Origin of the sequence: Lichenifustis flavocetrariae, assembly GCF_026130545.1 — a bacterium.
Taxonomy (GTDB): domain Bacteria; phylum Pseudomonadota; class Alphaproteobacteria; order Rhizobiales; family Beijerinckiaceae; genus Lichenihabitans; species Lichenihabitans flavocetrariae.
The window spans coordinates 1-55,411 of sequence record NZ_JAMOIM010000027.1; the positions used below are offsets into that span (position 1 = coordinate 1).

A 55,411-nucleotide genomic window follows, 5' to 3' on the forward strand; every position below is an offset into this window, starting at 1 on the left:
TGCACATCACCACGTCTCACCATCACTGGCCTGCTTTTACTCCGCCCCGCTGGCCTGGAATTGCACCGCCGTTGACAGAACGTGATGCTGCAGCTCGCGCAGGACGGAATGATCATGGTGGTGGTGACCCACGAAATGGCTTTCGCGGCCGATGTCGCCGACCACGTGGTCTACATGGACCACGGCCGCATCGTCGAGGATGGTCCGCCCGACGCCATCATGCGCCGTCCCCAGCATCCGCGCACGCAGGCTTTCCTGAAGCGCATGCTCCGGGCGGGCTGAGGCCCGTCTCGTAGACCGCAGGCGCGGCTAGCGTGCCGACGAGCAGGAAGGCCCGCGTTCCATCCGAGAAGACTGTCTTTCAGGGTGTGTAAGGTCGGCACGATCGTCAGCCACATGCTGAAGGCGACGCCCGTGTAGGACATGAAGAACAGCCCGGGGGCACCCTGGAATGGCACCGCGTCGCCGCCACCGCGGCCCGCGCACAAAATGCTGGAGGGCACGGGCCCCTCCTCGCGGCAAGATTGTGCAGCAAGTCACGAGATGAGTGAGCCGATATCCAATCAGAACCACTCGAATGCACGAAGCCGAACGTCCGGTTTGGAGGACGCGGGCAAAGTGGCTGAAAGGCTTGCTTGGGCGCGTTCATGCCGGCCGTTCTACGGCTCAAGATGGTCGCAGGTGAAAAAGCGGCGGATTCGTGCTTAGGTCATGATCTGTCTTACCGCTTTGAGCGGATAGCCAGCCGCCACCGTCCGATCAACGGTTACATTTTACCTTGAAGTCGATACGGTACGAGGATCTGGCAGCGAACAGTCCCCTGTAAGGAGCACGCCATGGCTTCGGTGGAACCAGAAGAGGACATAGGCCGACTTTACGACAGTGTCGGTTTGAACAATCTTGATCCGCTCTTCCTGCGATTGGGAGAATTCAATCCAGACCTTCCTCTTGGCGCAACGCCCCACGACCCGGCGACATTCATCGCGGCGGGACGTGATTGGTGGCAGCGACATGGGCCGTCGGTACGCTCCTACGTCTGTTGCAATGGCGCGCTTCGCAAGGTCACCTCAAAGGGCGGTTCGAGCTTCGCCGAGGCCGCGTTCGGCGTGCTTGCCGGACATTTCGGCGGCCCCATCGCCACCTATGCGTCGGTTATCTTCGTCAAAGAGGCTGTAGGTGATGCGCTGGACGAGGCGGTGATACGGAAATTCAAATCGTGGTGCGGCGACGCCTGGCAGGAGCCTACAAAGGTCGAAGACTAGTCAGTCTTCGTCGGCATCCCTATCGAGGCATCGTGATGGTTTGTGCGGGACACTCCCCTTGTTGCGGTACGTCCGTCGGCCGGGACGGGACTGCGCCCGAGAACTGGCCGTTTTCCTCGTGGATGAACATGCACGAACCCCAACAACAGGCTGCCTCGCTGGGACAGGAGGAAGTTTCGAACTGGGTCGGCCTCAGCCGATTTATGGAGCAGCACCTCCATGGCACCGATGATATGGCGCGGCTGACCCTATATGGCTGTATCTCTGCCGGATTGAAGATGAAGCTGCAGCTCGGATCACATGCCGCGATAGGGCGGGATGGAAAGGGTTATGCCATCGCCGTCGATCCCGGTACGACGATTCAGCTCAACTATGTCTTGACGCGCCTTTGCGCTCACCCGGACGCGCTTGCAAAGTTTCGCAGCAAACCGGGATCGCTTGCGAGGTTCCGCGGCAAGCTGGGCCCAAGGCTCACCGGCAGTCTGTCATTGCCGCGCCTGATGAACGGCCGGGTCGAGCTTCTCTTCGGCGGCAGTCCCGAAGCTCCGAGCCTGCCTCCAGATCCGAAGCTCAGACATCACCTGGGTGGCATCGTCCTTTTCACACTGCAATTCATGTTCCTGCACGAGCTTGCCCACGTCACGAGCGGCCATGTCGAGCGCAGCGCGCAACTGAGGCGAGAGAGCCATGCCCTTCCGCGCGCGCAGCGCGAGGTCTTTCTGCGAGAGCATTTGGAACCGCTCGAACATCTGGCCGACTCTATATCGATGCTGCACCTCGGCGCGCTCATCAACGTCTATGCCGCCGGCGCGAGACGCCAGCCAGACCCGACAATCCGCGGCGATGTTCTTGACTGGTTGAGGTTGGCCGGCTTCGGGCTCGGGGCTCTGTTTCTGCTGCTTGAAACCTTCGACGGCGAGGGTGGCTATCACCCTACGGCCGACACCCGCGCCATATTCCTGCGCGCCTACGCGACGACACCCAAGACCATGCCCCCGGGCTTCGAACACGTTTCATTTGATGAGGGCACTGATGCCCTTGAGCTCGGCTATCGCGATGCTATCGCTGCGTGGGATGCGCTCGGCTGGCAACGAAATAAAGCCACATGGTCGACCATGCTCGGTGAACAATTGCTGGCGAAGGTGGAAAGAGCGCAGGCACAGGTTACACCGCCACCTTGTGCCGTCTTTCCGTCTCCGCCTCTCACTAGGGCGCGACCGTAGAGTAACCGCAGAAACGGAGCGAAAGGCGCGTGCGACGACTCCCGCCGCGAAATCGGAGGGAAAGAGTTCGGGCTTGCGGGTCGATGCGCTCTGACCGGGTAGCCCCCTCTCCTGGCAGCCCACTGGATCATCGCCGTGACCGGCGCGCAGGAGCGATCGCGGCGTTGATCCGGGTTGGACGCGACGATCGCCCGCGGGAAGCGGTGACGCAGGACAGCTCCGGCGCGACGATTCCAGGCGCGGCTTTCTGCGGGCCGACCTGCCGTGACGCACAGCCATGCGGCGTTGTGCCCGATGGATTCGTCGCCGCGCGGGCGTAAGCGGCGCTACCTCACGGCCGCAAGGGCGAAGTCGATCAGGCTGCGGATATGGGTCGCCACGGCCGCCCGCGCCCTGGCGGGGTCGCCGGCGATGAGCGCGTCCACGATAGCCAAGTGCTCGCGCGAGTCGGGTTTCAGCCGCTCCTTGAGCCGGTCGATCTCGAACAGCCGCGTGGTCGCGCGCAACTGCTTCAGGATGCGCGCCATCACCTCGTTGCCGGAGCCGTCGATGAACATGCCGTGCAGGTTGTCGTCGGAGCGCCAATGCGCGTCGGTGTGATAGGCGGTCGCTTCCAGCATCTGCAGTGTTTCCTGGCGCACGGCGGCGAGGCGAGCGCCGGGGATGCGGTCGACCGCAAGCGCGGCCGCCTCGGGTTCCAGCACCTCACGCACCTTCAGGCTCTTGAGGTATTCGCCGAGGTCGACCCGACGCACCAGATAGGAACGGCCCCCCGTCTTCTCCACCATGCCCTCGCCCTCGAGGCGCTGCAGCGCCTCGCGCAGCGGGGTGCGCGACACCCCGATGGCCTCGGCCAGGCGTGCCTCCACGATCACCTCGCCGCCGCGCAGCCGCTTGTGGCGGATCATGTCCGACAGGGCCTCATGGGCGAGGTTGCCCAGGTTCATCGGGCCGGATTTCGTATCCGCCGAACTCATTCGGCACCACTAAGAACGAAAGGGGGAGCAAACATCGGGCTTCCTTAGGGGCCAGCGGCCGGCCGGAGCAAGCGCGCATCACGCGGAGCCGCCACTGCGAACTGCCGGCGCAATCTCAACTTGCCAAACCGTATTCTCATTGTATACCGTTAGCATGCCGAATTATACGAGGGGTTGTTCGATGATCCGTTTCGCCCGCCTGCTGTTGCCCGCGCTTGCCGTCTCGTGCCTGGGGAGCGTGGCCTGGGCCGCCGACTGCACCTCACCGGTCGCGGCGACCGACCTCATCAAGCCGGGCACGCTGGTGATGTCGACCAACCCGACCCTGCCGCCGCTGCAATATGTCGACAAGTCGGGCCAGCTCGTCGGCATGCGGATCGCGCTCGGCCAGGAGATCGCCAAGCGACTCTGCCTCGCGCCCGAGTTCGTGAAGATCGAGTTCGACGCCATGATCCCCGGCCTCAAGGGCGGCCGGTGGGACATGATCGATACCGGTATCTTCTTCACGCCCGAGCGCGCCAAGCTGATGCAGATGATCCCCTACGAGATGCAGGCGATCAGCATCTCGGTGCCGCCGGACTCCAAGGCGCCGGTGACCAAGCTCGAGGATCTCGAGGGCAAGACGGTCGGGGTCGAGATCGGCGGCTTCGAGGAGAACAAGGCCAAGTCGATCGACGCCGAGCTCAAGGCCAAGGGCGGCAAGGGCATGACCATCCGCACCTTCGACAGCTTCGCCCTGGCCTATCAGGCCTTACGCGCCGGCCAGGTGGACGCGGTGGTGTCGATCGACGGCGTCGCCAAGGAATATGCCGATCGCGGCAGCTTCAAGCGCGCCATTTCGGGCCTCTATCCGACGCCGGTCGCGCTCGCCTTCAAGAGCAAGCCGTTGGCCGACGCCGTGCTGAAGGTCCTCGATGCCATGCAGAAGGACGGCAGCTATAAGGCGCTGTTCGATCAATACGGCGTCGTGGCTCCGGCCGGTGCCCTGACGGTGCAGGGTCCGGCCACCTGAGCGACACGTCGATAACGACACGGCGCGACGGCGAATGAAGATCTGGGACTGGGCGGGGTTTTTCGAGTACCTCGTGAACCCCTACATCCTTGCCGGCGCCTGGGCCACGCTGTGGCTGACGGCCGTCTCCATGGTCTGCGGCCTGGCGCTCGGCTTCGTGCTGGCCCTGATGCGCCGCGCGCCGCGGCGCCTCGTGGCCGCGCCCGCCGGGTTTTACGTCTGGCTGTTCCGCGGCACGCCGCTGCTGGTGCAACTGATCGTCATCTACACCGGACTGCCGCAGCTCGGGATCAAGTTCGGCGTCATCCAGTCGGCGCTGATCGGGCTGTCGTTGAACGAGGCGGCGTATCTCGCGGAGATCATCCGCGCCGGCATCGACGCCGTACCGCCCGGCCAAGTGCGGGCCGCACGCGCGCTCGGCATGCGGGAGCGGCAGATCATGCGCTACATCGTGCTGCCGCAGGCGCTGCGCATCGTCATCCCGCCGCTCGGCAATTCGGTGAACGGCCTGCTCAAGACCACCTCGATTACCTCCGTGATTTCCATGGAGGAACTTCTGCGGCGCACCCAGGTGCTGATCCAGGAGCAGTTCGAGGTGCTGGAACTGTTTTCCGTGGCGGCACTCTACTACCTCGCCATGACCACCCTCTGGCAGCTCGTCCAGCACCGGCTGGAACGCTATGCCGGCCGCAGCGATGCCCCGCCCACGGCGGCGGGCGCCTGACCTTAGCCTCGACAAGGGCGCGCGAACGCCCGGGACCACACGCATGAGCAAGACCTTCCGCGGCACCTACACGGTGATGATCACCCCCAACGACGCCGAGGGGCGCCTCGACCTCAAGGCGCTCGCGGCCTTTGTGGACTGGCAGATCCGCGAGGGCATCCACGGCCTTATCCCGCTCGGCTCGACCGGCGAGTTCCTGTCGCTCTCCGAGGACGAGCGAGTGGCGGTCACCGAGACGGTGATCCGCACGGCGGCGGGCCGCGTGCCGGTGCTGATCGGCACGGGCGCCGAGGACACCCGCGAGGCGGTGCGGCTCAGCCGTCAGGCGGAGCGCCTCGGCGCCGACGGCGTCATGGTGATCCCGCCCTTCTATTCGACGCCGACCGACGACGAGCTCGTGCATCATTACGACGCGATCGCCCGTGCGATCGGCCTGCCCATCATGGTGTACAACAATCCGGCGACGGCCAACGTCGACCTCAGGCCCGCGCTGGTCGCCCGCCTCGCCGCGATCGACAACTGCCGCTACATCAAGGAATCGACGCTCGAGGTGACGCGCGTCCGCGACATCCTGCGCCTGTGCGGCGACCGCATGACGGTGTTCGGCGGTATCCTCGGCTTCGAGTCGTTCGTCGAGGGCGCGGAAGGCTGGGTGGCGGTGGCGTCGAACGTGGCGCCGGGGCCGCTGTCGCGGCTCTTCACGCTCGTGGCCGACGCCGACGAGGTGCGTGAGGCGCATGCGCTCTACCTCGAATGGTTGCCCGTGATCGAGGCCGTCGGCGGCCACCGCTACGTGGCGGCGACCAAGGCCTTGTTGACGCATATGGGCCTCCCCGTCGGCCCGCCGCGACCGCCGCGCCTGCCCTTGCCGGCCGACGAGGACGCCGCAATGGCGGCACTGGTCGAGCGGCTCCGCCTCGCCTTTCATGCCGGCTAGACCCGGCGCCTCCTGGCGGCTGACGCTCGATGGCGTTTCGCTTCCGGCCGTGCCGGGCGAGAGCGTCGCGGCGGCCCTCCTGGCTGCGGGGATCCTGGCGCAGGGCACCGGGAAGGACGGCAGCGCGCGCGGGTTCTTCTGCGGCATGGGTGTGTGCCACGACTGCCTCGTGATGGTCGACGGCCGCGCCGGGCAGCGCGCCTGCCTGACCAAGGCGCGGGATGGCATGCGGCTCAACCGGCAACCGTCGAGGCCCGACATCGCCGCCGACGCGCTCGCGCCCTTGGCCGAACCGCCCCAGGCCATCGCCGATACCTTTGTCGACATTCTCGTGGTGGGCGCGGGACCGGCGGGCCTTGCGGCCGCCGAGAGTGCCCGCACGGCTGGCGCGACGGTGCTGCTGTTGGACGAGCGCCCGGCGCCGGGCGGGCAATATTACAAGCAGCCTGCCACCGCGACCACCACACCAGACCTTCAAGCGCGCGAGGGCGCCGACCTGATCACACGCGTGCGGGCCGGCGGCATCGACATGCTGTCGGATGGCTTCGTGTGGGGGGCCGAACGCGACACGGGCGGAAACCTCGTGGTGGGCTGCCTTGTCGCCGGCGCGGCGCGGCGCATCCGTCCGCGCCGGCTGATCGTCGCCACCGGCGCCTACGAGCCCGCACCCTTGTTCCGCGGCTGGACGCTGCCCGGCGTGGTGACCACCGGCGCACTGCAGACCCTCTTGCGCAGCGACGGCCTGGTGCCGGGCACGCGCATCGCGGTCGCGGGCAACGGGCCCTTGAACCTGCAGGTGGCGGTCGAACTGCTGCGCCATGGTGTGAAACCCATCGCGGTGGTCGAGGCCGCGCCCCCGCCCTGGACGCGGTCGAGGGAGGCGGCGGCGCTGCTGGCTTCCGGCCCCCGGCTCGCCGCGACCGGGCTGCGTCACCTCGCGGCGCTGCGCCAAGCCGGCGTTCCGGTGCTGTGGAACAGCCGCGTCGTCGCGGCTGCGGAGGAAGGCGGCGGCATCCGCATCGTCGTGACCGAGGCGGGCCATGCAACGCCGCACAACTTCCACGTCGGTCTCGTGGCCGTCGGTGAGGGGTTCCGTCCGGCACACGAATTGCCGCGCCTGCTCGGGTGTCGCTACGCTCCCGACCGGCATGGCGGGCTGGCGATCGAGCACGACCCTTACGGCGCCACCTCGCGGCCCGATATCCTAGTGGTCGGCGAGGCCGGACGCTTCGGCGGCGCCGTGATGGCGCGGACGCAAGGGCTGCTGGCGGGCCGGGCCGCGGCGCGGCAGCTCGGCCGGTCCGTGCCGGCCGACGACGGCCCCGCACTGAAGCGCCTCGTCCGCGCGGCGACGTTCCAGCGCCACCTCTGGGCCGTGTTCGCCGCCGATGCGCCGGGATTGTCGCGTGCGACGGCCGAAACGATCCTCTGCCGATGCGAGGCCCTGACGCGGGACGCCCTTGAGCAGGCGGTGGTGACGCATGGGGTGACGGATGTCGCCACGTTGAAGCGCCTGACCCGCGCCGGCATGGGCCGCTGCCAGGCCCGCTACTGTGGCGAGGCCCTGCAGCGACTCGTCGGAACCGAGCCGGACGAGCGCGCCGGCTTCGCGCCGCAGATGCCATTGCGCCCGGTCCCGCTCGCCGCGCTGGCACTGGAGAAACCCGAATGGGGCGGCCACAAGCGCAGCCTGCTGGCAGATTGGGCACCGAGCGGGGCGCCTGCCGAGCCACACGGTGCCCTCCGGGCCGATGTGGTCGTGATCGGGGCCGGCATCGCCGGCTTGTCGACGGCCCTGTATCTTGCCCGTACCGGCATCGACGTGCTCGTGCTCGACCGCGCGGAGCCGAACAGCCTCGCGTCGGGCGGCAATGCCGGCAGTCTGCACGGGCAATTGCTGTCCTTCGATCATGGCGCGCGCGCCGAGGCCGGCGGCGGCCCGGCGGCCCGGACGCTACCGCTGCAGCGCGACTCCATCGCGCTGTGGACGGCGCTGGAGCGCGAACTCGGCGCCGACTTCGAGATCAAGCGAACCGGCGGCCTGATGGTGGCCGAAACGGAGCGCGACCTCGCGTTCCTCGACGCCAAGACCAGGGTGGAGCGTGCCCAGGGCATCGTCTGCGACGTCATCACGGCCGGGGACCTGCGCCGGCTCGAGCCCGCGCTCGCGCAGGATTTCATCGGCGCCGCTTATTGCCCGAACGAGGGCAAGATCAACCCCCTCGTTGCCACCCAGGGGATCCTCACGGCGGCCCTGCGGGCCGGCGCCCGGGTCGAGCGACGGGCGGCCGTGACTGGCATCGCCCGCGCGGCCGCGGGCTTCCACATCGCGACGTCGCGCGGCACCGTCACGGGAGGCCGCGTCGTCAACGCCGCCGGCGCCTTCGCATCTACGGTCGGCCGCATGCTCGGCCTCGCGGTGCCGGTGCATGGCGCGCCACTGCAGATGGTCGTGACGGAACCGGCCGCACCGACGCTGACCTGCCTCGTGGCCCACGCCGACCGGCACCTCACCTTGAAGCAGGCAGGCAACGGGTCGTTTCTCATCGGCGGCGGCTGGACCGCAGGGCTCGACTCCGTGCACGGGCATCCGCGTCCGCTGATGGCGAGCCTCGAAGGCAACCTCTGGGTGGCCCAGCGCGTCCTGCCGGCACTCAACAAGCTGCACGTGATCAGGTCCTGGGCCGCCATGAACATCAACATCGACGGCGCGCCGATCCTCGGCGAGGATCCGCGCCTGCCCGGCCTGTTTCATGCCGTGACGTCGAACGGCTATACGCTCGGTCCGCTCGTCGGTCGCATCACGGCCGATCTCGTGGCCCGTGGCGCGACCGACCGCGACGTGTCGGGCTTCTCCATCGCGCGCTTCGAAGGCAGGCCGGCCGCATGATCGACATCCGCAACCTCACCAAGCGCTACGGTTCCACCGCGGTACTGAAGGATTGCTCGACCCACGTGGCCAAGGGCGAGGTCGTGGTGGTGTGCGGCCCCTCGGGCTCGGGCAAGTCGACGCTGATCAAATGCGTCAACGCGTTGGAGCCCTTCGAGGCCGGCACGATCATGGTCGACGGCATCTCGGTCGGGGATCCCGCAACCGACCTGCCATCCCTGCGCGCCCGGGTCGGCATGGTGTTCCAGAACTTCGAGCTGTTTCCGCATCTCAAAATCATCGAGAACCTGACGCTCGCGCCAGAGAAAGTGCTGGGCCGCAGCCCGGACTTCGCCCGCCGCAAGGGCCTGGACCTGCTGGATCGCGTCGGCCTTGCGGCTCATGCCAGGAAATATCCCGGCCAGCTGTCCGGTGGCCAGCAGCAGCGCGTCGCCATCGCGCGCGCGCTCGCCATGGACCCGCTCGCCATGCTGTTCGACGAGCCGACCTCGGCGCTCGACCCCGAGATGATCTCCGAGGTGCTCGACGTCATGACGGCGCTGGCCCGCGACGGCATGACCATGATGTGCGTGACCCACGAGATGGGCTTCGCGCGCCGCGTCGCCCATAGGGTCATCTTCATCGACGGCGGCACCATCGCCGAGGACCGCCCCGCGGCCGAATTCTTCGGCGACACGGCCTCGCCGCGCGCGAAGAGTTTTCTCAGCCGGATCCTGCAGCACTGAAACCTGCGCCATCACGGCCGCAGGACAAACCTCCTTGCTGCACCCGCCGCGTCCGCATTTGCGGAGAGATAAAAGATGCTGGCCGGATGGAATGGGCGCTCTCCAGAACGTCTGGATTCGGACCGCCCTCGAATCGCGCCAGGCAAAACTGGACCCTTGATCGTATTGGCATCGGGTGCCCCAAGAAATTATTTTGGCGTTGCTTTCCCTATGCTTGACCGAGGGACACTTCAACGGTTCATCCGGGCCTGAAGGGTACCGGCCCAAGGCTCGTTCGGTCGAAGATCTGATGATCCAGGATGGTGGTCCGGCTCAATGCAGGCCCGCCGTCGTCCCAGGACGCAACAAGGTCGATCGCTGCTCGTCCCATAGTTTGCCGGGGATGTCGTACGGTGGTGAGCGGGGGCTCAAACATTTCGGAAAACGCGATGTCATCGAAGCCGACAACCGAGATGTCGTCCGGCACCTTGAGGCCCGCCGCTTTGAAGCCGTGGATGGCCCCCATGGCCGTCTGGTCATTCGCCGCGAACACGGCCGTGGGCCGCTCCGACCAAGTCAGAATGGCCGACGCAGCGTCCTGGCCGGACGTGGCCGAAAATGCTCCTTCCACCACGCCGAGGATCGTCATTCCTGCCACGGCAGCACCCTTTTCGAAGCCTCGCGCTCGCTCTCCCGAGGGGATATTCCCGGACGGTCCCCCGATGTGCGCGACGCGACGATGTCCGGCCGCCGCGATAAGGGCAGCCACCTCCTCGGCCGCGCGCACATTGTCGATACCCACGACCGGAATGGCAACGTCGGCAATCCGCTCGCTGACCGCGACCACAAGGAAGCACAGCAGGTTGGCGCGCGCAGTGCTGTCGAACGCAAACGGTAACTTTCCATCGAGGAGGATCAGGGCTTCCGCGGTCCGCGGATGCAATTGGGCCGCATAGCTGTCAGCCGAACTATCGCCTGCACCGGTGTCGCCGATCAGAATAGCGCGGCCATGGCGTCGCGCCGATTCTTCCATACCCTTGAGCAGCTCCGAGAAAAACGGGTTGCCAATATCGGGGAGCAGCACGCGTGTCCGACGGCGACAGCATGATTCCGATCGACGTTCTCTACCCACGACGATCGCAACCGCAATGGAACTCACCGTCGCTGGTTTCTATGATCAAGTCCCGGTTCGGGGGCGACACATCATGGACGCGACCCCGGTCACTCGAAAGAACGCCAAGGAATTCTACTATCCGGATTTCCCGTTCTGAATACGAAGCCGTGCTTCAAGGAAATGAGTTGATGCACTCTGCCTAGCATGATTGCAGAGTGCGTCAGTGCTCGTGCAGTGGTCGTGCGTCTGAATGGCCTGGAGTTGCGCGAGACAGGCCGGTACCATTTGGACGAGTTCTCCACCATCTCGGTTTCGAAGCTGGCCAGATCGGTGCCGTGCGTGGCGAAATCTTGGGAGGGCGCAGAGCGTCGCGTCACGCATCACGGCCGGCATGCCCATGACCGGTGCCATGTCCTGCCATGGTGCAAATATGCGCGAACAAAAAGGGCTCGGGCGCCGCATAGGTGTGAACCGGTACCCAGCGTCGCACACCCTGGATACGCATAGCGTAATTAAATAACCGTGATGTTTTAATCTAAGCTGGTCTCGATTGTCACCGATATGGACTCCATTCATTGCAGCATATCCGGTCACCTATTGATACTATAGCTTTGGTTAGGCCAATGGTCCCACTTTGGCGATGATTTACACTTGTGTACGATCGACAAATGCCAAACCCATTTTTCGTGGACACTACCGAGGCGTTATGTCGGCCAACTCGCGCAGCGGTCGGCAACTGTCGCCGAGGATCAGAGACGGCTGGAAGACGACATGGCGGGGCCCGTCGCGGCGTGTTTGCGTAATCCGGTCGTTCAGTAGGCGAAGAGCCTCATTGACCATTTCGGTCACAGGATGCTCGGTACGGGTCAGTCGGGGCCGCAGGGCACCAATGCCGGGGATCGTGTCGGTCGAAGCGATGGAGATGTCGTCCGGGCAGCGGAGTCCAAGATCGGCCAGTGCTCGCATGACTCCGAGCGCCATGATGCCGCTCGCTGCATAAAGCGCGGTTGGTCTATCGGGGCTGTCGATCATCTCGCGGGCGACCGAATAAGCCACGTCCTCTCGGAACTCGCCTGAGCGTACGTGCTCGGTCTTCGGCACAAGCCCACGGGCTGCCATCGCGTCCCGCAATCCGTCAAGCCGGCCGCGGCCCGTTGTGAGGTGCAGCGGTCCCGTGATCGTACCGATCCGTCGATGGCCAAGGTCGAGCAGATAGTCGGTCACCTGACGGCCGGCCGCGACATTGTCGATCGTCACACTGTCCGATCGACCGCCATCGGCGTTGCGACCGAAGTGGACCAGCGGGATCGTGCGCCCCTCCTCGTCACGAAACTCGCCGCGCGGACGCGCATCCACCGGCACGAGCAGGATGCCGTCGCAGGACAGGGTTCGTATGCGGGTCAGGATGCGACGCTCGTTTTCGGGCTTCTCGTCGCTGTTGAAGACCACGAGCGCATAACCCCAGGCTCCCGCCGCAGCCTCCGCGGCATAGACCACGCGCGAGAAGAACGGATTGGCGAGGTCCGACACGACGAGCGCGATGAGTTGGGTACGGCCCCTTCTCAGGTTGCGCGCCGCGGACAGCGGCGCGTAATCCAACCGGGCGATCGCGGCCGTCACCCGCGCGCGCAACTCGGGGCTGACGAACGTGGTCTCGTTGACAACCGCCGAGACGGTCGCCGTCGACACCCCGGCTGCCTTCGCGACATCTCTAATAGTGGCCACACGACCTCTCGGCAAACCGTTACGACATGTAAGCTGTAACAATGCTCACCGATTGTCCAGTAAGGGCCCGAACCCCCTTGCGCAGTTCGCCGGATTCCGAAAGGATGCTGGCAAAACGGTTAGATCGCGTTCGTCGCGCGGCTTGGGGGGATCAGATGGTACGAACAGGTTTCATTTCGCTTGCGGTTGGCGTCGTACTGGCTGGGCCCCCGGCTCATGCAGCAGATCAGCCGCTTCTCGGCATCGTCTCGATTTCGGCCAACGAGGCCAACAATGCCCGCTACATTGCGGGCGCGACGGCGGCCGCGAAGGAAGATGGCTGGACCGTGTCAGTGATCGACGCCGCGGGCAGTGCTGATCAAGCCAATTCTGCCATTCAGAATTTTGCGGGCCGCGGTGCCGGCGCCATCGTCGACATGGTGTTCCCCTGGTCTTCAATCGGAGCGGGTTTGGCGGCCGCGAAGGATGCCGGCGTGCCGGTTGTCACCTGGGGCGGAGGCCTCGGCGGCTCGGTCGCAGCGACCAACGGCTCAGGTGCACCTGTCGCCCAGCCCGTCATCGACAGAATGGTGGCCGATCTCGGTGGCAAGGGCGATCTCCTGGCTCTCACCTATCGCACGGGCGAGGTTTGCCGTAATCGCGAAACGTTGCTCGATCAGGTGCTCGCCAAGAACACCGGCATCAAGTCGACCAAGAACGAGGTCCGCATCCCCGGCTACTTCGAGGATGGCGCGCAATATGCCAATGCCTGGCTCGCCTCCCACCCGGCGGGTGACGGCAAGCAAGCCATCTGGGGCTGTTGGGATGATCCTGCCATCGGCGCCATCGGAGCGCTGCGCCAGCAGAGCCGCGACGACATCGGGGTCTATGGCGTCAACGGCAATGCCCAGGCGATCGAGAACATCAAGAACGGCCACATGACTGCGACGGCTTGGGAGGATAGCTACAAGGAGGGATACCAGATGGTGAAGCTCCTCAAGGAGATCAAAGCCGCCGGAGCGGGCTGGACCGCCAAGGCGGTCGAAGTGCCGGCCGTCCTGGTCACCAAGGACAATGTCGACGCGTTCCTCAAGGAGCATCCCGACGCCGCTGGACAACAGTAAGACCAGGATGCTCAGGCCGGAACGGGACAGTCTCGTCGCGGCGCCGAGCGCAAAGCCTTTCGTCACAGCGGAGGACATCGCCAAGAGTTACGGCGGCGTCCAGGCGCTGAAGGGCGTGTCGCTGTCGATCAAGCCCGGTGAGGTGCACGGCCTTGTCGGCGCCAACGGTGCGGGCAAATCGACGCTGATCCGGGTGCTCGCCGGGCTGGCGCAGCCGGACGGCGGCCGCCTTTTCATCGACGGCCGACCAATCGCCATCGCGACACCCCACCGTGCGACTGAGCTCGGAATGAATTTCATCCACCAGGAACTCGCCTTTGTACCGGGCATGAACGTCATCCAGAACGTCATGCTCGGACTGCCGAAGGTGAGCCGGGCCGGGCTGATCAACTGGGGCGCCATCGCGCGCGAGGTCGCCCCCGTGGCGGCGCGAGTCGGCATCACGGCGCCACTGTTCGCGAGTGTAAAGGGCCTGTCCACGGCCGAAAAATGGCTCATTAATATCTGCCGCGCTCTCGTCCGCAAGGCGCGCCTCATTGTCATGGATGAGCCCACGGCGTCGCTCTCGGCGGCCGAGGGCGAGAAACTGTTCCGCATCATCGAGGATCTCTCCGCTTCCGGTGTAGCGGTGCTCTACGTGTCGCATCGCCTCGACGAGGTGCTGCGGCTCTGCCATCGTGTGACGGCGTTTCGCGACGGCCGCTCGGTGGCCGAGATCGCCCGCGCCGATTTGTCCCGAGCCGCGCTGGTTCAGGCGATCGTGGGTCGCGCCGTCGGGAGGATCGCCAAGCCCGCGATTGCGCCGCCTGCCGGAGACATCGTGCTCAACGTCCGTGGACTGGCCCGGCTTCCGCGCGTCCGCGGCGTCAGCTTCGACCTGCAACGGGGCGAGGTGCTCGGCATCGGCGGGCTCGTCGGCGCCGGTCGGACCGAGCTCGTGCGACTGATCTACGGGGCCGATCGGACGGATGCCGGGAGCATGGTGCTCGATGGCCGTCCCTTCCTGCCCCGTTCACCGGCAGCCGCCGTCAAGGCAGGCCTGGGGCTCGTGCCGGAGGAGCGTCGGACCGAGGGTCTTCTGCTGACCAAGAGCGTCGCCTTCAACCTGCAGCTTGCGAACCTGAGCCGCATCGTCCACGGCCCCACCCTGCCGCTCATCGACAGGCGCCGCCGCCGCTCGCTCGCGCAATCCGTCATCCGCGACCTCGCGATCAAGACGCCTGGGGTCGATACGCCGGTCGGGCGACTCAGCGGCGGCAACCAGCAAAAGGTCGTCATAGGGCGCTGGCTTCTGCGTGGCCCAAAGGTGCTCATCCTCGACGAACCGACGCGTGGCGTCGACATCGGGGCGCGCGGCGAAATTCACCGTCTGATCCGCGATCTGGCGGCCCGGGGGATGGCCGTCATCGCGATTTCCTCGGAACCCGACGAACTGCCCGACCTTTGCGACCGTGTCCTCGTCATGGCGGAAGGGCGCATCGTGCGTGAACTTGTCGGCCCGGACCTCACCCGCAACGCCATCATCGAGGCGAGCTACGCCGAACCGGCCCTCGAAGGAGCCTCCGCATGAGCCCCCTCGCCGCCCCGCGCCGACGCCTGTCGCCTCGCACCAAGGCCGGGCTCGGGCTATTCGCCCGCTACGCCACAATCTTCGGCCTGATCGCCATGATCGCCGCATTCGCGATGCTGTCACCGCGTACCTTCCCGACGGTCAATAACTTCACCAATGTGCTGAACCAGGCCTCGCTCGCCATGATCATCGCAGCCGGCCTGACGCTCGCCGTGGTGGTTGGCGAACTCGATCTGTCGGTCGGCTTTGCGGCAAGCCTCCATGGCATCCTGGTCACGGGGCTGATCGTCTCGAACAAGCTGCCGATTCCCGTGGCGATCTTGATCGTGCTCGCGGCCGGGGCGCTGATCGGGCTCGTCAACGGGCTGATCGTCACAAAAGTGCGGGTCAATTCGGTGATTGCAACGCTCGGCGTCGGCACCATACTGACTGGCCTCGCCTTCGCCTATTCGGCCGGCGTGCCGATCGTGGCGGGGGTGCCCGAGGCGTTTCTACAGCTGTCGCTCGGCCGCTGGCTCTACCACATCCCGAACAACATTGTGGTGATGGCAGGCATCGTGGGTGGGCTCTGGGTCCTGGTCGAGCGAACTGCGCTCGGGCAGGAGATCCAGGCTGTGGGCGGCAATCCCGCGGCGGCGCGGCTGGCCGGCATCGACGTCGATCGCATCAAGATCCTCGGATTCGTCATTTCCGGCACCTGCGCGGCGCTGACCGGCATCCTGCTCGCGTCGCGCCTCGGCAGCGGCACTGCGAGCGCCGCCGACAGCTATCTCCTCACCGCCTTCGCGGCCGTCTTCCTCGGTTCGGCCACGCTTCGCGACGGCGAGTTCCACGTCCTCGGCACTCTGATCGGCGCGCTCATCATCGCCTTCGGCTTCAACGGCCTGAACATTTTCGGCGCGCCGACCTTCTCGCAATATGTGTTGCAGGGCGCCATCCTCATCGTCGCGGTCGGCCTGTCGAGCCTCGGCCGCTCCATCGCGGAAAGCTGACCATGACCGACACACCCCCTGCCCTCTGGGATGTCCACGTGATCGAGTTCGCCCGCTCGCGCCAGCAGCGCATGGCGGGGCTCATCCATGGGGCGCCACCCGACGAAGTGCACGACCTGCCCTTCTCCTTCGTGCTGGCCCGCAGCACCGACAAGGTCTTGCTCTGCGACACCGGCTTCATGCGCGAAGGCTCAGGCGAAGCCATGAGCATCAAATTCGACGTACCCTTCTGGATATCGCCTCTGCGCATGCTGGCCGAGATGGGGGTCACCGCCGATGACGTGACCGACATCGTGCTGAGTCACGCCCATTTCGATCACATGGGCTCGATCGGCAGATTTCCGAAGGCGCGCCTGCATATCCAGAAGCGCGAGATCCTGAGCTGGCACGAGGCCATCGCACTGCCCCGCGAGTTCGGCTTCCTGACCGAGATCATCAACCCGGATGATCTCCGCAACGCCTTCGACGCGGCTGTCGAGCATCGGCTCAATCTGGTCGACGGCGATGTCGATGATCTGCTGCCCGGGCTTCACGTGCGGCTCGGCGAGGGCCACACCATGGGCCAACAGTTCATCATCATCGAGACCGCACGCGGCCGCCTGGTGATCTCGGGCGACTGCGTCTACTCGCACCGCAACATCTGCGGCCACAATCATAGCGGCGTCTATGTCCCGCTCACCAACGCGATCGGCGCCGCCTGGGACCAGCTCAAGACCATCGACCGCATCAACAAAGCCATCAAGGGAGACCTCGACCGTCTGGTCATCCTGCACGATGCCGAGCGCTGGAAAGGCTGGCCGGTCGTGAAGGAGATTGATGGATTCCGCATCGTAAAGGCTGCCTGACAAACCGCTCATCCGGATTGCGAGAGCTCACGACACTCTTGCGCGATCAACCGACACTCGTCGTGGAAGGCGACCAACGGCGGCTCGTTTCCTTCGAGCTTTCATATTGCGCTTCGAAGATCGAGGCCGCCAAAGTGGCTCGAACGTGCAGCGTGTCGGTTCCCGTGTTGCGGAAGCCGTGTGTCGCCCCAGCCGGGATCAGGACGGACTGGTTTGCGGTGACGGCCGAGTGCTCGCCGTTCAGCCACACCTCTGCGCTGCCTGAGATGACTTCGAGGACCTCCTCGGCGGCATGGATGTGGGTCGGCGCTCCGAGGCCAGGGTCGCAGAACTGATCGAAGATACAGAGTTGGCGTCCGCCGAGCAGATAGGACATCCGCATCTGCGTCATGACGCCCTCGCGCCATTGTTCGAGCGGCCGCTCGGCGTGGTTCAGGACCTCCATACACAATCGCCTTTCTTTGGTTCGCGGCGGAAGCAGCCGTCGATGGTCAGCGTCCGGCTGGGCCGGGAAGCTTTGTCAGGCCACACGTGGCAAGTACATGTCGCGCACTCGCTCATCGCCCCGCAGCATCTCGGCCGGACCCGAGCAATGAACGCGGCCATGATCGAAAGCATAGATGAAATCCGCGATCTCGAACGAGAGGTCGACGTTCTGTTCGACCAGGATGATCGAGACTCCGCGTTCCGCGAGTTGGATCACGATTTCGAAGATCTGGTGGATGATCAGTGGAGCGAGCCCAAGGGAGGGCTCGTCGAGAAGCAGGAGCTCGGGGTTGCCCATGAGCGCCCGCCCGATGGCGAGCATCTGCTGCTGTCCGCCCGAGAGCCGGCTCGCTGACTGGGTGCGGCGCTCGCCGAGAACCGGAAAGAGTGTGTAGACCTCGCTGAACAGTTCGGCCCGGCTCTTGCCGCGCCCCGGAAGAAAGCCGGCGATCAGGTTTTCCTCAATCGACAGGTGCTGGAACACCCGCCGACCTTCCGGACAGTGGCCAAGCCCCCGGCGCGCCATCTGGAAGGGTTTCGTGCCCTCGACCTGCTCGCCCTTGAAGGCGATGCGGCCGTCGGTCGGCCGACACAAACCACTGAGCGTGCGCAACAAGGTCGTCTTGCCAGCGCCGTTCGGGCCGATGATGCAGACGACCTCACCCGCGAACAGCTCAAGGCTGACCCCATGCAAGACCTTCACCCGCCCGTACCCTGATGCGATTGCGTCGACCGCGAGCAGCGGCTTCGATGGTCCCCATCGCCCCGGGTTGTCCAAGATAGGCCTCCTGCACCTGTCGATTGCCCCGGATTGCCTCGGGCGTCCCGTGGGCCAGGACGGCCCCTCGGGCCATGACATAGATTTCATCCGAAACCGACATGATCAGCTTCATGTCGTGCTCGATCAGCACGATCGCGAGATCGGGCGACCGGAGCGCCTGGATGTGGGCTTTCAGTTCGTCGGTTTCGCCGTGATTGAGGCCGGCCGCGGGCTCGTCGAGCAGGATCGCACGCGGACGGGCCACGATGGCGCGCGCCAATTCGACGAGCTTCTGCTGGCCATAGGCCAGGCTGCCGGCGTGCCGTTCGCCCAGATGGGCAATCCCGAGCCTTTGCAGCACCGTCTCGCAGTCCGATCGTGCTTCCGCTTCGCTGCTGCCCGGTGACAAGCCAAAGGCCTGCATGATCAGGCGCGGCAGCGAGCGGGGCACCAACGCGACCTCGAGGTTTTGCAGCACGGTCAGGCCGTCGAAAAGACGGATGTTCTGGTAGGTGCGGCTTAGCCCCGCGCGCGCGATCTTGTATTTCGGCAGATCCTGGAGTGCGACATCGTCGAGCAGAATGCGCCCGCTCGTGGTTCGGAACGAACCCGCCGCCATGTTGACGAGCGTCGACTTGCCGGCGCCGTTCGGGCCAATCACCGCGGTGATCACGCCGGGCCTGATCGTCAGCGAGACGTCGTCGATGGCCGTGTTGGCGCCGAAGCGTTTGGTGACATGGTCGAAGACCAGCATGATCAGGCCCTCGTCATTCGGCGAACAAGCCAACTCGGCCCGTATTCGCGACGGATGAGGCCCATGGGCCGGGCCAAGATGATCAGCACCAACGCGATCCCGTAGAGCAATTGGCGGTAGTCCGCATAGGCGCGCAGCAGTTCGGGCATCACCACGAGCAATGCCGCGCCGAGGATGACGCCGAACGGGTTGCCGAGCCCGCCCACGACGACGACCAGGACAATCGAGAGCGACTCCCAGAAGGTGAAGCTCTCCGGGCTGACGAACTGCTGCATGGAAGCGAACACCACGCCGCCGATGCCGCCGATCGTGGCGCTGGTCGCGAAGGCGACGAGCTTCACCCCTGTCGTGTCGATGCCGCAGCCCCGCGCCGCGTCCTGGTCCTCGCGCACGGCCGCAAGCGCGATACCGAGGGAGCTTTCCTGAAGACGCCACACGAAAAGAAAGGTGAGCACCACGAGGACGACCAGGAGGTAGAGATAGTCGAGCGGGGTCGACAGGTGCCAGCCGAAAATGACGGCCTCGTCGATGCGTGCGATCCCCTGCGGCCCGTTGGTCAGCCCGTCGAGGTTGTTCATCAGCACCCGGATGATCTCGCCGAAGCCGAGCGTGACGATGGCCAGGTAATCGCCGCGGAGCCGCAGCACCGGGATGCCGAGCAGCACCCCCGCCAGCGCCGCGAGGCCCGCCCCGATCAGCAGGACGAGAAGGAACGGGAGGTGCAGATCGAACTGCGGCGAGGCCAGCAGCGCATAGGTGTAGGCACCAATGGCGTAGAACGCGACATAGCCGAGATCGAGCAGGCCCGCATAGCCAACCACGATGTTGAGCCCCAGGCCGAGCATCGCGTAGAGCAACACGAGATCGAGAATCCGCAGCGGATAGGCGGGTAGGAATTGACCGAATACGATCACCGCGATCGGCATCAAGGCCATCGGGATCACGGCGCGGAGCTCCGGACGGCGCGTCATCGGGGTGATGGCGGCGTCAGAAGTCACGCTTGTAGACCATGGTTTCCTCGCTGACATGCTCGCCGAGCAGGCCGGCGGGGCGGAACAGCAGGATGATCACCAGAACCGAGAAGGCGAAGATGTCGCGATATTCCGTGCCGATCAGCCCATGCGTGAGGGCCGGCATCCAGGCGGTCGCGAAGGTCTCGATGAAGCCGAGCAGCAGGCCGCCCAGCACGGCGCCCGGGATCGAGCCGATGCCGCCCAGGATCGCGGCCGTGAAGGCCTTCATGCCGATGATGAAGCCCATCGAGAAGGTCGCGACCCCGTAGTAGGAGGCGTAGAGGATACCGGCCACGGCACCGAGCCCCGGACCGACGAAGAAGATGAGGGCGATCGGCAGGTTCGGGTTGATGCCGACGAGCGACGCCGTCTCGGCGCTCTCGGCCACGGCGCGGATCTTCACACCCAGGCTTGTGCGGCTGACCAGCAACTCCAGCCCGACCATCAACACCAGGGCGACCGCCAGGATTGTGATCTGCTTGTAGGTCACGACCGCGCCTGCGATCTGGAAAACGCCGCGCGGCAGGAAGGACGGATAGATGAGTGGGCGGCGACCGCCCACCAGCATCACGACGTTCTGGATCACCACCGCCATGCCCAGGGCCGACAGCATCGGTGCGAGCCGGGACGTTCCCCGCAACGGCCGGTAGGCCACGGTTTCGACCGCGACCCCGAGAAAGCCGATCGCCAGAAAGGTCGCGAACCCGGCCGCGAGAGCGACCCCAGGATGGCCCGCCACGCCTCCCAGCAAGCTCGCGGCGAAGACCGCCACGAACGCGCCTGCGGTGAACATCTCGCTGTGGGCGAAATTGATCAGTCGGAGGACTCCGTAGACCATCGTGTAGCCGAGAGCGATCAGCGCGTAGATGGCGCCGACCGTCAGGGCATTGATGGCCTGCTGAAGGAGAAGCGTGGCCATGGACTGCGGACTACTTCAGCAGCTCGAATTTGCCGTTCTTCACCGTGTAAAGGAAGATGAACGGCTTTGTCAGTTCACCGTTGGGCTGGAATGAGACGTGGCCCACGATGCTGTCGAAGTCGCTCTTGGCGATGGCCGGCACGATGGTGGCGCGTGTGATCGACGCGCCTGCGGCCTTCATCCCGTTGATGACGACCTGGGCTTCCATGTAGCCATAGGCCGAATAAGGACCCGGGTCCTCCTTGAAGGCGGCCTTGTAGGTCTTGGCGAACTCCTGCAGTTGCGGAGAGGAATCGTAGGGCGGTGCCTGGAACGAGACGATGGCGCCCTCGGCGTTCTCGGGTCCGGCGCCCTGGATGAAGTCGGGTGTGAAGGCGGAGTCGGCCCCGAACACCTTTGCGGTGATGCCGAATTCCCGCGCCTGTTTCACGAACAGTCCGATCGCCGGCATGATGCCACCGAAGTAGATGACGTCCGGGTTCTCATTCTTGATGGTGGTGAGCAGCGCGCTGAAGTCGACGTCGGTCTGTGCGACGCCGCTGAAGGACGTGACCGTGCCGCCGCCCTTCTTGAAGACATCCTGGAACACTTCCGCAACGCCTTGTCCGAACGCCTGCTTGTCATGCACGATGGCGGCCTTCTTGGCGCCGAGCGTCTTCAAAGCATATTCGGCCGGTGCCGCGCCCTGAGAAAGATCGTTCGCGATCGGCCGAAACAGGTTGGGATAACCGGCTTTCGTGACCTTCGGGTTCGACGAATTCGTCACCTGGGGCATGCCGCAGCGATGATAGACATCGGACGATGGAATGGTCACGCCGCTGTTGAAATTGGCAATCACGGCCAACATCGAGGTGTTGTCGCATTGCTTCTGTGCCACGAGCGTCCCCTGTTTGGGATCGCCGCCGTCGTCTTCGCGCTGGAAGACGAGTTTCTGTCCTCCGACCCCACCTGCGTCATTGGCCTGGCGGATCGCCAGTTCCATCCCGTTCATCCAGGTCGTGCCGAACAGCGACTCCGAGTTTGTGAGCGGCCCGGCGCTGCCGATGACGATGTCGGCGCGGGCCGCGCTCGACAACCCCACGAGAAGCGCCGCCGTAGAAATCAAAGTCACTGTACGCATCTTGATTGTCCTCTCCAACGAAACAGGGTGAGCGCCTCGGCCGAGCTTGGCGGGTTCAGGCGATATCCTTCAGGGGTTTTTCGGCAGCAGCGGCCAACGACGCCGAGAGGTTGCGCGACACGCGTGCGATGTGGCGGCGTAGCACGTCGACGCCACGCTCGACGTCGCGCAGCCGAGCATAGGCAAGCATCGCGTGGTGATCTGAAAGTTCGCTCTCGACGTCCCGCATGACGAAGAGCTGCAGGTTGACGTAACGAGCCGCGTTGTCATGGACGGAACGCAGCAGCTTCAGCGCGACGCGATTGCCGCTTGGGAGGTAGAGCGCCTCGTGGAACCGCCAGTTCAGGTCGCCCCAATTGTCGACGGCGCCGGTCCGGGACGCCTCGTCGATCAGTGCTTCGGCCCTGTCGAGATCGGCATCTGTGGCGCGTGGGATCGCGGCCTCGAACAGCCAGGTCTCGAGTTGCATCCGGATCCCGAACAGATCTTCGAGCTCGCGCGGCGAGAGCGACGAGACCACCGTCCCTTTGTGCAGCTCAGAGGTAACCAGCCCCTCGGCTTCGAGATGCCGGATCGCCTCTCGCAGCGGAATGCGCGACACACCCAACTCTGAGGCCAACCGCTCCTGGCGAAGCATCGTCCCCTCGGCGAGTTGGCCATTGAGGATGCGACGCCGCAATTCAGTGGTGATCTGCTCGGTCAATGATGTTCGCCCGGGCTTCAGGGGGACGTCCTTCTTCATATTGGATACGATATCGAAGCAAACACGGCGATCAACTCCTTAATTTGCGCTGATCCCCAAAATATCGCCTAAAAAATAGGCTTTTAATTGAGATCGTACGGTTCTAGCCTGAAACTGTATCCAATTTACGGAGCGAGTCTTGAGCCAGTCGTCAGGTGTGCTGCCGGTCGATGCAACTACAGGAGCACCTGCCGACGGCCGGGGCGACGTTCTGGTGGTGCAGCCCGGGACCGCTGAAAGCTATTGGCAGCCAGTGCCGGCGAACGGCCACATCGAGGTGATCTTCGCTCCGCATCGCGTGGCCATGGATCATCCGATCGGGCTCGGCACCCAGACGGTGGCGGTGGGCGGCCATGTTCGGGAACATGCGCACGACCGGAACGAAGAAGTGGTGTTGATGATCAGCGGCAAGGGCCGCGCCGTAATTGACGGCGAGAGCCATCCCATGGTGCCGGGCTCCGCCTTCTTCATCGGCAAGAATCGCCGACACACTTTCATCAATGAGGGCGACACGGAGATCACCTGGATGTGGTTGATCGTTCCGAACGGCCTCGAAGACTTCTTCCGCCTGATCGGCCGCCCGCGTCAGGACGGCGAGCCCGATCCGGAGCCATTCGCCCGTCCGGCCAACGTTCTCGAAATCGAGCGGCAGACCGTTTTCGCAGTCGTGCCACCCGATCAGCGCCAACCCTGAGTGCCCGACATGCGTCTCAAGAACAAGACCGCCGTGATCACGGGCGCGGCAGCCGGCATTGGCAAGGCCACGGCCGAACTTTTCGTCCGCGAAGGCGCCAAAGTTGTGATCGCGGATCGCGACGCCGATGCGGCCGCTGCCGTGGCGCGGCAACTCGGCGACGCCGCCTCCGCGTTCGTGGTGGACGTCAGCAACGGACCGCAGGTCAGACGCCTGATGGATGACACAGTGGCGCGGCTCGGCCGTCTCGACGTGCTCGTGAACAACGCCGGCTACGGGATCCGCGGCAATGTCGTGACCACCGCGGAGGAGGACTGGGACGCCCTGATGGACGTGAACCTCAAGGGCGTCTTCCTGTGCTCGAAATACGCGGTTCCGCACATGATTGCGCAGGGCGGCGGGGCGATCGTCAACACCTCGTCCACGATCGCCAGTGTCGGCATCCCCGACCGTGTCGCCTATGTCGCGTCGAAGGGCGGTGTCGCGGCGCTCACGCGAGCCATGGCGCTCGATCACGCGGGAGACAACATCCGGGTCAACAGCGTGGCGCCCGGCGTGATCTGGTCCAGCTACTACGAGAAGATGGTGGAGACCCACGAGGATCCCGAGACCTTCCTGGCCAAGCTCAAGGCCAGGGCGCCGACCAATCGGTGGGGCGAACCTCACGAGATCGCAACGGCGATTCTGTTCCTCGCCTCTGACGAGGCCTCCTTCGCAACCGGCAGTTCGATGACGATCGACGGCGGCTACACGGCCTGGTGACGGATGACCGCAGGAACGCCCATCGGCATCATCGGCCACGGTGCGATCGGACGCGATCTCGCAGAGCGTCTGTTGGGAAGCGGGTACCACGTGACGGTTTTGCTGCGCGCGGGGTCGACGTCGCTTGAGGCTGTACCGGCTTCGGTCGGGACCGTGCACACCATTGATGCGTTGATCGGCACGCGCCCCGCTCTCGTGGTCGAGGCGGCCGGCCAGTCCGCGCTTCAAACCCTCGCCCCCGCTCTGCTGTCGGCCGGCATCGACGTTGTGGCGGCGTCCACGGGCGCGCTCGGCGATCCCGTCGTGTTCGACCGGCTGGCGACAGCGGCCCGGGAGGGCGGCAGTCGCCTCGTTATCCCGGCCGGCGCCCTCGGCGGGCTCGATTATCTCGCGGCGCTTCGCGGCACTGCCGAGGCCAGCGTGCGCTACACCTCGCGCAAGCCGCCTGCAGCCTGGCGGGCCGAACTCGTAGCGGCCGGTCATGACCCGGCGGCTCTCAGCGGGGAGATCGTGCTCTTCGAGGGCACAGCCGCGGATGCGGCGCGGCTCTACCCGCGCAATCTCAACGCCGGCCTCACCGTGGCGCTGGCCGCAGCCCCCACCCCCGTCACGGTTCGGGTCATCGCCGATCCCGCGGTCGCGCTCAACACCCACGAGATCGAGGCCGAGAGCGATCTCGGGACGGCTTCGATGCGCTTCGCCAACCGCCCGTCACCGGCCAATCCAAAGACCTCGGCCCTGACCGCCGCGAGCCTTGCGGCGGCGGTGCGTCGCCTCCTCGAGCCGGTCGTCCTGTGAGCGCCACGCCGCACAGCGTGGTGATCGGGGCCGGCATCATCGGCCTGAGTTGCGCCCGCGCCCTGCTGCGCGAAGGCCATGCGGTCACGGTGATTGACAGGGATCCGGCGGGCGACAAGGCCTCGTTCGGCAATGCCGGGGGGCTCGGCATCACCGAGATCCTGCCGGCGTCCTCGCCGGGCCTGATCTGGCAAATCCCGAAATGGCTTGCCGACCCGCTCGGCCCGCTGTCGCTCCGCCCGGCCCATCTGCCGAGCCTCATGCCATGGCTCGTCCGCTTTCTACGCACCGGTACGAAAGCCGAGGTCGCGAGAATTGCCTCGGTCATGGCCGGTCTGCTCGCTCCCGTCTACGACGACATGCTGCCATTGCTCGCCGAACTCGGGCTGTCCCGGGATCTGCACCGCGTCGGTGCGCTCTGGATTTACGACACCGAGGCGGGCTTCGAGCGCGATGCCCCGGCCCATGCCCTGCGACGTCGGCACGGCATCGAGGTGGAAACGATCAGCGCCGCGGAGGCCCGCCGGCTGGAGCCGGCACTCGCGCCCACGAGCGCCCGAGCCGTCGTCACGCCGCAATGGTCCCACCTGTCCGATCCCAAGCGCATTGTCGACCGGCTGCGCGAAGCCCTCATGGCCGGAGGCGTCGTGATGCGTATGCTCGACGCGACGGCGATCGACGGCCAGGCGGTCGTCACAGCCCAGGGCGAGCGCATCGCCTTCGACCATTTGATCGTGGCGACGGGCGCCTGGTCGGGCCGGATCGCGCGCCTGATCGGCGATCCCGTTCTGATCGAGAGCGAGCGGGGCTACAATGCCACGCTCCCTTCACCGGGCGTCACCTTGTCGCGCGAGGTCATCTTCGCGCAGCGCCAATTCGTGGCGACCCCGCTTGAGATCGGCCTTCGTATCGGCGGTGCGGCGGAGTTCGCGGGGCTCGATGCCAAGCCCGACTACCGGCGAAGCGATGCCCTGGTGACACTCGCCCGCCGTTATCTGCCCGGTCTCGACACCCGTGGCGCAGTCCGCTGGATGGGAAACCGCCCGACGACACCCGACAGCCTGCCCGTCATCGGTCGCTCGCCGCGCCGTCGTGACGTCGTCTACGCATTCGGGCACGGCCATGTGGGACTGACCCTCGGCCCGACCACAGGTCGCCTTGTGGCTGACATCGTCACCGGACGGACCGCGCCCGTCGACCTTTCTCCGTTTTCCATCGCACGGTTCGCCTGATCATGCCGCTTCCCACCTCTCCCCACACCTTCCTTTGCGTCGATGCCCACACCTGCGGCAACCCGGTCCGCGTGGTGGCCGGTGGCGCGCCGCTGATCGCCGCACGCGACATGGCGGAACGACGGCAGATCTTCCTGGCCCAGCACGACTGGGTCCGCCATGCCCTGATGTTCGAGCCGCGCGGCCACGACGTGATGTCCGGTTCGATCCTGTATCCGCCGTCGCGCCCCGACTGCGACCTTGGCGTGCTTTTCATCGAGGTCAGCGGCTGCCTCCCCATGTGCGGCCACGGCACCATCGGGACCGTGACGGTCGCGCTCGAAGAGGGTTTCGTGACCCCGAAGATCGAGGGGCGTCTCGCGCTGGAGGTGCCGGCCGGTCGTGTCGAGGTGACGTATGAACGCAACGGCCGTTTCGTCGACGAGGTACGGCTCTACAACATTCCGAGCTACCTTCACGCGACCGAGGTCCCGGTCACGGTTCCTGGATTCGGCGAACTTGTGGTCGATGTCTCCTATGGCGGGAATTTCTACGCCATCGTCGAGCCGCAGAAGAATTGGGCCGGGCTCGACAGCATGAGCCCCGACGAAATCCTGAAGTGGAGCCCGCTGGTGCGCACCGCTGTCCAGGAGGCGGTCGCCCCGGTTCATCCGGAGGACAGCCGCATCGCCGGCGTCAGCCACGTCATGTGGGCCGACAAGCCCAAGCATCGCGAGGCCCACGCCCGCAATGCCGTGTTCTATGGCGCCAAGGGGATCGACCGTTCGCCCTGCGGCACGGGATCGTCGTCTCGGATGGCGCAGCGCGTCGCCAAGGGCCAGCTCGCGGTCGGCGAGGACTTCGTGCACGAGAGCATCATCGGCACGCTGTTCCATTGCCGGGTGGAGGGTGCGGCGACGGTCGCGGGCCGTCCCGCCATTCTGCCGAGCATCGGCGGCTGGGCCCGGGTCATTGGGCACAATAGTATCCTGGTCGATCCACGCGATCCGCTCGCCTTTGGCTTCCAGCTTGCCTGAGCCGGCCGCCATGCCGGACCGTGCGGCGCTCGTTCCGCCGAACCTACGCCCAGGTGCGGAGCTGGTGGCGGAGGGTCGGGCCATGGCGCGCGATTGGCAGGTGGGCCGGACGCCTTTTATCGACCGGGCCGGGGTCGGCTGCGAGGCGGACTACAAGCGGGAAGCAGCGCTCGCAGGCCGCATCATGCAGCACGCCCATATCGGGTTCCGCAGCGTCGATCGCACGATCGGCGCTATCGCCGAGGTGTTCGACACCTGCGAGGCGCGGGGCGTCACCGTCGACCGCTTCGGCATCACGCTCGATTGGTCGATGGGCTACCCCGCCGCTGACCGCAAACAGCGCTCCCGGGGCACCGGCATCGTGCTCGGCGGACCGGAAGATTTCGCGCGGATCACGGGCGCAGCACCTTCGGCCGCCCATTTCGGCGACTTCATGCTGGGTCTTCCCGGCGCCCTCGACAACACGAAACATGCGATCGCGGCCGGCGCCACCGCGATCGGCAATCTCGGGCAGTATTTCACCTTCCGGCTGCCGGACTGGGACGACGATGTGGCCACCACCGAAGCGACCGTGCGGGCGCTCGGCCTCATCGCGGCGCAGCCCGTCGAGATCCTGGTCCATTCCAATCTCGACGACGGCTTCGCGGGGCTGTTCGCCGACATGAGTGCCACGCTCGGCATGGTGCTGATCGAGAAGCACATCGTCGAGACGCTCGTCGGCGCCCGAACAAGTCACTGCTTCGGCCATCACTTCACGGCGCCCGCCCTGCGGCTCGCCTTCCATCGGGCCCTCGCCAAGATCACGGACGGGCCGGGCACCATGATCTTCGGCAACACGGTGAGCTACCGCTCGACGGCGGGCGGCAATTTCGCAAGCCTCGCAAGCTACCTCCAGGCCGATATCTGGGCCTTGCGGCGTCACAACACGGGTCACGCCATCAACCCGGTTCCGGTCTCGGAAAACGAGCGCATTCCCGACATCGACGAGATCATCGAGGCGCAGACCTTCGCGGCCCGCCTGGTCGAACATGCGTCGGACTCGTTCGGCCTGATCGGGTTCGACAACGTCGATCGGACCGCCGATATCCTGATCGAGGGCGGTCGCGGCTTCGCCGCACGGGTGTTGGATGGTCTCCGCGAAGCCGGGGTCGACACGGCCGATCCGGCCGCTCTCTTGATCGCGCTGCGCCGGACCGGTCCCAGGCGCCTCGAAGCGCTCTACGGTCCCGGCGTTCAGGATCCCGAAGCCTGGGGAGGCCGTCGCGCCACCATACCGGCCGAATGGGTCGAAGATCTGCGCCGCTCGGCCGCGTCCTGGGTGAGCCGGACGCCTCTGCCGGTCCGTGAACGGCTGCGCACCAGCGGCCTGCGGGTCTGCGTCGGCGCGAGCGACGTTCATGAGCACGGCAAGATGTTGATCGATCAAGTCGTGGCCGATCTTGGCCTTCAAGCGATCGATGGCGGAACCTCGGTCGATCCCGCCGAACTCGCCGGCCGCGCCATTCGGGGAGGTGCCGATGTCGTGGCGGTCAGCACCTATAACGGCATCGCCCTGCGCTACGCCCGCGAGGTGCGGGACGCGCTCGCCGCAACCGGCACGGCCCTGCCGCTCTGCATCGGCGGCCGCCTGAATCAGGTGCCGGACGACAGCAATACAGGGCTCCCGGTCGATGTCACGAGCGACATTGCGGGGCTCGGCGTCACGCCCTGCGTGACACCCGAAGCGCTGATTGCCCTTCTCGACGGGCTCGCCGAGCGGCGGGACCCCGCTCGCCCGGTCCATTCCCCCGATTCTCGAACGCACTCCTGAGAGGCTTCCATGCGCTTTTCCCGAATGATCACCGTTGTGGGCGCCCATGCCTGCGGCGAGTTGAACGAGGTGATTACCGGTGGCGTCCGAGACGTGCCGGGCAAGACCATGTTCGAGAAGATGCAATATGTGGAGAAGCACGCAGACTATCTGCGCCAGTTCCTCCTCAACGAGCCGCGCGGCAAGGTCAACCAGTGCGTCAACCTGGTGCTGCCGCCGACCGACCCCAGAGCCGACGCAGGCTTCGTGATCATCGAGGCCGACTATTACGTGCCGATGTCGGGCACCAACACCATCTGCACCGTCACGGCGCTGCTGGAGACCGGCATGATCCCCATGCAGGAGCCCATCACCAAGCTAACCCTTGAAGCGCCCGCCGGCCTCGTGCCCGTCACGGCCGAATGCCGGGACGGCAAATGCGTCAGCGTGACCTTCGACAACGTGCCGGCCTTTGTCTTCACGCTCGACCACGAGGTCGACGTACCGGGTCTGGGACGCATCAAGGTCGATGTCGCCTACGGTGGCATGATCTACTGCCTGGTTGATGCGGAAAGCCTCGGCTTCGCCATCGACAATTCCGAGGCCGCCAAGCTCGTGGAGGTGGGAGAGCGCATCAAACGCGCGGCGGCGGTGCAGATCCCTTGCGTGCATCCGGACAACCCGGAGATCCACACGATCAACCAGACACTCTTCGCAAGCCCCTTACAGACCACGCCGGACGGCAAGCGGTCGCGCAATACCGTGATCGTCTCGCCCGGCCGTCACGATCGATCGCCCTGCGGCACCGGTACGTCCGCCCGTTTGGCCGTGCTCCATGCACGGGGGCAGCTGGCCGAGGGCGAGACCTTCGTGCACGAGAGCCTGATCGGCACGGAATTCATCGGCCGGATCCGCGGTACGACGGAAGTCGGCGGCAAGCCCGCGATCCTGCCCACCATCACGGGCAAAGGCTGGATCACCGCCTTCCACCAATATGTCCTCGACCCGAGCGACCCGTTCCCGCTCGGCTTCCGGGTCGGCGATACTTGGCCGGCCTCGGCCTGACGCGAGGACCCTCGCGATGACCATCGTCAAGGCGGCAGACGGCTGCGAACTCTTCTACGAGCGGACGGGCTCCGGCCCGCCAGTCGTGCTGATCCCAGGGCTCGGCGGCGACGGCCGCTTCTGGGCCGGGGTCGTGGCCCGTCTCGCCGGCCGGTTCGACTTGATCGTCGTCGATCATCGTGGCGCCGGGCGAAGCGCGCGGCCGCCGGGGCCCTACAGCATCGGCGGCATCGCGCGGGACGTTCTGGCGGTGCTCGACGCCGAGGGCATCCATTCGGCGCATCTGGTCGGGCACTCGACGGGCGGCGCCATCGTGCAGACCCTGGCCCTCGACGCGCCCGCGCGCAGCCGCTCGCTCGTGATCAGCGGCAGTTGGGATCGCTCCGACGCGCGCTTCAGGGCTGCCTTCGAAGCCCGGGCCGCGCTGCTCGACGCAGGCCTGATCGCTCCCTATCAGCAGCTCACCCATGTGTTCGGTTACGATCCCGCGTGGCTCGACGCCCATGAGGTCGAACTCCAGAAGGCCGTCGACAATGCCGGGGTAGCGCTCGCGCCTCTCGCGGTGACGGCGGCACGCGTCCGCATGCTGCTCGATTTCGACCGTTCGCAGGAACTCCACCGCATCACGCAACCGACGTTGATCATCGGCGCTCGCGACGATGCCCTCGTACCCATTCACCACGCGCACAGGCTGACGGCCTTGATCTCTCATGCTGCGTTCAGCGAGTTTCAGGGCGCTCACTTCCATCCGCGCACCGACCCCGTACCCTTTGCCGATCGCGTCGCGGCTTTCCTTGATGAGACGGGACGCTAGCGGTGGTCAGGAATCGCCGCCCGCCCGAGGCGCATCCCGAAGAGAGTGAAAGGACACGATCATGATCGTTGAGGAACGCGATTATGCGGTCAAACCCGGCAAGCTCGCGACCTTCGTGGAGACCTACCGGGACCACGGCCTGCAGCTGCAGCTCGAGTACCTCGGCACCTTTCACGGCTATTTCACTAGCGAGATCGGCGAGCTCAATCACGTCGTCGCCTGGTGGTCGTTCGACAGCCTCGACGATCGACAGGCCAGGCGTGCCCGGATGCTGGCCGATCCGCGCTGGCAGGCCTACCTCGCCATGGTGGGCGATCTGCTGCAAGTGCAGTCGACCCGCATTCTGTCGCCTGTTTCTTTTTCTCCCTTGCGGTGAGGCCATCCGATGCTGATCGAACGAACCGCCATTGTCGGAGGTGGTATCATCGGCCGTTCCTGGGCCATCGTTTTCGCCCGTGCCGGCCTACCCGTCGTGATCTACGACCAACTGCCTGAAACAAGGGCGTCGATGCGCGAGCGGCTGGCCGAGGCACTCGCGCAATCGGCCGCGCTCGTCGGCGACGCAGCGGCGCAAACTGCCGTTCTGGATCGCATCAGCGTGGCCGACAACCTCGCCCAGGCCGTGGCGGATGCCGATTTCGTCCACGAATGCATCGATGAAAAACTGGACAGCAAGGTTGCCATCTTTCGCGAGCTCGATCGACTGGCGAAACCTTCCTCCATCCTGGCCACCACCACGTCGAGTTTCCCGGTCTCGACCTTCGCGGCAGAGCTTCCGAGCCGCAACCGCTGCATCGTGGTCCACCCTGCCACGCCGCCGCACCTTCTGCCGGTGACCGAGATCTGCCCCGCACCCTTCACCGATCAAGCGGTGACCGACGCCGCGTTTGTGTTCATGGAGCGGTGCGGCCAAGTGCCCGTTCTGATCCGCTTCGAGCAATCGAGTTTCGTGCTCAACCGGCTACAGGCCGCTCTCGTTGTCGAAATGCTGCGCTGCCTGAACAGCGGCATCATTTCCCCCGGCGACATCGACAAGATCATCAGCCAGGGGTTCGGCCTGCGCTGGGCCTTCCTCGGGCCGTTCGAGGGCGTCGACCTGAATGCCGCCGGCGGGATCCGGGAATATCTCGAGCGCTTCGGCTTCATCTTCGACGACATGGCCCGGCAGAACGGGCATCTGGGTGCGGTGGTGACCCCGGAGGCGATCGCTATGCTTGACGCCTATGCGCGCGCGCAGCTTCCTCTCGACTCGATCGGCGACCGCACAGCTTGGCGGGACCGCGCAATCACATCCCTTCGCGCGCTCAAGAACGCCAACGCCTGACGTCACCCCACTTCCGGATCGGAACAGCGCGAGGTCGGCGTCCCGTTGCCGACAATGAACGGCATCGTGTCGGCGCCGCGCTTCTACTTCACACATACGGTCGACCTGCCGAACCTGGCGAACAAGCTGGTCAAGGTGGCCTACCCGCGCAAGCTGACGGTCGTGTTGAGCCACGACGAGGCGGCCCGGCAATCCCAGGCCACGACGACCTGCCTCAAGCATCAGGCTGCGCTGTCGGTCGCCTACGGAGCCGGCCTGCGTGTCTGGCCCTCGGCGACCGGCGCGGGACAGCACAGTAAGGTTCGACCGCACGCCGAACGCTGTCGGGGCAGCGCGACAATCATGAATCCCAACCTCAGGCTGCGACTGCAGGACCAGCAATCAACCCTTGACTGCCCCTGCGGTCAAGGCTCGCCCAATAAAGCGGTAAGCGAAGAGGCTGAGCACCAGCGGGGGAAGTACGCTCACCACCATCACGGCCGCTGCGACGCCCCAGCGAATGCCGCCGCCGCTTGCCGAGAAGAAAAACGAGGCGCCAACCGTAATCGGCACGGCCCGTTCGGTGGTGAGCATCAGCCCGAACAGGTACTCGTTCCAGCCATAGATGAACGACAGGACCAGCGTCGAGGCGATCGCGGGCGCGGTGAGGGGTAGCACGACGTTCAGCATCATCGCCGCCGTGCTGGCGCCATCCATGCGGGCCGCCTCCTCGACCGCGAGCGGCAGGTCGGCGAGCGCATCGACGAGGAGCACCAGCACGAGGGGGAGGTTCACGAGGCACAGGATGAGAGCAAGTCCGATCCGCGTATCGAGCAGGTGCACGCCCTGGTAGACGAGGTAGATCGGGATCGCGAAGATGATAAGCGGGATCGCGCGCAAGTTCGTGACGATGGGCGGCAGCCACCGTGCTCCAATGCCTGACCGCGCCACCGCGCAGGCGGCCGGGAAGGCGAGCATGAGCGCCAAGGCGGCGCCGAGCCCGGCCGCCACGATGCTGTTGAACAAGTAGTGCAGGATGTCGAAGCGGTCTGACGCCGCCTGAACCTGGACGTAGTTGTCGAGGGTGGGTGCCGCGATCGTGAGCGTCGGGTTCTCGTTGATCTCGGCCTCCCCCTTCAGCGATGTCACCACCGTCGCGAGAAGGGGGAAGTTGAACGTGAAAGCGGCGAGTGCGAACACCGCGACCCGTAGCGACATCCAGCCGTGGCGCGGCTTCACCGTCGCGCTCCTGCTAGGCGAAGCAGGCCGGTGAGGGCAGCAAACGACAGCGCGAGCAGGATCAATGACGCCGCGACCGCGACGCCGATGTCGTTGTGGCGGAAGAAGGCCTCGTAGATGAAGATGCTGATCGTCGTGGTACTACCGCCGGCGCCCGTACCGGTCAGCACTTAGATGTTGTCGAAGGCCCGGAAGCCGTCGATGAAGCGGAAGAAGAACGTGATCGCGAGGGTCGGCGCCATCCAGGGGAGGTCGATCAGGAGGAGGCGCCTCACCGGCCCAGCGCCGTCGAGCGCCGCGGCCTCGCGGATCTCTCCCGGGATCGCCGCATAGGCGGAGTAGAGGATCAGCAGCGCGAATGGCGTCCACTGGAGCACCTCGATCGTCGACAGCGTCCATAAAGCCGTGCTCGGGCTGAGGAAAGCGGGGCTGTCGCCGAACCAGGCGGCCCAGATGTTCGGCACGACGCCGACGAACTCCTGGAGGAGCAGCCGGTACATCAGGCCTACCAGGGCCGGCGCCATCATCATGGGCAGCATGAGGATGGCCATGAGCGATGGGATCACGGCGAAGAGAGGCGCCAGAAAGATCGCTAGGACCAATCCGATGATCAACTGCGCCGCCGCTGTGAGCAGCGCGAAGCGGAGCGAAGCGGAGCGAAGCGGAGCGAAAGCCCCATGGCCTGCCAGAAGTTGGGATCCCTGAGCACGACCGCGAAGTTGCCGAACCCCTGGATCTGCGGGTGCCGGATGTTCTCGAAGGTCACGCGCGACAGGGCGTAGACCACGTCGATCGCGAACGGCAGCCCCAACATGGCGAGCAGAAACAGCGTCAGAGGCGAGATCAGCACAAGACCGTTGCGGCGCGACAGGACGCCGTGCGGGGGGTGGTCGGTGCCATGCACGTCGACGATCAGATCCGCGCGACGGCGTCAGCCGGGGCACCGCGGGAGCGACCAACCCCGAGTCGGCCTTCCCTGGTTTCCGCGTGATGAATCCTGCTCACGGCTTAAGCAGCTTCGTCATCGCATCGTCGGCCTGCTTCAATGCGCCATCGAGCGTTTCTGTGCCGCCCCGGTAGCCCGTGAAGGCCTTGGCCTGCACCTCGTAGACCTGCAGCGCATTGGCCGATGTGCCGCCGTTCATCACAAACCCGTACTGGCCCGCGAAGCGGCCGAGCTTGGCAAGGTCGGGGCGGCTCGGGATCTTGGCCAGGACCGCGCCCGACAAAGCGGGCGAGCCGCCGGCCTGGGCGTAGTCCGTCATCGCTTGAATGAGGACTTGGCGCTCCGAAGCGTCACGACGGAATGCCACTTCCGCATCAGCTTCGTTCTCACGCCTGATCCGCGCATGGCGTCCGGTCAGGCGATCCCATATTCCGAGAAAGCCTTTCCGAAACCGTGTTACCGTCTGCTGCGCCTCGGCAGTGGCGGGAGCCGTTTGCATCTGCCGCAAGTTGCTGCGTTGCCGACGCTGATCGTCGCGCAGTCTAGCCCGCTTCTGCTGCAAGGGCTGCATCCGCACCTGATGCTCGTCTTCCGCTTCGACAAACTGCCGGCCGAGCATGCCTTTGAGCAACGCCGCGCTCTTAGCATTGGTCTCGGTGACGCTGGGGAGATCGTCAGGATCCCCGAGGCGGGCCTCGACGACCTTGGTCTTCAGCCCTGTCCATTTTGCGACGGCAAAGACCTCCCCCTTGATGTCGACGGCCACGAAGCCACGCCGATCGCCTTTGGCTAAGCAGACATCGGGGGGTTGACCCACGGATGGCGGGCTGGTTTTTTCCGTCTCGATTCGCGGCGGTCAAGCATGGCGGGCAAATCTCCTCTTTCGACAATGCCGGAAGAGCAAATGGAGTTGGCGGCCCTGGCCGGTTCGCGTGATCGTGGCGAGGCGGACCGAGCCCGCGCCGTTATGCTGACTGTCTCGGGCTGGACAAGCGGACGGATTGCCGAACCCTATGGCGTGCGGGAAGACACGGCTCGGCTCTGGCGCAGCGATTTCATGGAAGGCAGGGTCGACGCCCTGAAGGCCACCGTCGCCCCCGGCCTCGCGCCGGTGAAAAGCGAAGCGGCGTTACGCGTGGCCATGCCGCTGCTGGCCGCGCCCTTCGCCGGCCGGCCCAACTGGACCATTCCTCGCCTGCGCGCTGAGATCGAGGCCCGTGAGGGGGTGAGCATCAGCCGTTCACAACTGTCCAAGGCGCTGCGAAAAAAAACTTCCGCTGGCGGCGCCCCCGGCACACGCTGAAGGGGCGCCAAGTCGCCGCCGAGGTCGAGCGGATCGGTCTGCGCCTGCATCTTCTCAAACAGCGGGCCGCGGCCGGCGACATCGTTGTGCTCTTCGGCGACGAGAGCGAGGCACTGACGCATCCCTATCCACTCGCGCCTGGGCCCAGTCGGGAGCGGACCTGCGCGTTCCCGCGCCTGGGCAAGCCAGGAAGGTCGCCATACTCGGCTCGTTCGATCACAAGACCCGCCAGCTCATCGCCCACACCAAGAAGACCAAGCGCAGCAGCGACGTCGTAGCTCATCTCGAACAGTCGGGCCGGCCCTATGGCCCATGGCCCGGGCAGGCCGCCAAGAAGGTGGCGCTGGTCGAGGACAACGACCCCATCCACACCAGCAAACTCTCGCAGGCAGCACTCGCTGCCCGCGCTCACTGACTCACCGTCGAGTGGCTGCCAAAATACGCGCCCGAGTTGAACGACATCGAAGCCGTCTGGCGCGATCTCAAAGCCCATCACCTCGCCCACCAGACCTTCGCCGACAACGACGCCCTCGACAAAGCAATCCATAAAGCCGTCGAAGCCCTCAATGAAGAGCGAAAACCCGTTTCGTCGGGCAAACTACAAATCTCTGCTTAGAAGGATCGCATCGAGGTCCGCTCGACGTGGCCGCTGTCGGAGAGGCGCTTCGGTATGGCTTCGGTGAAGAACTCCGTCGTGCGGCGAACACGTGCCGGGACGAAGCGGCGGTTCGGCCAGACGAGGTTCACGTCCCTGGCGCCGCGCACGAACCCGTCGAGGACAGTGACGACGTCCGGACCCGAGAGTCCCCCGACAAGCGACCCCTTGGTGAAGAAGCCGATGCCGACGCCGGCCAGGACCGCCGCCCGGATCGTTTCGATGCTGTTGGACGAAAGGTTGCCCCGAACGGACACGCTGAAGGGACCATCGGGCCCGACGAAGGGCCAGTTTGCCGCTTCGCGCAGTCCGCCGTAGATCAGGCAGTTGTGTTTAACGAGGTCGGCGGGCGTTTGCGGCACACCGCGGTCCCGGAAATAGCTGAGGGAGCCGACGCACACCAAGGGCGTGGCCGCCACGCGTCGGACCACGGCATCGGGTTCGTCGATGGCACCGACCCGGATTGCTAAGTCCACGCGATCGTCAACCATATCACGGACGATGTCCGACAGCACCAGATCCACGGCGAGTTCGGGATAAAGTGTCAAAAGCTCCGGGATGAGCGGCAGCACGTGCAGGCGACCGAACGTCGACGGCACGCTGATCCTGACCGGCCCGGACACCCGGAGCGCGCTGTTCGTCATCTCATTGTCCGCGTCGTCCAACTCTTCGATCATTAGCTTGGTTCGCTCGAAGTAGCGTTGGCCGTGGTCGGTGAGCGTCACGTTGCGCGTGCTCCGGTTGAACAACGCCACGCCGAGGCGCTTTTCGAGCGCCGCGATGGCTTTGCTGACGGCCGGCTGCGCCAACCCGGTGCGACGAGCCGCCGCCGAAAATCCCCCGGCTTCCGCAACGGCGATGAAGGCGTTCAGTTCGTGGAAGCGGTCCATAGCTATTCTCCCGGAGAATAAATCCTATGGCATTCTCGCCCATTATCCAGGTCCCGAAGGTCCCCACCTCTGTATGAGGCACACAGAGACGCACCATGAAGATCGATTTGAAGGGCAAGAGGGCCGTCGTCACGGGCTCCACGGCCGGCATCGGCCGGGCGATCGCCGAGGGGCTTGCGCGCGCGGGTGCGGCGGTCGTCATCAACGGCCGCGGCGAGGAGCGGGTCAGCGCCACGCTGCGGAACATTCGTGCGCTTTTCCCCGCTGCCGACATCACCGGCTTTTCCGCCGATCTGGCGACCGCGGAGGGTGCCGACGACTTCGCTGCTCGTGCGGGGGATGCCGACATCCTGATCAACAACGTGGGCACGGCCAAGCCGAAGGCCTTCCTCGAATTGGCCGACAGCGACTGGCAGGACCTGTTCGAGCTGAATGTGATGAGCGGCGTGAGGATGACCCGCCATCACCTGCCGTCGATGACGAAGCGTGGTTGGGGATGCGTGGTGTTCATCAGCAGCGAGTCGGCGCCGGCGGTCCCCCAGGAGATGATCGACTACGGCATGACGAAGACCGCGCAGCTCGCGATTTCGAGGGGCGTCGCGGAGTCGGTCGCCGGCACGGGCGTGACCGTGAGTGCCGTCCTGCCCGGCCCGACGAACTCCAAGATCCTGTCGAACTGGATGAAGGCCACGGCCGCTGCCGAGGGCATCACGCAGGACGAGGCCGAGCAGAACTTCCTGAACACGATGCGGCCGACCTCGCTCCTCAAGCGGTTCACGACGACGGACGAGATCGCGAACATGGTCGTCTACCTCTGCTCGGAGCAAGCCTCCGGCACGACCGGGGCCGCCCTGCGCGTCGACGGCGGCGTGCTCAGGCAGATCGCGTAACCCGTTCAAATTGAACGTCAAAAATGGAGAGTTGACATGACCACAATACAGAGCGAGCAGACGCGTCCGGCGTTGCCGTCCCACGATCTCACCGGGAAACGGGTGGTCGTGGTGGGCGGCAAGACGGGGATCGGCCTTGGCATCGCTCAGGCCGCCCATGCGGCGGGAGCCAGCGTAACGGTTGCCAGCCGGCGTTCGGCCTCGGTAGCGGACCACCCGGAATTGGCACCCTTCGAGCAGATCAGCCTCGACATCGACGACGAGGAGGCCGTTCGAGCCGCCTTCGACGCCATGGGCGCTCTGGATCACCTCGTCGTCGCCGCGGGGTCGACCGACGGCTCCTGGGGTGCCTTCATGGACGACGACATGCGCGGCGTGCGCAGCTACACCACCAACAAGTACCTCGGCTCCTGGGCGTGCGCGCGCTATGCCGGCCCGCGACTTCCCCCACACGGGTCGATCACCCTCCTCACGGGCGGCATCGCGGCGCGTCCGAAGCTCGGCATGACCTCCGTGACTTCGGCCTTCGCCGCGGTGGAGGCGCTGGGGCGCTCGCTCGCGCTGGAACTCGGCCCAATCCGGGTGAACACCATCCGGCCCGGCTTCATCGATACCGATTTCTGGACCTTCCTCTCCGAGGCGGACGCCGCCGCCGTCCGCGAGAAGGTGCGAGCGAAGTTCCCGGCGCGCCGCCTCGGCCAGGCCGCCGATGTCGGGCACGCCGCCGTGTTCCTGATGACCAATCCCTATGTCACCGGCACCGTGCTCGACGTCACCGGCGGCGAGCAGCTCGTCGACTGGGCGTTCTGAGCGGCGCCCGCCGCCTCGCGTTTCGTTTCCTCTGAAGATTTGGACGGTCCTCATGGCACATCGCATTCGCATCCATCGAACCGGCGGTCCCGAGGTCCTGCAATATGAAGACTACGACGTGGGCGAGCCGGGTCACGGTCAGGTCCGGCTTGCCCAGGAGGCGGCGGGCGTCAACTTCGTCGACACCCAATTCCGCGACGGCATCTATGAAGCGACGCTTCCGCTGACGCTGGGCGTCGAAGGCGCCGGGATCATAGACGCAGTGGGACCAGGCGTCGCCGACCTTAAAGTCGGCGATCGCGTCGGCTGTTGGCTCGCGTTCGGCAGTTACGCTGACATGCGCCTCGTCGACGCCGACAAGCTGGTGGCACTGCCGGCCGGCCTATCCAGCGAGCGGGCGGCTTCGATCTTCACGAAGGGCCTCTCGGCCTGGGCCATGGTCAAGCGCGCCCATGTGGTACGGCCCGGTGAGACGATGCTCGTCCAGGGCGCCTCAGGCGGCGTCGGCTCGCTCGCCCCGTCATGGGCGCAGGCCCTGGGAGCCAAGGTGATCGCCATCGTTGGCAGTCCGGCCAAGGCGACGGGGCTGCGCGACCGCGGCATCGATATGGTGCTTGATTCCGGCGATCCCGATCTCGCCGCAAAAGTTGCAGCCATGACCGGCGGCAGGAGCGTCGACGTCGTCTACGAATTGATCGGCGCCGCGTCTTTCGACAAATCGGTGGCGGCGCTCCGGCCAGGCGGAGACCTCGTTCATTTCGGCAATGCCTCCGGCCCGCCACGCATCGACATGGCGGCCCTGGCGGAACGTGCCATCAGCTACACCAAACCGAATACGGGCGAATTCGTGAACAGCCCCGTCGTCCTGAAAGAGGCCAGCAACGACCTTTGGTCCGCCTTCGAAACCCACATTCTCAAGCCTCTCCCTGTGACCAGCTACCCGTTGCGCGAGGCCCGGCGCGCGCATGAAGACATCAGGGCGCGGCGTGTCGTCGGGTCCATGGTGTTGACCATGTAAGGGCCGGCGCAGTCGGGCCGATTCCAAGGTCGGGGTGTTACACGACACAGTCGACGAAGCCTTCCCAAACCGCCAGCCTGCTCCACATGCTGCCCAACTGCATCGCGTGGCGCCGTTGCGTCGCGGGATCGATATTCAAGGAACCGTTATGAAAATTGGCATCGTAGGCGCCGGTAACATCGGCGCCGCCCTGACGCGTCGTCTTCGCGCGCTGGGCCACCCGGTGAAGGTCGCGAACTCCCGGGGGCCGGAGACCCTGGCCGGTCTGGCGTCCGAGACAGGGGCTACGGCCACGACGGCGACGGACGCCGCCCGGGATGTCGACCTCGTTGTCGTCACGATCCCGGAAAAAGAAATCCCCCGCCTGCCTCGTGATCTGCTGGCTGGTTTGGACGACGGCGCGGTCGTGATCGATACAGGGAACTACTATCCTCGCCATCGAGACGGCCGTATCGAGGCTATCGAGAAAGGCCTGCCTGAAAGCCGATGGGTTGAAGGGTATCTTGGGCGCCCGGTCATCAAGGCGTTCAACAACATCTATGCCCAACACCTCTTCGAGATGGGCAAGCCCGCCGGCACTCCTGGGAGGATCGCCCTGCCAGTTGCCGGTGACGATAGCCGGGCCAAGGCGATCGTGCTGGCCCTGATCGATCAACTTGGCTTCGATGCCGTGGATGCGGGCGGCCTCGACGAGTCGTGGCGCCAGCAACCCGGCTCGCCTGTCTACACCCACGATTTCGATGCCGCTGGCGTCCGCAAGGCCCTGTCCGAGGCCGTCCAGAAGCGCAGTCCGGAGTGGTATGCGACGGACTTAAGTCCTGGCGATTTTCAAAATCCGGCCTGAGCATCACGCATGAGGCCCGGGTTTATGCATGCCGGCAGCGACGCGTTCCAGTGCGAGATTCGCACTCGCAAGCGGGTTCGTGGACTTGGGTTGTGAGGGTGCAATAACCTAGACCGTGACGACTTGCCATGTTGGTCGCCGCCCAGGGTCTCGTCGATGAACACCGGCCGCCCGGGATCGATGTCGAGGTGGCCGTCGAACCACTCCTCGGGGCGCTTCAGGAGGTCGGGCGATCCTGCTCGGTGGCATGCACCCTCTTTTTGCACGTGATCCGGTGCCGGTCGAAGAACCGCCACAACGTGCCGATCCCAACGGCGTAGCCCGCTCGGCCAGCATCGCGATCTGCTTGGGGTTCCGCTTCGCTTCTAGGGTGCTTAGCGCCAGCCTGCTACTGTGCACCGCATATAGGAAAGCGGATCTACATCGGCGGTGTTATGCCCTTGCCAACGGTGACGAGGGCCGCCCGGTCGCCGGGATCGGTCTTGATGAACACGGCGGATCCTATGGCCACCGCCGATCGGTCGGCCACCTCAAAGCGCGTGATCAGGGCGGTTGGCGGCACGGTGATCCGGAATATCTTGCCGCCATCGTACGTGAGAGTGAGCATCCGGCCAGCGACGCGTGCGCGCCTTCACCTCCGGTGGCGGCCCGCCTTCAGGGCGTCGAAGGCCATCTTGGGCAGGATCAGCCCCGCCGTCATCGCCAACACCACGAGGATGGCGGCCGCTGCATTGCCGACGATGGGAAGCAGCGACGCGGGATCCGCCTTGGCTCCCAAATCCACCGCGGCCAGCGCGGCGGACGCGGCCTCGAACATGAGCACGCCGGGGATCAGCGAGACCACCGCCGCGAACGCGGAAGCGCCGAACGGGAGGCGGAAGCGGTCGGCGAGTGGCGCGATGACCGAGCCTACGAGGAGCGTCGCCCCGAACGCGCCCGCCTGTAAGCTGGTGCCGTGCTCCAGCAGCTGCCAGTGTACGGCGTGAGCCGCCATGCCGACCAGGATGGGAACCGCCATGAGCCGCCAGGGCATGTTGAAGAACGAGCCGTACGCGGCGACCGCGAACCCGGCCGCGAGTATGTCCCTGCCGAGCGGCACCTCGCCAGGGGGTCCCGCCTGCGGGAACGCGGTCCCGGTCAGGGCCAGTCCGGAAAGCAGGCCTCCGCAGATAGCCAGCACGATCAGGAGCGCCAAGCCGACGCGACCGGCGCCGATCGGGATACGGGCACGCATCAGGTCGATGCCGCCGTTGAGGAGGTGCGGCCCCGGCACCAGCACCATGCACGGGCATACGACGACGAGCCGGTCCGCTACGGGAAGGTGGAATCGCATGACCAGTCCCCCAAGCGACCCGGCCAGGAGCGAGGCGACGAAGGGCTGCAGGAAGGGATTGTCGCTGGCGTGCGATGCAGCGCGGCGCAGCAGCGCCCCACAGGCCGCACTGGCGGCAATCAGCCCGACCGTCGGCCAGTCCGCTGCGCCGAAGACGATGCTGAGCGCCGCGGCGCCAACCGCGGCCATCGGTGCGAACCGGCCGATCGCCACCGGGTCGCTGCGCCCGACCTCCTCCAGCCGGGCCAAGCCCTCGCCGGCGTCGAGCCGGCCGGCGCAGATGCCGTCGACGACTGCCTCCGTCGCCTCCACCCGGGCGATGTCGACGCCAGTCGGCGCCACCTCGCCGAACGTCGTTTCGTCGGGCGACTGCAGCACGTATTCGCCCCAGCGGGCTGTGAACCGCACCGGGCGGCCTTGCGCCCGGCCCAGCCGCTCGACGGCGAGCCGGGTTCCCTCCGTGGTCTGCCCGTTTGCGAGAAGCAGGTCCGCCGTCCGGGTCAGCAGGGCGGTCGTTTCGCCGCTCACGCGTACCGCACGCCTTCGCCGGCCTCTACCGTGGGGTCCGTGGTCCCCTTGGGCATCGTTCCCTCACCGCCGCCTGGCTCAGGGACCAAGTGCCCCGCAGTGCCGTCGGGAAGGCCCGTGGCCTGCGGCACATGGGTCGGCCCATGATGGCTGGGCGGGGTCACGAGGGCATCCCTGCCGCCGCGAAGCTCTTGCGCAGCGGTGCGGTATCTTCGAACTCCAGCTCGTAGGTGTGGGGGAGCGGCATCAGAGCCCAGGGCAGCGCGCTGCGCGTGAAGATCTGGGCGATGGGACGGAACCAGGAGTGATCGTCCAGGGTAGTGGGCCGTACGATCACGATGCCAGAGGCGTTCTGCGTGCAGGTGTGGGTCCAGCCCGTGCAGGTGCGGCAGGTGAACTGCCGGCTCCATCCGCCGCTGTCAGCAATCTTCTCCCACTGATGGGGCGCCCCCTCCAGGACGAACACGGAGGCCGGCACAGCGAGCCCAAGGGAGAACGCCCCCGAGGTCAGCTGCTGGCAGTCCGTGCAGTGGCACGCGAAGGAGAAGAGGGGTGCCTCGGTGATTCGGTAGCTCATCGCGCGGCACCGGCAGCCGCCCTTGAGCGGTAGCGGTAGATTAATCATGTCCTCGTCCTCTTCGGCTGGCCGGCCAGGTGGCTCGGCGCTTGAGTGCGGGTCGGGTCGGTGACGGCCGCTGGACCTCCGTGTAGGAAAAGAAGGTGCGCGACGGCCCCCGGGGCGCCTGACCTCGGCTTCCGTGAACTCCTAAAGGTGCGATCCGTCGCCTATGCACCGCCGACGCCCTCGCCGACCATGGACTTCGGGTCCATGACCCTGTCGAACGTCGCTTCGTCAACATACCCCGACTTGAGGGCCGCCTCCCGCAAAGTGGCGCCTTCGGCATCCGCGGCCTCCGAGATGTGCGCCGCCTTCTGGTAGCCGATCACGGGCGAGAGCGCCGTGACCAGCATCAGGCTGTTCTCGACGTAGCCCGCGATCCTCTTCTCGTCCAGCTGAGTCCCCTCGACCGAGAAGGTGCGGAACTTCTCGCAGCCGTCGCCCAGGATGCGGGCCGAGTGCAGGAAGTTGTTGATGATGATCGGGCGCATGGCATTGAGCTCGAAGTTGCCCTGGCTGCCGGCGAACTGCACGCCCGAGTTGTCGCCGAGGACCTGGATCGCGATCATCACGATCGCCTCGCATTGGGTCGGGTTGACCTTGCCGGGCATGATCGAGGAGCCCGGCTCGTTCTGCGGCAGCTTCAGCTCGCCCAGGCCGCAGCGCGGGCCGGAGGCGAGCCAGCGCATATCATTCGCGATCTTCATCAGCGCCACCGCGAGCCCGGCCAGGGCCGCATGCGCCCGCACCATGGCGTCGAGCGAGCCCTGGGCCATGAACTTGTTCGGCGCAGTGACGAAGGGTTTGCCCGTGAGCTCGGCGATCTTGGCCGCGACCTTGACCGAAAACCCTTTGGGCGCGTTCAGCCCCGTGCCGACCGCGGTGCCGCCGATCGCAAGCTCGTAGAGGCCGCGGCGACTGTCGGCGATCGCCTCCATGCAGGCGCGGACCTGGGCGGCGTAACCGGACCATTCCTGCCCAACCGTCAGGGGCGTGGCGTCCTCGAGATGGGTGCGGCCGATCTTCACCACGTGCATCCAGTCCGCGGCCTTCACCTCGATCGCCTTGGCCAGCGCATCGAGCTGCGGCAGCAGGCGGGCGTCGACCTCCTCGACGGCCGCGATGTGCATGGCCGTCGGGAAGGTGTCGTTGCTGGATTGCCCCAGATTGACGTCGTCGTTGGGACCGACGGGCTCCTGCGTGCCGAGCTCACCGCCGAGTAGCTGGATCGCGCGGTTCGAGAGCACCTCGTTGACGTTCATGTTGGACTGCGTGCCCGAGCCCGTCTGCCAGACATAGAGCGGGAAGTGGTCGTCGAGCTTGCCGGCGACCGCCTCGTCGGCCGCCCTGACGATGGGATCGGCCTTCCAGGCCGGCAGCCGGCCCTCGGCTTGGTTGACCAGCGCGCAGGCCTTCTTGACGATGCCGTAGGCGTGGTAGACGGCCTTCGGCATCCTGTCGTCGCCGATCGAGAAATGGACCAGCGAGCGGGCGGTCTGGGCGCCGTAGTACGTGTCGGCCGGCACCTCGACGGTGCCCATCGAGTCGAACTCCTTGCGCGTGCCTTTGGCCGCGAGGCCGATCGGCACGTCCTTCATCGTGGGGTGGTCCTTCGCGCCGTGTCCCAGCATGTCGTGGCTCCTTTTTGAGGTCGGGCGCCCTGACGGGCGGTTAGAACGATGTGGATCCTGCATCGAGGCGTGCGTAGTGCCGCTTGGTCGCCCTCGGAGAACCCCGAAGCGCGGGCCGCTGCCCGGCCTGAATGGCGCGCCCCGTCATCGGGTCAGCCGTCGGAGCAGCGACCGGATTCCGAGCATGACGAGGAAGCCGGCGACCGCGGTGAGCACGGGCGTCCCGGAGCGCTCCGCCGCGATGGCCGGTGCGGCCGAGGCCACGGCAGGCTCCGGTGCCTGTCCGCCGCCCGCGTATCCGTCGCCGTCCCCGACCCGCCCGCGGAAGATGAAGTAGACCGCGGCGGTGTAGGCGAGGGTGAGGGGCAGCACGATCACGCCCGCACCCCAGAACATGAAGGTCAGGCTCGAAAGGGGTGCGGCGCCCTGCTCGACCGTGATCGTGAAAGGCACCATGTAGGGCAGGAACGACGCCGCCAGCGTTCCGAAGGCCGAGGCGAAGATCACCGCCCCGCAGGGGAACAGGAGGCGGTCGCGTCGTGCCTTCCAGCCCCAGGCGATGCCGGCGCCGGCGAGCAGCCCCGCGAACGGGAAGGCGATCAGCGCCGGCCGCTCGATCCAGCGGTCCATGACTTGGAGGTGGCGATGCAACGAGATCACGAAGGAGGTCGCGAGGAACGCCAGGAGCGCCGTGGCGAGCCAGGGCAGCACGCGGTAGGCGAAGTCGCGCGTCCGCCCCTCCGTTTTGCCGATCACCCAGCAGCTGCCCATCATCGCGTAGCCGAGGCACAGGCCCACCCCGCAGGCGAGCGCGAGCGGCTGCAGCCAGAAGAACGGCCCGCCGACGAAGCGCCCGCCCTCGATGGGCAGTTCGGCCACGAAGGCGCCCACGGTGACGCCCTGGATGAAGGTCGCGAGGTACGAGCCTCCGACGAAGCCCGCATCCCAGACGCGCGCCATCGTGGGGCCGGCCTTGTAGCGGAACTCGAAGGCAACGCCGCGCAGGATCAGCGAAACGAGCATGAGCTGGATCGGCAGGTAGAAGGCCGAAATGGCGATCGAGTAGACGAGCGGGAAAGCTCCGAACAGGGTTGCGGCGGCCAGCACCAGCCAAGTCTCGTTGCCGTCCCAGACCGGCGAGATCGAGGATAGCAGCTGCGCCCGCGCCCGCTCGCCGGGCGCGAAGGGGTAAAGCATGCCCACCCCGAGGTCGAAGCCGTCGAGCAGCACGTAGAGCAGGAGCGAGAGGGCGAGGGCCGCGGCCCAGAATTCGACCATTCGTCCCTCCTATTCGGCCAGCGTCGGCGACGGGCTGCCGCCGCGGGGCCCAGGGCCGCCGCCGGGCACGGCGAGCGGCCGCTTCGCGTTGCTCGCCCCCATCGGCGTCGCTGTGACCGGGCCGGGACCCGCCCGCAGCAGCCGATAGATGTAGATCGTGCCGAAGACGAAGATGAGGGCGTAGACCGAGCCGAACACGGCGAGGCTGGTCGCGACCTCGCGGGCCCGCAGCGTCGGCGTCACCGCCTCCGCCGTGCGCAGGTGGCCGAAAACCGTCCAGGGCTGCCGCCCGACCTCCGCCGTGATCCAGCCCGTGAGCGTCGCGACGAAGCCCAGCGGAAAGGAGCAGAACGTGGCCCAGAGCAGCCAGCGCCGGCCTTCCAGCCGGCCCAGCCAGGCGAGGAGCGAGCCGCCCCAGGCGAGGGCCAGCATCAGCATGCCGATCCCCACCATGACCCGGAAGGCGAAGAACGGGATGACGATCGGCGGCCGGTCGGCCTTCGGGATCGACTTGATGCCGATCTCCTTGGAGGTGAGGCTGGACGAATCGATGAGGCTGCCGAACGGCGCGGGCAGTCGCAGCTCGAATCCGTTGCTCTCCGTTGCCTCGTCGGGAAGGGCGAACATCACCTCGCCGGCCGGCTGCTCGTCCTCCCAGCGCCCCTCGATGGCGGCGATCTTGGAGGGCTGCTTGCGGACCACGTAGTCGCCGTTGAGGTGCCCGAAGAAGAGCTGCACGGGGACAAGGACCGCGGCGAGGCCGAGGCCCATGCGCAGCATGACCCGGGCCTCCGCCTTGTGCCTGGCCCGCAGGAGGTGCCAGGCGCCCGTAGCCGCCACGCAGAAGGCCGTCGTGACGTAAGCCGCCATCATCATGTGGGGGAATCGGACCCAGACCACGCCGTTGAAGATGATGCCGAACCAGTCGGTCGGCACGAACACCCCCTCGGGCGACGTCTCGAAACCGGTCGGCACCTGCATCCAGCTGTTGTTTACGAGGATCCAGAAGGACGAGAGGCTGGTGCCGACCGCGACCAGGATCGCGCTCGCGAGGTAGAGCGCGGGCCGGACCCGGTTGCGCCCGAAGATCAGGACCCCGAAGAACGACGCCTCGAGCGCGAAGGCCGTGAAGCTCTCGTAGGCGAGCAGCGGCCCCTGGATCGGCCCCGAACGGCGCGACAGCTCGCTCCAGTTCGAGCCGAACTGGAACGCCATGACGATGCCCGACACCACGCCGAGCCCGAAGGCGACGCCGAAGATCTTGAGCCAGAAGTCGAACAGACGGCGGTAGACCGGCAGGCCGGTCGTCAGGCTCATCGCCTCCAGCACCGCGAGCCATGCCGCGAGCCCGATAGTGAAGGCCGGGAAGATGATGTGGAACGAGATCGTGAAGGCGAATTGGATACGGGACAGCAGGATGGCGGTGACGTCGGGGTTCATTTCGCGGCCCCCATGCGTGTCTCAAGGTCGGGTCGGTCCCCACGTGCCCGCTCGGCATGCGTTCGGGCGGGCGGCGCCAACTCAGACGTTCTCGATCTTGAGGACCGGAGCGGTCTCGGCGCGGGTCCGCCTGCAGGCCTCGGCGTCCGCCTTGAGGTCGATCCCGTAGGTCGGGATGATCTCCTTGAGCTTGGGCAGCCAGGCGCCCTCGGTGAGCTCGTCCCCGAAGCACCTCTGCAGCACTTCGAGGCCGATGAAGGCGGCGGTCGAGGCGCCGGGCGACGCGCCGAGCAGCGCCACGATCGACTTGTCCTCCGACACCACCAGCTCGGTCCCGAATTCGAGCGAGCCCTCCTTCTTGAAGATGCTGTGCTGCCCGGTCGGCTTGATGGTCTGCACGCGCTGTCCGGCCACCGCCTCGCGCCAGTCCTTCTTCACCGCGCGTGGGAAGAACTGCTTGAGCATGTCGAACTGGTGGGTTGAGCTCTGCATCACCTGCCCGACGAGGTACTCCGAGAGGGCGATGTTGTCCTTGGCGACGTCGAGGAGCGGCACGATGTTCGCGTGGGTCAGGGAGGTGAACAGGTCCTCCAGCGAGCCGTGCTTGAGGAACCGCGTGGAGAAGCCCGCATAGGGCCCGAACAGCAGCGACTGCTTGCCGTCGATGATGCGCGTGTCGAGGTGGGGGACGGACATCGGCGGCGAGCCGGAGGACGCCTTGCCGTAGACCTTGGCGTGGTGACGGTGGCTGACCGCGTCGACGTCGCAGCGCAGCCAGATGCCGCTGACCGGGAACCCGCCGTAGCCCACCCCCTCGGGGATCTTCGAATTCTGCAGCAGCGGCAGCGAGCCGCCCCCCGCGCCGATGAAGACGAACTTAGCCGACACGGTCTGGACGCCGCCGTCGTAGGCGTCCTCCACCGATACCCTCCAGCGCCCGTCATCCTCCCGGTCGAGCCCCACGACCTTGCGGTCGTAGTGGACGTCGAAGCCGGGCTGGTCCGAGAGGTGCTTCACCAGCAGGTGCGTCAGCGCGCCATAGTCGACGTCCGTCCCGCTGACGATGCGGGTGGCGGCGAAGGGCTCGCTGTCGTCGCGGCCATCCATGATCAGCGGCGCCCATTCGGCGATCTTGGCACGGTCCTCGCTGTATTCCATGCCGTGATAGCAATGGTTGGCCGACATCTCCCTGAAGCGCTCGCGCAGGAAGGCGACGTTCTCCTTGCCCCAGACGAAGCTCATGTGCGGGCAGGGATGGATGAAGGCGCGGGGATCGGGGATCGCGCCCTTCCTGACCAGGAAGGCCCAGAGCTGGCGCGACAGGTCGAACTCGGTGTTGACCTCCAGGGCCTTAGAGATGTCGACGCCGCCGTCGCTGCGCTGCGGCGTGTAGTTCAGCTCGCAATTGGCGGCATGGCCGGTACCGGCATTGTTCCAGCCGTTTGAGCTCTCCTCGGCGCAATCGTGCAGCGCCTCGAACATCGCGATGGTGAGCGAGGGTTCGAGCTCCTTGAGGAACGTGCCGAACGTGGCGCTCATGATGCCGGCGCCGATCAGCACGACGTCGGGACGATCTGGGTTGCTCACCGGGGGGCTCCTGGCTGTTTGTCGGAGGTGGCGCTGGCGGGCGACGTTCACCCGCCCTTGACGAAGGGCACGTCGACGTCCGCGCCGATGATGACGTAGGCCCGGCGCCAGGGCTGGTCGTCCATCAGGCGCCAGCTGTGGCCGCTGCCCGTGGTGTCCTCGGCCAGCAGGATGTCGCCGGGGTGGATCACGAAGGTCGCCCCGCTCGCCGTCTTGAACTCGAGCGTGCCGGCGAGCGTGATCACGAACTGCCGGGTCGGCGCGTCATGAGGCGCGAAGGTGCCGCCCGCCTCGGTCTCGCGGTAGGAGATGCTGGAGGCTGCGACCTTGCCGCTCAGCACGTCGCTGCGCTCCCCCTTCGGCAGGTCGACGGTTCCCTCCTCGAACACCGAATTGCCGTCCGGACCGGTCCAGATTCTCACGCAGCGGATCATCGTTCGTTCTCCTGGGTCAGCTCTCACGTCGGGGCGGTCACGCCGCCGGGTCGTCCGGTTTGACGAGCTGCGCCTCGCCTTCGCCGAAGGACCAGTCCTGCCTCTCGACCTCGACGAAGTTGATGACGACGTCCTGCCGCCGGAGGCCGATCCGCTCGTGCAGGCTGTCCGCGAGCGTCCGGTAGAGCCGCCGCTTGGTCGCGGTGTCGCGGCCGGAGTTCAGCGTGACCTGGACGATGATCGCCTCGGACGACCGCTCGATGCCGAGGTATCCGGGGTCGATTGAGAGGGTGCCCGGCCCGTGCTCGGACACGACCTGGAAGCGCTCCTCCAAAGGCACGCCGAACGCCGCGTGCATGGCTGACTGGACCGTCTCCATGAGCGCCGCGCGGTAGGGGGCCGGTTTGCCGGCGGGGAGGTCGATGCGGACGAGTGGCACTGGAGGGCTCCGTCGAGCGATGGTGGAGAGGGTTGGCTCTGGACGGCGCCTGCTACCGGAAGAAGCCGGAGAGAGTGTTGGTGCGGGCGAGCTCGATGAGCTCGTCGCCGCGGCCGTTCATCACCGCCTTGGCGGCCCAGAGCCCGAAACCCTTCGCCTCGGTCAGCGTCACCTTGGGGGGCATGGCGAGCTCCTGGCGGTTGGTCACGACATCGAGCAGGGCGGGGCCGGGATGGGCGAGGGCGTCGCGGAGCGCCGGCGCCAGCGCGGCCGGATCCTCGACCCGGGTGCCGTGGATGCCCATGGCGCGGGCCATCGCGGCAAAATCCGGGTTCTGCAGGTCGACGCCGAACTCCAGGAACCCGGTCCCCTTCATCTCGAGCTCCACGAAGCCGAGCGCGCCGTTGTTGAACACGACGACCTTGACCGGCAGATTGAGCTGCGCCAGCGAGATGAAATCGCCCATCAGCATGGTGAAGCCGCCGTCGCCGCAGAGCGCAATGACCTGCCGCCCGGCGTCGATGGCCTGGGCGCCGATCGCCATCGGCATCGCATTCGCCATCGACCCGTGCGCCAGCGATCCCAGCATGCGCCGGCGCCCGTTCATTTTGAGGTAGCGCGCCGCCCAGACCGTGGGCGTCCCGACGTCGAAGGTGAACACCGCATCGTCGGAGGCGAGGTCGCTCACCGTCTTGGCCACGAACTGCGGATGGATCGGCTGGTGCCCGGCCTTGCCGGTCGCCAGCTCGTCAAGCCCCTCGCGCGCCTTGGCGTAGTTGGCGAGGCTGTCGTCGAGGTGGCTGCGGTCGTGCTTGTCGTCGAGCCTTGGCAGCAGGGCCTCGATCGTGGCGCCGACGTCGCCGACGAGGCCGAGGTCGAGCTTGCAGCGGCGCCCAAGGTTCTCCGGCCTCAGGTCGACCTGGGCGATCCTGGCGTTGGTCGGGAAGAACTGCCGGTAGGGGAAATCGGTCCCCAGCATCAGCAAGGTGTCGCAATCCATCATCGCCTGATAGCCCGAGGAGAAGCCGATCAGGCCGGTCATGCCGACGTCGTACGGGTTGTCCCACTCCACGTGCTCCTTGCCGCCGAGCGCATGGACGATCGGCGCCTTCAGCGCCTCGGCCAGCCGCATCAGCTGCGCATGGGAGCCGGCGCAGCCGCGCCCGCAGAACAGGGTGATCCGCGATCCTGCGTTCAGCATGGCCGCGAGCGCGTCGAGTTCGCGGTCGCGCGGCCGCACCACTGGCGGCTCCGGCAGCAGGCCGGCCGCAGGGGTGGGCGCCGCCTTGGTCGCCTGCAGCGCGACGTCGCCGGGGATGACCAGCACCGACACCCCGCGCTGCCCCACCGCCGCGCGGATGGCGCTCTCCAGCATGCGCGGCATCTGGTCGGCGCTGGAGACGAGCTCGCAGAAGTGGCTGCACTCCTTGAAGAGCGATTCCGGATGCGTCTCCTGGAAGTAGCCCGAACCGATCTCGGCGGTCGGGATGTGCGCCGCGATCGCCAGGACGGGCACACGACTGCGGTGGGCGTCGAACAGGCCGTTGATCAGGTGCAGGTTTCCCGGCCCGCACGACCCGGCGCAGACCGCCAAGGTCCCAGTCACGGCCGCCTCGCCGCTCGCCGCGAAGGCCGCCGCCTCCTCGTGCCGCGTGTGCAGCCAGCGGATGCTGCCGTCCCGGCGGATTGCGTCGGTGATGCCGTTCAGGCTGTCGCCGACCAAGCCGTAGATGCGCTCCACGCCGGCCTGCTTCAGGCATGCGACGATCAGATCTGCGAGATTCGTTGACATCGTCATCCCCAGTTCGTTACGGAACCCGTTTGAACGAGCCTGCCGGGTGCGCCGTTCGCGGCAGCTCGCCCGCCCGACGCATTACGGCGACAAACCCCATTCGCTGCGGGCGCCATCCACGCCGCATGCCCCCCGCAAGCGGGCCGCCGGCGTCCCGAGCCGAACCTGCGGCGGCCGCATCGTCACGCGAGAAGCTTGTCCATGACGATGGGCAGGTCGCGGATGCGCTTGCCGGTCGCATGGTGGACGGCGTTTGCGACGGCCGCGGCGGTGCCGACGATGCCAAGCTCGCCGATGCCCTTCACCCCCAGGGGATTGACCTCGGGATCCTCCTCGGGAACCATGATTACGTCCACCCGGGGGACATCCGCATTGACGGCCATCAGATACTCCCCGAGGCTGTCGTTGACGTAACGACCCCGCTTCTCGTCGATCTCTGTCGCCTCGAGCAGCGCGGACGACATGCCCCAGATCATCCCGCCCATAAGCTGGCTCCGGGCCGTCCGCGGGTTGACGATGCGGCCCGCCGCGAAGGCACCGGTCATGCGCGGGACCCGGATCTCGCGCGTCAGCCGGTGGATGCGCACCTCGACGAACTCGGCGCCGAAGGCGAACATCAGGGGCTTGCCGTTTTTGGACTCGTCGCCGCGCGCCTGGTTCGCGAACGGCACCTGGCCCTTGCGGAGCATGCCGAGGACTTCGGGATTCGTGCCGGGAGGCAGGAACTCTCCAAGATCGCCGATTTCGCTCACGCCCAACCGAGCGAAGGCTGCCGAGCGATCCCGGTCGTCGGGAAGGGCATTGCCGAAGCGGGACCGAAGCTTGTCGATCGCAAGCTTCACGGCCGACCCGATCGACGCGGTTGCGAGGGAGTTGCTCGAGGCGGGGGCGGCCGGCAGCCTGGAGTCACCCATGGCCACATGCACCCGCTCCGGGTCGATCCCCAGCTCCCGCGCTGCGACCTGGCCCAGCGCCGTGTAGGTCCCCTGGCCGGAATCGTGGCCTGCGACCTCGACGCGGGCGCTTCCGTCAGCGCTCAGGGTGACCCGCGCCGTGGCGGGCGCCATGTGGGTGGGGTAGCCGGCGGTCGCGCAGCCGTAGCCGATGAGCCAATCGCCTTCGCGCATCGATCCTGGTGTGGGATCGCGCTTGCTCCACCCGAAGCTCGCGGCCGCTTCGTCGTAGCATCGCATCAGCGAGCGGCTGGTGAACCGCGCGCCGTCGATAGGGCTCTCGCGGATGTCGTTGACGCGGCGCAGCTCAATGGGATCCATGTCGAGCGCGAACGCGAGTTCGTCCATGGCGCTTTCCAAGGGGTACATGTAGGGCATCTCGACCGGGGCCCGCATGAAGCCCGACGTCTGCCGATCCGCCTTGACGAGGTTGACGCGCGTCAGGATCGCGGGCTTGCCGTACATCGCGGTGGTGACGCCGAAGCCCGCCAGCGGGTAGTCGTCGTGACGCGACTGCATCTCCCAGCTCTCGTGCCCGTATGCGAGCAGGCGGCCGTCGTGATCGGCCGCGAGCCGCACGTGGTGCTTCGTCTCGGACCGGTAGGTCGCCAGCGTGAAGCCCTGGTCCCGCGTCACGACGTTGCGGACGGGTCGTGCCAGCTCCCGCGCGGCCCCGGCGACCAGCGCGGTGCGCTGCGTCATGAATCCCTTGCCGCCGAACGCCCCTCCCATATACGGGTTGACGACATGAACCTTGGATGGGTCGATCCCCATCATCGCCGCGGCGCCGTTGGCGAGTTCGACGACGAATTGGCTCGGCTCGTGGATCGTCAGCTCGCCGGCGGACCAGGACGCGGTCGTCGAGTAGAGCTCGATCGCGTTCTGGTGCTGGGCCGGCGTGCTGTAGACGCCCTCCACCTTCACGGGCGCGGCGGCCAGGGCCGCGGCGAAGTCGCCGGCCTTCTTCTCTTTCTCCGCCAGCGCGTCTGGGTGCAGGATGTCCACACCGGGGCTGTCGATGGTCGCGGCAGGCGTCGTAGCGTCGTACCGCGTCACGATGCGATGCGATGCGTCGCGCGCGATCTCGTACGTCTCGGCGATCACCATCGCGATGATCTGGCCGTCGTGATGGATCTCGGGCCCGGTGAGCGGCATGTTCGTGTCGGAGGCGTAGCCGCCCTTCTGCGTGTAGGGCGTCGCGATCCTGCGGGGCGCATTCAGGTGCGTGTACACCTTGACGACGCCGTCCAGCGCTTCGGCAGGAGCGGCATCGATCGACAGGACCCGGCCCCGTGCGATGGCGCTGGTCAGGAAGTAGGCCTGCAGCGGCGACTGCCCGGGCGCGTCGGCGGCATAGACCAGCCGGCCGGTGACCTTCGCCACCGATTCCGAGCGGCGGATCGGCTCGCCCATGTTGGCGAGCGGCGCCGGAGCCGCGGTGTTGCCCACGCTCATCGGGGAACCTCCATGGCCTGGGCATCCAGGAGCGCGCGCACCATCGTGGCCTTGCCGAGCACGACCTTGTAGCCGTTGTGCTCGCGCGTCCTGGCGTCCCCGAATTCGGCTTCGGCCGCGGCGCGCGCGTTCGCCTCGGTCAACTCCTGGCCGCGGAGCATCCCTTCGGCCCGATGCGCCCGCCAGGGGATCGTCGCGACGCCGCCCAAGCCGATCCTGACGTCGCGCAACGTCCGTCCGTCGAGTTCTATCGCGACGGCTGCGCTGGCGTTGGCGAAGGCGTAGCTCTCGCGGTCCCGGATCTTGCGGTACAGGGACCGCCGCCTGGGACCTCCCGGAACGATGAAGGCGGTGATGAGCTCGCCCGGTGAAAGGCTGGTCTCGATGTGGGGCGTCGTGCCCGGGAGGCGGTGCAGGTCCGCGAAGGCGATCAAGCGCTTGCCGGTCCTGCCCAGCACCTCGACCCGGGCATCGAGCGCGACCAGGGCGGGCGCCCAGTCGCCGGGATAGAGCGCGATGCACTGATCGCTCGTGCCGAGAACCGCATGGCCCCTGTTGGAGCCGTCCAGCGCCGCGCAGCCCGAGCCCGGCACGCGCTTGTTGCACTGGTCGTAGCTCGTGTCGCGGAAGTACAGGCAGCGCGTGCGCTGGAGCACGTTGCCGCCCAGGCGGGCCATGTTGCGCAGCTGCTGCGACGCCGCCTGCCACAGGCTCTCGGTCAGCAGCGGGTAGTCGCGAACCACCGATGGATCGGCGTGCAACTTCGCCATCGTCACCAGCGAGCCGATCCGCAGGCCCTCGTCGGAGGGCACGATGCGGTGCATCGCCTCGTCGTCGATCGCGGTGATGTCCACGACCGTCGTCGGCTGCATGACGTCTAGCTTCATGAGGTCGATCAGCGTCGTGCCGCCACCCTTGTACTGCACGGGGGCGGTGACGTGCGCGCTTGCAGGAACGGAAGCGAGTGCGACCGCGGTCGCGG

58 protein-coding genes and 2 pseudogenes (1 of these 60 cut by a window edge) are annotated in these 55,411 nt (G+C 66.4%); 31 read left to right on the forward strand and 29 right to left on the reverse strand.

Annotation, left to right across the window (positions count from 1 at the left end; genetic code table 11):
• Window positions 1-84: 84 nt before the first annotated feature.
• The 3 genes from M8523_RS26220 to M8523_RS26230 all read left to right on the forward strand — a co-directional run bounded on the left by M8523_RS26220 (window position 85) and on the right by M8523_RS26230 (window position 2,485).
• Window positions 85-282 (forward strand): ATP-binding cassette domain-containing protein, encoded by a 198-nt coding sequence (locus M8523_RS26220; RefSeq protein WP_428351334.1) that lies wholly within the window; start codon window positions 85-87, stop codon window positions 280-282.
• Between the two features lie 554 nt (window positions 283-836).
• Window positions 837-1,262 (forward strand): hypothetical protein, encoded by a 426-nt coding sequence (locus tag M8523_RS26225; protein WP_282587846.1) that lies wholly within the window; start codon window positions 837-839, stop codon window positions 1,260-1,262.
• A 128-nt stretch (window positions 1,263-1,390) separates the two neighbouring features.
• On the forward strand, window positions 1,391-2,485 hold the full coding sequence (locus M8523_RS26230) for a hypothetical protein (protein ID WP_282587847.1): 1,095 nt from the start codon (window positions 1,391-1,393) through the stop codon (window positions 2,483-2,485).
• A 326-nt stretch (window positions 2,486-2,811) separates the two neighbouring features.
• Here M8523_RS26230 and M8523_RS26235 read toward each other — a convergent pair whose 3' ends face one another.
• Entirely contained in the window at window positions 2,812-3,462 is a 651-nt protein-coding gene (locus tag M8523_RS26235) for a GntR family transcriptional regulator (protein WP_282587848.1), read from the reverse strand.
• 181 nt (window positions 3,463-3,643) lie between these two features.
• Here M8523_RS26235 and M8523_RS26240 point away from each other — a divergent pair, with 181 nt between their 5' ends.
• The 5 genes from M8523_RS26240 to M8523_RS26260 are packed head-to-tail and all read left to right on the forward strand — an operon-like array spanning window position 3,644 to window position 9,750.
• A complete protein-coding gene (locus M8523_RS26240; protein ID WP_282587849.1) occupies window positions 3,644-4,474 on the forward strand; it encodes an ABC transporter substrate-binding protein in 831 nt (276 codons plus the stop codon).
• Window positions 4,475-4,508: 34 nt separating this feature from the next.
• Window positions 4,509-5,198, forward strand: a complete 690-nt coding sequence (locus tag M8523_RS26245; protein ID WP_282587850.1) for an amino acid ABC transporter permease — start codon at window positions 4,509-4,511, stop codon at window positions 5,196-5,198.
• Between the two features lie 43 nt (window positions 5,199-5,241).
• Window positions 5,242-6,135 carry a dihydrodipicolinate synthase family protein gene (locus M8523_RS26250; protein WP_282587851.1) on the forward strand — a complete coding sequence of 298 codons (894 nt, stop codon included), beginning with the start codon at window positions 5,242-5,244 and terminating at the stop codon, window positions 6,133-6,135.
• Window positions 6,125-9,025: an FAD-dependent oxidoreductase gene (locus M8523_RS26255; RefSeq protein ID WP_282587852.1), complete on the forward strand. Its 2,901-nt coding sequence runs from the start codon at window positions 6,125-6,127 to the stop codon at window positions 9,023-9,025. Before M8523_RS26250 ends, M8523_RS26255 begins: the two co-directional genes overlap by 11 nt.
• A complete protein-coding gene (locus M8523_RS26260) occupies window positions 9,022-9,750 on the forward strand; it encodes an amino acid ABC transporter ATP-binding protein (protein ID WP_282587853.1) in 729 nt (242 codons plus the stop codon). The genes M8523_RS26255 and M8523_RS26260 overlap by 4 nt, the downstream gene beginning before the upstream one ends.
• Window positions 9,751-9,988: 238 nt before the next feature.
• On the opposite strand, the gene M8523_RS26265 is transcribed toward M8523_RS26260, so the two are convergent.
• On the reverse strand, window positions 9,989-10,813 hold the full coding sequence (locus M8523_RS26265) for a substrate-binding domain-containing protein (RefSeq protein WP_282587854.1): 825 nt from the start codon (window positions 10,811-10,813) through the stop codon (window positions 9,989-9,991).
• Between M8523_RS26265 and M8523_RS26270 the strand changes: the two are divergent.
• Window positions 10,813-11,000: pseudogene (locus M8523_RS26270) on the forward strand (ABC transporter substrate-binding protein); the annotation flags it as partial. The gene M8523_RS26265 and the pseudogene M8523_RS26270 overlap by 1 nt on opposite strands.
• 536 nt (window positions 11,001-11,536) lie before the next feature.
• Here M8523_RS26270 and M8523_RS26275 read toward each other — a convergent pair.
• Window positions 11,537-12,568 carry a LacI family DNA-binding transcriptional regulator gene (locus tag M8523_RS26275; RefSeq protein WP_282587855.1) on the reverse strand — a complete coding sequence of 344 codons (1,032 nt, stop codon included), beginning with the start codon at window positions 12,566-12,568 and terminating at the stop codon, window positions 11,537-11,539.
• 155 nt (window positions 12,569-12,723) lie between these two features.
• Here M8523_RS26275 and M8523_RS26280 point away from each other — a divergent pair, with 155 nt between their 5' ends.
• The 4 genes from M8523_RS26280 to M8523_RS26295 are packed head-to-tail and all read left to right on the forward strand — an operon-like array spanning window position 12,724 to window position 17,078.
• A complete protein-coding gene (locus M8523_RS26280; protein WP_282587856.1) occupies window positions 12,724-13,671 on the forward strand; it encodes a sugar ABC transporter substrate-binding protein in 948 nt (315 codons plus the stop codon).
• A 7-nt stretch (window positions 13,672-13,678) separates the two neighbouring features.
• Window positions 13,679-15,241: a sugar ABC transporter ATP-binding protein gene (locus M8523_RS26285; RefSeq protein ID WP_282587857.1), complete on the forward strand. Its 1,563-nt coding sequence runs from the start codon at window positions 13,679-13,681 to the stop codon at window positions 15,239-15,241.
• Window positions 15,238-16,233 (forward strand): ABC transporter permease, encoded by a 996-nt coding sequence (locus M8523_RS26290; RefSeq protein ID WP_282587858.1) that lies wholly within the window; start codon window positions 15,238-15,240, stop codon window positions 16,231-16,233. The genes M8523_RS26285 and M8523_RS26290 overlap by 4 nt, the downstream gene beginning before the upstream one ends.
• Before the next feature lie 2 nt (window positions 16,234-16,235).
• On the forward strand, window positions 16,236-17,078 hold the full coding sequence (locus M8523_RS26295; RefSeq protein WP_282587859.1) for an N-acyl homoserine lactonase family protein: 843 nt from the start codon (window positions 16,236-16,238) through the stop codon (window positions 17,076-17,078).
• 46 nt (window positions 17,079-17,124) lie between these two features.
• Here M8523_RS26295 and M8523_RS26300 read toward each other — a convergent pair whose 3' ends face one another.
• The 7 genes from M8523_RS26300 to M8523_RS26330 all read right to left on the reverse strand — a co-directional run bounded on the left by M8523_RS26300 (window position 17,125) and on the right by M8523_RS26330 (window position 22,872).
• Window positions 17,125-17,523, reverse strand: a complete 399-nt coding sequence (locus M8523_RS26300; protein ID WP_282587860.1) for a cupin domain-containing protein — start codon at window positions 17,521-17,523, stop codon at window positions 17,125-17,127.
• Between the two features lie 75 nt (window positions 17,524-17,598).
• Window positions 17,599-18,267: an ABC transporter ATP-binding protein gene (locus M8523_RS26305; RefSeq protein WP_282587861.1), complete on the reverse strand. Its 669-nt coding sequence runs from the start codon at window positions 18,265-18,267 to the stop codon at window positions 17,599-17,601.
• Window positions 18,239-19,078: an ABC transporter ATP-binding protein gene (locus M8523_RS26310; RefSeq protein WP_282587862.1), complete on the reverse strand. Its 840-nt coding sequence runs from the start codon at window positions 19,076-19,078 to the stop codon at window positions 18,239-18,241. The genes M8523_RS26305 and M8523_RS26310 overlap by 29 nt, the downstream gene beginning before the upstream one ends.
• 2 nt (window positions 19,079-19,080) lie before the next feature.
• A complete protein-coding gene (locus M8523_RS26315) occupies window positions 19,081-20,076 on the reverse strand; it encodes a branched-chain amino acid ABC transporter permease (RefSeq protein ID WP_282587863.1) in 996 nt (331 codons plus the stop codon).
• Complete coding sequence (locus tag M8523_RS26320; protein ID WP_282587864.1) at window positions 20,066-21,010, reverse strand: branched-chain amino acid ABC transporter permease; 945 nt, start codon at window positions 21,008-21,010, stop codon at window positions 20,066-20,068. Before M8523_RS26320 ends, M8523_RS26315 begins: the two co-directional genes overlap by 11 nt.
• 10 nt (window positions 21,011-21,020) lie before the next feature.
• Complete coding sequence (locus M8523_RS26325) at window positions 21,021-22,130, reverse strand: branched-chain amino acid ABC transporter substrate-binding protein (protein ID WP_282587865.1); 1,110 nt, start codon at window positions 22,128-22,130, stop codon at window positions 21,021-21,023.
• A 55-nt stretch (window positions 22,131-22,185) separates the two neighbouring features.
• Window positions 22,186-22,872, reverse strand: a complete 687-nt coding sequence (locus tag M8523_RS26330; RefSeq protein ID WP_282587866.1) for a GntR family transcriptional regulator — start codon at window positions 22,870-22,872, stop codon at window positions 22,186-22,188.
• A gap of 139 nt (window positions 22,873-23,011) precedes the next feature.
• Here M8523_RS26330 and M8523_RS26335 point away from each other — a divergent pair, with 139 nt between their 5' ends.
• The 10 genes from M8523_RS26335 to M8523_RS26380 all read left to right on the forward strand — a co-directional run bounded on the left by M8523_RS26335 (window position 23,012) and on the right by M8523_RS26380 (window position 32,366).
• Complete coding sequence (locus M8523_RS26335) at window positions 23,012-23,566, forward strand: cupin domain-containing protein (protein ID WP_282587867.1); 555 nt, start codon at window positions 23,012-23,014, stop codon at window positions 23,564-23,566.
• A gap of 9 nt (window positions 23,567-23,575) precedes the next feature.
• On the forward strand, window positions 23,576-24,328 hold the full coding sequence (locus tag M8523_RS26340) for an SDR family oxidoreductase (RefSeq protein ID WP_282587868.1): 753 nt from the start codon (window positions 23,576-23,578) through the stop codon (window positions 24,326-24,328).
• 3 nt (window positions 24,329-24,331) lie between these two features.
• Window positions 24,332-25,126: an aspartate dehydrogenase gene (locus tag M8523_RS26345; RefSeq protein ID WP_282587869.1), complete on the forward strand. Its 795-nt coding sequence runs from the start codon at window positions 24,332-24,334 to the stop codon at window positions 25,124-25,126.
• Window positions 25,123-26,358, forward strand: coding sequence for an NAD(P)/FAD-dependent oxidoreductase (locus M8523_RS26350; RefSeq protein WP_282587870.1), 1,236 nt, complete (start codon window positions 25,123-25,125; stop codon window positions 26,356-26,358). Before M8523_RS26345 ends, M8523_RS26350 begins: the two co-directional genes overlap by 4 nt.
• A 2-nt stretch (window positions 26,359-26,360) precedes the next feature.
• Window positions 26,361-27,374: a 4-hydroxyproline epimerase gene (locus M8523_RS26355; protein WP_282587871.1), complete on the forward strand. Its 1,014-nt coding sequence runs from the start codon at window positions 26,361-26,363 to the stop codon at window positions 27,372-27,374.
• Complete coding sequence (locus M8523_RS26360; RefSeq protein ID WP_282587872.1) at window positions 27,367-29,184, forward strand: cobalamin B12-binding domain-containing protein; 1,818 nt, start codon at window positions 27,367-27,369, stop codon at window positions 29,182-29,184. Before M8523_RS26355 ends, M8523_RS26360 begins: the two co-directional genes overlap by 8 nt.
• A 9-nt stretch (window positions 29,185-29,193) precedes the next feature.
• Window positions 29,194-30,228 (forward strand): proline racemase family protein, encoded by a 1,035-nt coding sequence (locus tag M8523_RS26365; RefSeq protein WP_282587873.1) that lies wholly within the window; start codon window positions 29,194-29,196, stop codon window positions 30,226-30,228.
• 16 nt (window positions 30,229-30,244) lie between these two features.
• The gene (locus tag M8523_RS26370; protein WP_282587874.1) at window positions 30,245-31,042 is read left to right on the forward strand and encodes an alpha/beta fold hydrolase; all 798 of its coding nucleotides are present in this window, start codon (window positions 30,245-30,247) and stop codon (window positions 31,040-31,042) included.
• Window positions 31,043-31,103: 61 nt separating this feature from the next.
• Window positions 31,104-31,418 carry an NIPSNAP family protein gene (locus M8523_RS26375; protein WP_282587875.1) on the forward strand — a complete coding sequence of 105 codons (315 nt, stop codon included), beginning with the start codon at window positions 31,104-31,106 and terminating at the stop codon, window positions 31,416-31,418.
• Between the two features lie 9 nt (window positions 31,419-31,427).
• Window positions 31,428-32,366: a 3-hydroxyacyl-CoA dehydrogenase gene (locus tag M8523_RS26380; protein WP_282587876.1), complete on the forward strand. Its 939-nt coding sequence runs from the start codon at window positions 31,428-31,430 to the stop codon at window positions 32,364-32,366.
• 381 nt (window positions 32,367-32,747) lie between these two features.
• On the opposite strand, the gene M8523_RS26385 is transcribed toward M8523_RS26380, so the two are convergent.
• From M8523_RS26385 to M8523_RS26405, 5 genes are all read right to left on the reverse strand, one after another.
• Window positions 32,748-33,584, reverse strand: a complete 837-nt coding sequence (locus M8523_RS26385) for a carbohydrate ABC transporter permease (protein WP_345894304.1) — start codon at window positions 33,582-33,584, stop codon at window positions 32,748-32,750.
• On the reverse strand, window positions 33,581-33,754 hold the full coding sequence (locus M8523_RS26390; protein WP_282587877.1) for a hypothetical protein: 174 nt from the start codon (window positions 33,752-33,754) through the stop codon (window positions 33,581-33,583). The genes M8523_RS26385 and M8523_RS26390 overlap by 4 nt, the downstream gene beginning before the upstream one ends.
• Complete coding sequence (locus M8523_RS26395) at window positions 33,755-34,198, reverse strand: carbohydrate ABC transporter permease (RefSeq protein WP_282587878.1); 444 nt, start codon at window positions 34,196-34,198, stop codon at window positions 33,755-33,757.
• Complete coding sequence (locus M8523_RS26400) at window positions 34,195-34,488, reverse strand: ABC transporter permease family protein (protein WP_282587879.1); 294 nt, start codon at window positions 34,486-34,488, stop codon at window positions 34,195-34,197. Before M8523_RS26400 ends, M8523_RS26395 begins: the two co-directional genes overlap by 4 nt.
• 97 nt (window positions 34,489-34,585) lie before the next feature.
• Window positions 34,586-34,897, reverse strand: a complete 312-nt coding sequence (locus tag M8523_RS26405) for a hypothetical protein (protein ID WP_345894305.1) — start codon at window positions 34,895-34,897, stop codon at window positions 34,586-34,588.
• A 36-nt stretch (window positions 34,898-34,933) separates the two neighbouring features.
• Between M8523_RS26405 and M8523_RS26410 the strand changes: the two genes are divergently transcribed.
• From M8523_RS26410 to M8523_RS26420, 3 genes and pseudogenes are all read left to right on the forward strand, one after another.
• Complete coding sequence (locus tag M8523_RS26410; RefSeq protein WP_282587880.1) at window positions 34,934-35,323, forward strand: hypothetical protein; 390 nt, start codon at window positions 34,934-34,936, stop codon at window positions 35,321-35,323.
• Between the two features lie 111 nt (window positions 35,324-35,434).
• A complete protein-coding gene (locus tag M8523_RS26415) occupies window positions 35,435-35,833 on the forward strand; it encodes a hypothetical protein (protein ID WP_282587881.1) in 399 nt (132 codons plus the stop codon).
• Window positions 35,808-36,449: pseudogene (locus M8523_RS26420) on the forward strand (IS630 family transposase). The gene M8523_RS26415 and the pseudogene M8523_RS26420 overlap by 26 nt, the downstream one beginning before the upstream one ends.
• Here M8523_RS26420 and M8523_RS26425 read toward each other — a convergent pair.
• The gene (locus M8523_RS26425) at window positions 36,446-37,378 is read right to left on the reverse strand and encodes a LysR family transcriptional regulator (RefSeq protein WP_282587882.1); all 933 of its coding nucleotides are present in this window, start codon (window positions 37,376-37,378) and stop codon (window positions 36,446-36,448) included. The pseudogene M8523_RS26420 and the gene M8523_RS26425 sit on opposite strands and share 4 nt — an antisense overlap.
• A 95-nt stretch (window positions 37,379-37,473) precedes the next feature.
• Between M8523_RS26425 and M8523_RS26430 the strand changes: the two genes are divergently transcribed.
• The 5 genes from M8523_RS26430 to M8523_RS36860 all read left to right on the forward strand — a co-directional run bounded on the left by M8523_RS26430 (window position 37,474) and on the right by M8523_RS36860 (window position 41,260).
• The gene (locus M8523_RS26430; RefSeq protein WP_282587883.1) at window positions 37,474-38,268 is read left to right on the forward strand and encodes an SDR family NAD(P)-dependent oxidoreductase; all 795 of its coding nucleotides are present in this window, start codon (window positions 37,474-37,476) and stop codon (window positions 38,266-38,268) included.
• 36 nt (window positions 38,269-38,304) lie between these two features.
• Window positions 38,305-39,078: an SDR family oxidoreductase gene (locus tag M8523_RS26435; RefSeq protein ID WP_282587884.1), complete on the forward strand. Its 774-nt coding sequence runs from the start codon at window positions 38,305-38,307 to the stop codon at window positions 39,076-39,078.
• Window positions 39,079-39,130: 52 nt separating this feature from the next.
• Entirely contained in the window at window positions 39,131-40,096 is a 966-nt protein-coding gene (locus M8523_RS26440; RefSeq protein ID WP_282587885.1) for a quinone oxidoreductase family protein, read from the forward strand.
• A gap of 115 nt (window positions 40,097-40,211) precedes the next feature.
• On the forward strand, window positions 40,212-40,940 hold the full coding sequence (locus tag M8523_RS26445; protein ID WP_282587886.1) for an NADPH-dependent F420 reductase: 729 nt from the start codon (window positions 40,212-40,214) through the stop codon (window positions 40,938-40,940).
• Between the two features lie 128 nt (window positions 40,941-41,068).
• The gene (locus M8523_RS36860) at window positions 41,069-41,260 is read left to right on the forward strand and encodes a hypothetical protein (RefSeq protein ID WP_428351350.1); all 192 of its coding nucleotides are present in this window, start codon (window positions 41,069-41,071) and stop codon (window positions 41,258-41,260) included.
• A gap of 98 nt (window positions 41,261-41,358) precedes the next feature.
• Here the strand turns inward: M8523_RS36860 and M8523_RS26455 are convergent, their stop codons facing one another.
• The 13 genes from M8523_RS26455 to M8523_RS26515 form a co-directional block, all read right to left on the reverse strand.
• On the reverse strand, window positions 41,359-41,547 hold the full coding sequence (locus tag M8523_RS26455; RefSeq protein ID WP_282587887.1) for a hypothetical protein: 189 nt from the start codon (window positions 41,545-41,547) through the stop codon (window positions 41,359-41,361).
• Between the two features lie 24 nt (window positions 41,548-41,571).
• Window positions 41,572-42,801, reverse strand: coding sequence for a threonine/serine exporter family protein (locus M8523_RS26460; protein ID WP_282587888.1), 1,230 nt, complete (start codon window positions 42,799-42,801; stop codon window positions 41,572-41,574).
• Window positions 42,798-42,965 (reverse strand): hypothetical protein, encoded by a 168-nt coding sequence (locus tag M8523_RS26465; RefSeq protein WP_282587889.1) that lies wholly within the window; start codon window positions 42,963-42,965, stop codon window positions 42,798-42,800. Before M8523_RS26465 ends, M8523_RS26460 begins: the two co-directional genes overlap by 4 nt.
• Window positions 42,962-43,426: a GFA family protein gene (locus M8523_RS26470; RefSeq protein WP_282587890.1), complete on the reverse strand. Its 465-nt coding sequence runs from the start codon at window positions 43,424-43,426 to the stop codon at window positions 42,962-42,964. The genes M8523_RS26465 and M8523_RS26470 overlap by 4 nt, the downstream gene beginning before the upstream one ends.
• A 161-nt stretch (window positions 43,427-43,587) precedes the next feature.
• A complete protein-coding gene (fumC, locus tag M8523_RS26475) occupies window positions 43,588-45,051 on the reverse strand; it encodes a class II fumarate hydratase (RefSeq protein WP_282587891.1) in 1,464 nt (487 codons plus the stop codon).
• Window positions 45,052-45,195: 144 nt separating this feature from the next.
• A complete protein-coding gene (gene cydB / locus M8523_RS26480) occupies window positions 45,196-46,329 on the reverse strand; it encodes a cytochrome d ubiquinol oxidase subunit II (RefSeq protein ID WP_282587892.1) in 1,134 nt (377 codons plus the stop codon).
• Window positions 46,330-46,338: 9 nt separating this feature from the next.
• Window positions 46,339-47,769, reverse strand: coding sequence for a cytochrome ubiquinol oxidase subunit I (locus M8523_RS26485; RefSeq protein WP_282587893.1), 1,431 nt, complete (start codon window positions 47,767-47,769; stop codon window positions 46,339-46,341).
• Between the two features lie 81 nt (window positions 47,770-47,850).
• The gene (gene mqo, locus M8523_RS26490; protein ID WP_282587894.1) at window positions 47,851-49,356 is read right to left on the reverse strand and encodes a malate dehydrogenase (quinone); all 1,506 of its coding nucleotides are present in this window, start codon (window positions 49,354-49,356) and stop codon (window positions 47,851-47,853) included.
• Window positions 49,357-49,403: 47 nt separating this feature from the next.
• Entirely contained in the window at window positions 49,404-49,790 is a 387-nt protein-coding gene (locus tag M8523_RS26495; RefSeq protein WP_282587895.1) for a cupin domain-containing protein, read from the reverse strand.
• A gap of 37 nt (window positions 49,791-49,827) precedes the next feature.
• Window positions 49,828-50,229 (reverse strand): tautomerase family protein, encoded by a 402-nt coding sequence (locus M8523_RS26500; RefSeq protein ID WP_282587896.1) that lies wholly within the window; start codon window positions 50,227-50,229, stop codon window positions 49,828-49,830.
• A 52-nt stretch (window positions 50,230-50,281) separates the two neighbouring features.
• Window positions 50,282-52,021: a ubiquinone-dependent pyruvate dehydrogenase gene (gene poxB / locus M8523_RS26505; protein ID WP_282587903.1), complete on the reverse strand. Its 1,740-nt coding sequence runs from the start codon at window positions 52,019-52,021 to the stop codon at window positions 50,282-50,284.
• Between the two features lie 182 nt (window positions 52,022-52,203).
• On the reverse strand, window positions 52,204-54,429 hold the full coding sequence (locus tag M8523_RS26510) for a xanthine dehydrogenase family protein molybdopterin-binding subunit (protein WP_282587897.1): 2,226 nt from the start codon (window positions 54,427-54,429) through the stop codon (window positions 52,204-52,206).
• Window positions 54,426-55,411, reverse strand: partial view of an FAD binding domain-containing protein gene (locus M8523_RS26515; RefSeq protein ID WP_282587898.1) — the 3' portion only. It continues 34 nt past the right edge of the window; only the last 986 of its 1,020 coding nucleotides appear in the window; its start codon lies off the right edge, out of view; the stop codon is at window positions 54,426-54,428. Before M8523_RS26515 ends, M8523_RS26510 begins: the two co-directional genes overlap by 4 nt.

What these genes read in the sequence shown, in the direction of transcription:
- M8523_RS26230 (WP_282587847.1), top strand. Translation starts at nt 1,391, where the DNA reads ATGCACGAACCCCAACAACAGGCTGCCTCGCTGGGACAGGAGGAAGTT.
- M8523_RS26325 (WP_282587865.1), bottom strand. Translation starts at nt 22,130, where the DNA reads ATGCGTACAGTGACTTTGATTTCTACGGCGGCGCTTCTCGTGGGGTTG.
- M8523_RS26440 (WP_282587885.1), top strand. Translation starts at nt 39,131, where the DNA reads ATGGCACATCGCATTCGCATCCATCGAACCGGCGGTCCCGAGGTCCTG.
- M8523_RS26310 (WP_282587862.1), bottom strand. Translation starts at nt 19,078, where the DNA reads ATGCTGGTCTTCGACCATGTCACCAAACGCTTCGGCGCCAACACGGCC.
- M8523_RS26355 (WP_282587871.1), top strand. Translation starts at nt 26,361, where the DNA reads ATGCCGCTTCCCACCTCTCCCCACACCTTCCTTTGCGTCGATGCCCAC.
- M8523_RS26345 (WP_282587869.1), top strand. Translation starts at nt 24,332, where the DNA reads ATGACCGCAGGAACGCCCATCGGCATCATCGGCCACGGTGCGATCGGA.
- M8523_RS26250 (WP_282587851.1), top strand. Translation starts at nt 5,242, where the DNA reads ATGAGCAAGACCTTCCGCGGCACCTACACGGTGATGATCACCCCCAAC.
- M8523_RS26285 (WP_282587857.1), top strand. Translation starts at nt 13,679, where the DNA reads ATGCTCAGGCCGGAACGGGACAGTCTCGTCGCGGCGCCGAGCGCAAAG.
- M8523_RS26255 (WP_282587852.1), top strand. Translation starts at nt 6,125, where the DNA reads ATGCCGGCTAGACCCGGCGCCTCCTGGCGGCTGACGCTCGATGGCGTT.
- M8523_RS26295 (WP_282587859.1), top strand. Translation starts at nt 16,236, where the DNA reads ATGACCGACACACCCCCTGCCCTCTGGGATGTCCACGTGATCGAGTTC.
- M8523_RS26300 (WP_282587860.1), bottom strand. Translation starts at nt 17,523, where the DNA reads ATGGAGGTCCTGAACCACGCCGAGCGGCCGCTCGAACAATGGCGCGAG.
- M8523_RS26330 (WP_282587866.1), bottom strand. Translation starts at nt 22,872, where the DNA reads ATGAAGAAGGACGTCCCCCTGAAGCCCGGGCGAACATCATTGACCGAG.
- M8523_RS26340 (WP_282587868.1), top strand. Translation starts at nt 23,576, where the DNA reads ATGCGTCTCAAGAACAAGACCGCCGTGATCACGGGCGCGGCAGCCGGC.
- M8523_RS26280 (WP_282587856.1), top strand. Translation starts at nt 12,724, where the DNA reads ATGGTACGAACAGGTTTCATTTCGCTTGCGGTTGGCGTCGTACTGGCT.
- M8523_RS26415 (WP_282587881.1), top strand. Translation starts at nt 35,435, where the DNA reads ATGGAGTTGGCGGCCCTGGCCGGTTCGCGTGATCGTGGCGAGGCGGAC.
- M8523_RS26220 (WP_428351334.1), top strand. Translation starts at nt 85, where the DNA reads ATGCTGCAGCTCGCGCAGGACGGAATGATCATGGTGGTGGTGACCCAC.
- M8523_RS26260 (WP_282587853.1), top strand. Translation starts at nt 9,022, where the DNA reads ATGATCGACATCCGCAACCTCACCAAGCGCTACGGTTCCACCGCGGTA.
- M8523_RS26380 (WP_282587876.1), top strand. Translation starts at nt 31,428, where the DNA reads ATGCTGATCGAACGAACCGCCATTGTCGGAGGTGGTATCATCGGCCGT.
- M8523_RS26365 (WP_282587873.1), top strand. Translation starts at nt 29,194, where the DNA reads ATGCGCTTTTCCCGAATGATCACCGTTGTGGGCGCCCATGCCTGCGGC.
- fumC (WP_282587891.1), bottom strand. Translation starts at nt 45,051, where the DNA reads ATGCTGGGACACGGCGCGAAGGACCACCCCACGATGAAGGACGTGCCG.
- M8523_RS26425 (WP_282587882.1), bottom strand. Translation starts at nt 37,378, where the DNA reads ATGGACCGCTTCCACGAACTGAACGCCTTCATCGCCGTTGCGGAAGCC.
- M8523_RS26240 (WP_282587849.1), top strand. Translation starts at nt 3,644, where the DNA reads ATGATCCGTTTCGCCCGCCTGCTGTTGCCCGCGCTTGCCGTCTCGTGC.
- M8523_RS26290 (WP_282587858.1), top strand. Translation starts at nt 15,238, where the DNA reads ATGAGCCCCCTCGCCGCCCCGCGCCGACGCCTGTCGCCTCGCACCAAG.
- M8523_RS26430 (WP_282587883.1), top strand. Translation starts at nt 37,474, where the DNA reads ATGAAGATCGATTTGAAGGGCAAGAGGGCCGTCGTCACGGGCTCCACG.
- M8523_RS26485 (WP_282587893.1), bottom strand. Translation starts at nt 47,769, where the DNA reads ATGAACCCCGACGTCACCGCCATCCTGCTGTCCCGTATCCAATTCGCC.
- cydB (WP_282587892.1), bottom strand. Translation starts at nt 46,329, where the DNA reads ATGGTCGAATTCTGGGCCGCGGCCCTCGCCCTCTCGCTCCTGCTCTAC.
- M8523_RS26495 (WP_282587895.1), bottom strand. Translation starts at nt 49,790, where the DNA reads ATGATCCGCTGCGTGAGAATCTGGACCGGTCCGGACGGCAATTCGGTG.
- M8523_RS26320 (WP_282587864.1), bottom strand. Translation starts at nt 21,010, where the DNA reads ATGGCCACGCTTCTCCTTCAGCAGGCCATCAATGCCCTGACGGTCGGC.
- M8523_RS26370 (WP_282587874.1), top strand. Translation starts at nt 30,245, where the DNA reads ATGACCATCGTCAAGGCGGCAGACGGCTGCGAACTCTTCTACGAGCGG.
- M8523_RS26245 (WP_282587850.1), top strand. Translation starts at nt 4,509, where the DNA reads ATGAAGATCTGGGACTGGGCGGGGTTTTTCGAGTACCTCGTGAACCCC.
- M8523_RS26510 (WP_282587897.1), bottom strand. Translation starts at nt 54,429, where the DNA reads ATGAGCGTGGGCAACACCGCGGCTCCGGCGCCGCTCGCCAACATGGGC.
- M8523_RS26455 (WP_282587887.1), bottom strand. Translation starts at nt 41,547, where the DNA reads ATGCTCACTCTCACGTACGATGGCGGCAAGATATTCCGGATCACCGTG.
- M8523_RS26235 (WP_282587848.1), bottom strand. Translation starts at nt 3,462, where the DNA reads ATGAGTTCGGCGGATACGAAATCCGGCCCGATGAACCTGGGCAACCTC.
- M8523_RS26435 (WP_282587884.1), top strand. Translation starts at nt 38,305, where the DNA reads ATGACCACAATACAGAGCGAGCAGACGCGTCCGGCGTTGCCGTCCCAC.
- M8523_RS36860 (WP_428351350.1), top strand. Translation starts at nt 41,069, where the DNA reads ATGTTGGTCGCCGCCCAGGGTCTCGTCGATGAACACCGGCCGCCCGGG.
- poxB (WP_282587903.1), bottom strand. Translation starts at nt 52,021, where the DNA reads ATGTCAACGAATCTCGCAGATCTGATCGTCGCATGCCTGAAGCAGGCC.
- M8523_RS26375 (WP_282587875.1), top strand. Translation starts at nt 31,104, where the DNA reads ATGATCGTTGAGGAACGCGATTATGCGGTCAAACCCGGCAAGCTCGCG.
- M8523_RS26470 (WP_282587890.1), bottom strand. Translation starts at nt 43,426, where the DNA reads ATGATTAATCTACCGCTACCGCTCAAGGGCGGCTGCCGGTGCCGCGCG.
- M8523_RS26410 (WP_282587880.1), top strand. Translation starts at nt 34,934, where the DNA reads ATGGCGTCCGGTCAGGCGATCCCATATTCCGAGAAAGCCTTTCCGAAA.
- M8523_RS26225 (WP_282587846.1), top strand. Translation starts at nt 837, where the DNA reads ATGGCTTCGGTGGAACCAGAAGAGGACATAGGCCGACTTTACGACAGT.